48 protein-coding genes (2 of these 48 cut by a window edge) are annotated in these 57,671 nt (G+C 62.0%); 24 read left to right on the top strand and 24 right to left on the bottom strand.

Annotated elements, in window-relative coordinates:
* From NZ453_RS04990 to NZ453_RS04980, 3 genes are all read left to right on the top strand, one after another.
* Positions 1–296 carry the end of a MurR/RpiR family transcriptional regulator gene (locus tag NZ453_RS04990; protein WP_263769294.1) on the top strand. Its footprint begins 619 nt before the window's first position, so the window shows 296 of its 915 coding nt (coding positions 620–915); the start codon falls outside the window, past its left edge; it ends in the stop codon at positions 294–296.
* Between the two features lie 2 nt (positions 297–298).
* Positions 299–1,732, top strand: coding sequence for an N-acyl-D-amino-acid deacylase family protein (locus NZ453_RS04985; RefSeq protein WP_263769293.1), 1,434 nt, complete (start codon positions 299–301; stop codon positions 1,730–1,732).
* A gap of 113 nt (positions 1,733–1,845) precedes the next feature.
* Positions 1,846–3,960, top strand: a complete 2,115-nt coding sequence (locus tag NZ453_RS04980) for a methyl-accepting chemotaxis protein (protein WP_263769292.1) — start codon at positions 1,846–1,848, stop codon at positions 3,958–3,960.
* Positions 3,961–4,070: 110 nt separating this feature from the next.
* On the opposite strand, the gene NZ453_RS04975 is transcribed toward NZ453_RS04980, so the two are convergent.
* Genes NZ453_RS04975 through eat form a run of 4 tightly spaced genes read right to left on the bottom strand, consistent with a single transcriptional unit; the run spans position 4,071 to position 9,024 of the window.
* Positions 4,071–5,357 (bottom strand): haloacid dehalogenase-like hydrolase, encoded by a 1,287-nt coding sequence (locus NZ453_RS04975; protein WP_263769290.1) that lies wholly within the window; start codon positions 5,355–5,357, stop codon positions 4,071–4,073.
* Positions 5,354–6,190 carry an ethanolamine ammonia-lyase subunit EutC gene (gene eutC, locus NZ453_RS04970; protein ID WP_263769289.1) on the bottom strand — a complete coding sequence of 279 codons (837 nt, stop codon included), beginning with the start codon at positions 6,188–6,190 and terminating at the stop codon, positions 5,354–5,356. The genes NZ453_RS04975 and eutC overlap by 4 nt, the downstream gene beginning before the upstream one ends.
* Before the next feature lie 9 nt (positions 6,191–6,199).
* Positions 6,200–7,582 (bottom strand): ethanolamine ammonia-lyase subunit EutB, encoded by a 1,383-nt coding sequence (locus NZ453_RS04965; RefSeq protein ID WP_263769288.1) that lies wholly within the window; start codon positions 7,580–7,582, stop codon positions 6,200–6,202.
* On the bottom strand, positions 7,579–9,024 hold the full coding sequence (gene eat / locus NZ453_RS04960; protein WP_263769287.1) for an ethanolamine permease: 1,446 nt from the start codon (positions 9,022–9,024) through the stop codon (positions 7,579–7,581). The genes NZ453_RS04965 and eat overlap by 4 nt, the downstream gene beginning before the upstream one ends.
* Before the next feature lie 353 nt (positions 9,025–9,377).
* On the opposite strand from eat, the gene NZ453_RS04955 reads away from it, so the two are divergent.
* Positions 9,378–10,457 carry a helix-turn-helix domain-containing protein gene (locus NZ453_RS04955; protein WP_263769286.1) on the top strand — a complete coding sequence of 360 codons (1,080 nt, stop codon included), beginning with the start codon at positions 9,378–9,380 and terminating at the stop codon, positions 10,455–10,457.
* 160 nt (positions 10,458–10,617) lie between these two features.
* Here NZ453_RS04955 and NZ453_RS04950 read toward each other — a convergent pair whose 3' ends face one another.
* The 5 genes from NZ453_RS04950 to NZ453_RS04930 form a co-directional block, all read right to left on the bottom strand.
* Positions 10,618–11,316: a pirin family protein gene (locus NZ453_RS04950; RefSeq protein WP_263769285.1), complete on the bottom strand. Its 699-nt coding sequence runs from the start codon at positions 11,314–11,316 to the stop codon at positions 10,618–10,620.
* A gap of 244 nt (positions 11,317–11,560) precedes the next feature.
* Entirely contained in the window at positions 11,561–12,955 is a 1,395-nt protein-coding gene (locus NZ453_RS04945) for an APC family permease (protein ID WP_263769284.1), read from the bottom strand.
* A gap of 1,179 nt (positions 12,956–14,134) precedes the next feature.
* Positions 14,135–14,656 carry a superoxide dismutase family protein gene (locus tag NZ453_RS04940; protein WP_263769283.1) on the bottom strand — a complete coding sequence of 174 codons (522 nt, stop codon included), beginning with the start codon at positions 14,654–14,656 and terminating at the stop codon, positions 14,135–14,137.
* A gap of 179 nt (positions 14,657–14,835) precedes the next feature.
* Positions 14,836–15,129, bottom strand: a complete 294-nt coding sequence (locus NZ453_RS04935) for an antibiotic biosynthesis monooxygenase (RefSeq protein ID WP_263769282.1) — start codon at positions 15,127–15,129, stop codon at positions 14,836–14,838.
* A gap of 128 nt (positions 15,130–15,257) precedes the next feature.
* Positions 15,258–16,811, bottom strand: a complete 1,554-nt coding sequence (locus NZ453_RS04930) for a DUF3612 domain-containing protein (protein WP_263769281.1) — start codon at positions 16,809–16,811, stop codon at positions 15,258–15,260.
* Positions 16,812–16,968: 157 nt separating this feature from the next.
* Between NZ453_RS04930 and aceA the strand changes: the two genes are divergently transcribed.
* Both aceA and aceB read left to right on the top strand, forming a co-directional pair.
* On the top strand, positions 16,969–18,300 hold the full coding sequence (gene aceA / locus NZ453_RS04925; RefSeq protein WP_263769279.1) for an isocitrate lyase: 1,332 nt from the start codon (positions 16,969–16,971) through the stop codon (positions 18,298–18,300).
* Positions 18,301–18,678: 378 nt separating this feature from the next.
* Positions 18,679–20,289, top strand: a complete 1,611-nt coding sequence (aceB, locus tag NZ453_RS04920) for a malate synthase A (RefSeq protein ID WP_263769277.1) — start codon at positions 18,679–18,681, stop codon at positions 20,287–20,289.
* Positions 20,290–20,365: 76 nt separating this feature from the next.
* Here aceB and NZ453_RS04915 read toward each other — a convergent pair whose 3' ends face one another.
* Positions 20,366–21,991: a methyl-accepting chemotaxis protein gene (locus NZ453_RS04915; protein WP_263769276.1), complete on the bottom strand. Its 1,626-nt coding sequence runs from the start codon at positions 21,989–21,991 to the stop codon at positions 20,366–20,368.
* 295 nt (positions 21,992–22,286) lie between these two features.
* Here NZ453_RS04915 and NZ453_RS04910 point away from each other — a divergent pair, with 295 nt between their 5' ends.
* Entirely contained in the window at positions 22,287–23,225 is a 939-nt protein-coding gene (locus NZ453_RS04910) for a LysR substrate-binding domain-containing protein (protein WP_263769275.1), read from the top strand.
* Between the two features lie 62 nt (positions 23,226–23,287).
* On the opposite strand, the gene NZ453_RS04905 is transcribed toward NZ453_RS04910, so the two are convergent.
* Complete coding sequence (locus tag NZ453_RS04905) at positions 23,288–23,587, bottom strand: winged helix-turn-helix transcriptional regulator (protein ID WP_263769274.1); 300 nt, start codon at positions 23,585–23,587, stop codon at positions 23,288–23,290.
* A 221-nt stretch (positions 23,588–23,808) separates the two neighbouring features.
* Between NZ453_RS04905 and NZ453_RS04900 the strand changes: the two genes are divergently transcribed.
* Positions 23,809–24,663 (top strand): SDR family oxidoreductase, encoded by an 855-nt coding sequence (locus NZ453_RS04900; RefSeq protein WP_263769273.1) that lies wholly within the window; start codon positions 23,809–23,811, stop codon positions 24,661–24,663.
* A 23-nt stretch (positions 24,664–24,686) separates the two neighbouring features.
* On the opposite strand, the gene NZ453_RS04895 is transcribed toward NZ453_RS04900, so the two are convergent.
* On the bottom strand, positions 24,687–25,652 hold the full coding sequence (locus NZ453_RS04895; RefSeq protein WP_263769272.1) for a phosphoglycerate dehydrogenase: 966 nt from the start codon (positions 25,650–25,652) through the stop codon (positions 24,687–24,689).
* Positions 25,653–25,821: 169 nt separating this feature from the next.
* The gene (gnd, locus tag NZ453_RS04890) at positions 25,822–27,294 is read right to left on the bottom strand and encodes a decarboxylating NADP(+)-dependent phosphogluconate dehydrogenase (RefSeq protein ID WP_263769271.1); all 1,473 of its coding nucleotides are present in this window, start codon (positions 27,292–27,294) and stop codon (positions 25,822–25,824) included.
* Positions 27,295–27,562: 268 nt separating this feature from the next.
* Between gnd and gntR the strand changes: the two genes are divergently transcribed.
* Positions 27,563–28,594, top strand: a complete 1,032-nt coding sequence (gene gntR, locus NZ453_RS04885; protein WP_476746623.1) for an HTH-type transcriptional regulator GntR — start codon at positions 27,563–27,565, stop codon at positions 28,592–28,594.
* A gap of 19 nt (positions 28,595–28,613) precedes the next feature.
* On the opposite strand, the gene NZ453_RS04880 is transcribed toward gntR, so the two are convergent.
* Together NZ453_RS04880 and NZ453_RS04875 are read right to left on the bottom strand one after the other, a co-directional pair.
* Positions 28,614–28,820 (bottom strand): heavy-metal-associated domain-containing protein, encoded by a 207-nt coding sequence (locus NZ453_RS04880; RefSeq protein WP_263769269.1) that lies wholly within the window; start codon positions 28,818–28,820, stop codon positions 28,614–28,616.
* A 2-nt stretch (positions 28,821–28,822) separates the two neighbouring features.
* The gene (locus NZ453_RS04875; RefSeq protein ID WP_263769268.1) at positions 28,823–31,030 is read right to left on the bottom strand and encodes a heavy metal translocating P-type ATPase; all 2,208 of its coding nucleotides are present in this window, start codon (positions 31,028–31,030) and stop codon (positions 28,823–28,825) included.
* A gap of 81 nt (positions 31,031–31,111) precedes the next feature.
* Here NZ453_RS04875 and NZ453_RS04870 point away from each other — a divergent pair, with 81 nt between their 5' ends.
* Positions 31,112–31,513 carry a MerR family transcriptional regulator gene (locus NZ453_RS04870; RefSeq protein ID WP_263769267.1) on the top strand — a complete coding sequence of 134 codons (402 nt, stop codon included), beginning with the start codon at positions 31,112–31,114 and terminating at the stop codon, positions 31,511–31,513.
* Positions 31,514–31,527: 14 nt separating this feature from the next.
* Here the strand turns inward: NZ453_RS04870 and NZ453_RS04865 are convergent, their stop codons facing one another.
* Positions 31,528–32,298: a class II glutamine amidotransferase gene (locus NZ453_RS04865; protein WP_263769266.1), complete on the bottom strand. Its 771-nt coding sequence runs from the start codon at positions 32,296–32,298 to the stop codon at positions 31,528–31,530.
* Positions 32,299–32,330: 32 nt separating this feature from the next.
* Positions 32,331–33,518, bottom strand: coding sequence for a trans-sulfuration enzyme family protein (locus NZ453_RS04860; protein ID WP_263769265.1), 1,188 nt, complete (start codon positions 33,516–33,518; stop codon positions 32,331–32,333).
* A gap of 322 nt (positions 33,519–33,840) precedes the next feature.
* Between NZ453_RS04860 and NZ453_RS04855 the strand changes: the two genes are divergently transcribed.
* From NZ453_RS04855 to NZ453_RS04840, 4 genes are all read left to right on the top strand, one after another.
* Positions 33,841–34,116: a diguanylate cyclase domain-containing protein gene (locus NZ453_RS04855; protein WP_263769264.1), complete on the top strand. Its 276-nt coding sequence runs from the start codon at positions 33,841–33,843 to the stop codon at positions 34,114–34,116.
* A gap of 140 nt (positions 34,117–34,256) precedes the next feature.
* Positions 34,257–35,189: a cysteine synthase A gene (cysK, locus tag NZ453_RS04850; protein WP_263769263.1), complete on the top strand. Its 933-nt coding sequence runs from the start codon at positions 34,257–34,259 to the stop codon at positions 35,187–35,189.
* Positions 35,190–35,275: 86 nt separating this feature from the next.
* Positions 35,276–37,528, top strand: coding sequence for a molybdopterin-dependent oxidoreductase (locus NZ453_RS04845; protein ID WP_263769262.1), 2,253 nt, complete (start codon positions 35,276–35,278; stop codon positions 37,526–37,528).
* 135 nt (positions 37,529–37,663) lie between these two features.
* On the top strand, positions 37,664–38,503 hold the full coding sequence (locus NZ453_RS04840) for a PEP-CTERM sorting domain-containing protein (RefSeq protein ID WP_263769261.1): 840 nt from the start codon (positions 37,664–37,666) through the stop codon (positions 38,501–38,503).
* A gap of 76 nt (positions 38,504–38,579) precedes the next feature.
* Here the strand turns inward: NZ453_RS04840 and NZ453_RS04835 are convergent, their stop codons facing one another.
* Positions 38,580–39,863, bottom strand: coding sequence for a right-handed parallel beta-helix repeat-containing protein (locus NZ453_RS04835; protein ID WP_263769260.1), 1,284 nt, complete (start codon positions 39,861–39,863; stop codon positions 38,580–38,582).
* 312 nt (positions 39,864–40,175) lie between these two features.
* Here NZ453_RS04835 and NZ453_RS04830 point away from each other — a divergent pair, with 312 nt between their 5' ends.
* From NZ453_RS04830 to NZ453_RS04810, 6 genes are all read left to right on the top strand, one after another.
* Positions 40,176–41,801 carry a methyl-accepting chemotaxis protein gene (locus NZ453_RS04830; protein ID WP_263769259.1) on the top strand — a complete coding sequence of 542 codons (1,626 nt, stop codon included), beginning with the start codon at positions 40,176–40,178 and terminating at the stop codon, positions 41,799–41,801.
* Positions 41,802–42,324: 523 nt separating this feature from the next.
* On the top strand, positions 42,325–42,699 hold the full coding sequence (locus tag NZ453_RS04825) for a DUF192 domain-containing protein (RefSeq protein WP_263769258.1): 375 nt from the start codon (positions 42,325–42,327) through the stop codon (positions 42,697–42,699).
* Positions 42,627–43,313 carry a chorismate--pyruvate lyase family protein gene (locus NZ453_RS22140; protein WP_420851600.1) on the top strand — a complete coding sequence of 229 codons (687 nt, stop codon included), beginning with the start codon at positions 42,627–42,629 and terminating at the stop codon, positions 43,311–43,313. Before NZ453_RS04825 ends, NZ453_RS22140 begins: the two co-directional genes overlap by 73 nt.
* A gap of 347 nt (positions 43,314–43,660) precedes the next feature.
* Positions 43,661–45,148 carry a DEAD/DEAH box helicase gene (locus tag NZ453_RS04820; protein WP_275983059.1) on the top strand — a complete coding sequence of 496 codons (1,488 nt, stop codon included), beginning with the start codon at positions 43,661–43,663 and terminating at the stop codon, positions 45,146–45,148.
* A gap of 113 nt (positions 45,149–45,261) precedes the next feature.
* Positions 45,262–45,738 (top strand): DUF7931 domain-containing protein, encoded by a 477-nt coding sequence (locus NZ453_RS04815; protein ID WP_263769257.1) that lies wholly within the window; start codon positions 45,262–45,264, stop codon positions 45,736–45,738.
* Positions 45,739–45,942: 204 nt separating this feature from the next.
* Positions 45,943–46,239, top strand: a complete 297-nt coding sequence (locus NZ453_RS04810; protein WP_263769256.1) for a hypothetical protein — start codon at positions 45,943–45,945, stop codon at positions 46,237–46,239.
* Between the two features lie 124 nt (positions 46,240–46,363).
* Here NZ453_RS04810 and NZ453_RS04805 read toward each other — a convergent pair whose 3' ends face one another.
* The 4 genes from NZ453_RS04805 to NZ453_RS04790 form a co-directional block, all read right to left on the bottom strand.
* Positions 46,364–47,134 (bottom strand): MBL fold metallo-hydrolase, encoded by a 771-nt coding sequence (locus NZ453_RS04805; protein WP_263769255.1) that lies wholly within the window; start codon positions 47,132–47,134, stop codon positions 46,364–46,366.
* Positions 47,131–48,267, bottom strand: coding sequence for an outer membrane protein assembly factor BamC (gene bamC / locus NZ453_RS04800; RefSeq protein WP_263769254.1), 1,137 nt, complete (start codon positions 48,265–48,267; stop codon positions 47,131–47,133). Before bamC ends, NZ453_RS04805 begins: the two co-directional genes overlap by 4 nt.
* Positions 48,268–48,297: 30 nt before the next feature.
* Positions 48,298–49,173: a 4-hydroxy-tetrahydrodipicolinate synthase gene (gene dapA, locus NZ453_RS04795; protein WP_263769349.1), complete on the bottom strand. Its 876-nt coding sequence runs from the start codon at positions 49,171–49,173 to the stop codon at positions 48,298–48,300.
* Positions 49,174–49,286: 113 nt separating this feature from the next.
* Positions 49,287–50,213 carry a histone deacetylase family protein gene (locus tag NZ453_RS04790; protein WP_263769253.1) on the bottom strand — a complete coding sequence of 309 codons (927 nt, stop codon included), beginning with the start codon at positions 50,211–50,213 and terminating at the stop codon, positions 49,287–49,289.
* A gap of 100 nt (positions 50,214–50,313) precedes the next feature.
* Here NZ453_RS04790 and NZ453_RS04785 point away from each other — a divergent pair, with 100 nt between their 5' ends.
* From NZ453_RS04785 to mltB, 4 genes are read left to right on the top strand one after another with little or no spacing between them, the layout of a single operon-like run.
* Positions 50,314–51,255 (top strand): AAA family ATPase, encoded by a 942-nt coding sequence (locus NZ453_RS04785; RefSeq protein ID WP_263769347.1) that lies wholly within the window; start codon positions 50,314–50,316, stop codon positions 51,253–51,255.
* Positions 51,252–52,217: a DUF58 domain-containing protein gene (locus tag NZ453_RS04780; protein WP_263769252.1), complete on the top strand. Its 966-nt coding sequence runs from the start codon at positions 51,252–51,254 to the stop codon at positions 52,215–52,217. Before NZ453_RS04785 ends, NZ453_RS04780 begins: the two co-directional genes overlap by 4 nt.
* On the top strand, positions 52,198–54,183 hold the full coding sequence (locus NZ453_RS04775; protein WP_263769251.1) for a transglutaminase TgpA family protein: 1,986 nt from the start codon (positions 52,198–52,200) through the stop codon (positions 54,181–54,183). The genes NZ453_RS04780 and NZ453_RS04775 overlap by 20 nt, the downstream gene beginning before the upstream one ends.
* Positions 54,184–54,194: 11 nt before the next feature.
* On the top strand, positions 54,195–55,232 hold the full coding sequence (gene mltB / locus NZ453_RS04770; protein ID WP_263769250.1) for a lytic murein transglycosylase B: 1,038 nt from the start codon (positions 54,195–54,197) through the stop codon (positions 55,230–55,232).
* Between the two features lie 87 nt (positions 55,233–55,319).
* Here the strand turns inward: mltB and cimA are convergent, their stop codons facing one another.
* Positions 55,320–56,906: a citramalate synthase gene (cimA, locus tag NZ453_RS04765; protein ID WP_263769249.1), complete on the bottom strand. Its 1,587-nt coding sequence runs from the start codon at positions 56,904–56,906 to the stop codon at positions 55,320–55,322.
* 62 nt (positions 56,907–56,968) lie between these two features.
* Positions 56,969–57,671, bottom strand: partial view of an RNA polymerase sigma factor RpoS gene (gene rpoS / locus NZ453_RS04760; RefSeq protein WP_263769248.1) — the 3' portion only. The gene runs 257 nt beyond the window's last position; the window shows 703 of its 960 coding nt (coding positions 258–960); the start codon falls outside the window, past its right edge; it ends in the stop codon at positions 56,969–56,971.

The following is a 57,671-nucleotide window of genomic DNA, read 5'->3' as shown; positions in this document are numbered from 1 at the left end:
AGGGTGCAACGGTGATCGCACTCACGCAACCGAATACGCCGCTCGCGCGCAACGCCGACATCGTGCTCGGCGCTTCGGTCCCCGAAGACGCCGTGATGCGCGTCGGCACCGAGGCGTACATCGCGCACCTGCTGGCGATCGAAATCCTGACGGTGCTCGTCGGGCAGCGTCTCGGTCCGAAGGCGGCCGAACGTCTGCGCCAGTTCCGCAGTGTGCTGGCGAAACACGGAATCGACAGCGAATCGCACGTTGCCATGACGATGTCTTGGTCGCGAGCCGAACGCGAGCAGGAGTAAGCATGGCTACAACAATCCTCTTACGCAACGGCCTTGTCGTCGATGGAACCGGCCGCGCCGGCTTCACCGCCGACGTTCTGATCCACGGCGACACCATCGTTCAGGTCGGTCACATCGATCCGGCGAGTGCCGAACGGGTGATCGACTGCGACGGCCTCGTCGTCGCCCCCGGCTTCATCGACGTGCACACGCACGACGACGCGATTGTCCTCGAAGCGCCTGACATGCTGCCGAAATTGTCTCAGGGTGTAACGACGGTCATCGTCGGCAACTGCGGCATTTCGCTTGCGCCGGTGATTACCGACGCACCGATCGAGCCGCTGGGACTGCTCGGCAACGCTCACTTCCGGTTCGATCGCCTGGCGGGATACGCCGACGCGGTCGATGCCGCCGGCCCGGCAATCAACGTCGCCGCCTTGATCGGCCACACGAGTTTGCGCGCCGCGACGATGAAAGACTTCAGCCGACCGGCAACGGCCGACGAGCGCGTCGGCATGGCGAACTGCCTGCGGCAGGCGATGGACGACGGCGCCCTCGGCCTGTCTTCGGGCGTCTTCTATGAGAACGCCTTTGCCGCCGATGAACGTGAGTTGGTCGAAGTCGCGGCGGCCGCGGCCGCCGCTGGCGGCGTATATGCCACACATATACGTACCGAACTCGAAGGTATCCTCGACGCGATGCAGGAGGCGGCCCGTACGGCCCGCCGTTCCGGGCTGCCGCTCATCCTTTCGCATCACAAGTGCGCCGGCCCGGCGAACTGGGGGCGCACGCGCGAGACGCTGGCGCTGATGGACAGCCTCGCCACGCGCCAGCCGATCGGTCTCGACGTCTACCCCTACACCGCCGGATCGACCGTGCTGCGCGAGGACCTCGTGGATGGCGTCATCGACATTCTGATCACGGGCTCCGAGGCGCACCCGGAAATGACCGGCAAGCGCCTCGCCGACATCGCGGCGCTGTGGGGTATCAGCCAGCAGGAAGCCTGCCGGCGATTGATTCCCGGCGGCGCTTGCTATTTCCAGATGACCGAGGACGACGTACAGCGCGTGCTCGCCCATCCGCGCACGATGATCGGTTCGGACGGCTTGCCGCATGACGCGCGGCCGCACCCACGCCTGTGGGGCACCTTCCCGCGCGTACTCGGCCACTACTGCCGCGATCTTGGACTGCTGCCGCTCGAACGCGCCGTATTCAAGATGACGGGGCTGCCCGCCGCACAATTCGGCCTCGGGCGCCGGGGGACGATCGCATGCGGGAATTTCGCCGACGTTACGGTATTCGATCCCCAGCGGGTACGCGACCGCGCCACGTTCGCCGATCCCGAGCAAGTCAGCGCCGGCATCCGCCATGTCCTCGTCAATGGCGCCACCAGCTATGAGGAAGACAACGCCTCGTCCATTTCGAGAAATGGACGGTTCCTGCGTCGAGATAACTGACCGCCCATCTGGAACAGACGTACCGTTCGCAACTTGCCGTTGAAACGTCAATTGCAGGACGGATATGTTCTTTGGTAGCCTGCCCCGTATTCCATGCCAAGGAGAAATACAAGATGGAAAACGGGGGTGTCCGCGGCGATATCCGCGGGGATGTGCGCGAGGAATCGGGCGGGAATTTTGGCGGAGGTGTCGGCAGAACCTTGCGCTTCCGTCTGTCGGCCGCAGTCGTCTTAACGACCGTTGTTTTGCTCGGGCTGTTTGGTATTGCGGCCAACTACTACCTGAAGGGAGTGGAAGTGGCCAACGCCCGGGAAACGCTTTCCCGGCAGAACGATCTGCTTCGCGACCTTGTCGCGTCGGTCGACGAGAACATGAAAGTCTCGGTAGGCCAAGCGGAAGGCCTCTTCGCCCAGATTCTTGGCGGCAAGCCCTGGTCGCTGCAAAAAGATAAGCGTGACGCGGCCGGCAAGCGGGAGGCCCCGCTACTCATGCTCGGCGATACGCCGATCAACAACCGGTACGACGAGGTGGACGCCTTTGCCAAGGCGACGGCGGGCGGCGCCGCATCGCTGGTGGTACGCGATGGCGACGAGTTCGTGCGCGTCTCGACAACGGCCAAGGATGCCGACGGCAACCGCGGCGTCGGCGTGGTTATCGACAAGACGAGTGCGGCACATGCCGCGCTGCTCAAGGGCGAACCGGCCTTCGCGCGCTCCTCGCTGTTCGGCAAGGAATACATCGCCGTCTATCGGCCGATCAAGGACGCGGCCGGCGCGGTGATCGGCGCCATGCTCCTCGGTATCGACATCACCAAACAGATGGAGGCGTTGAAGAAGGAGATCCGGGCTCAGAAAGTCGGCCGCACCGGGTACGTGTATGTGGTGAATTCGAAGGAAGGCAAGGACCAAGGCAGCTTCGTCATTCATCCGACCAAGGAGAACCAGAACCTCATCGACATGAAAGATGCGAGCGGCCGGAGCTTCCTGCGCGACATTCTCGACACCCGTGCCGGCGTCACGTTCTACGACTGGGTCAACGCGGAACTCGGCGAAAAAACAGCGCGCAAGAAGATCGCCGCGTTCACCGAATACAAGGACTGGAACTGGATCATCGTGTCCGGCAGCTACCTGGAGGAATTCACGCCGATCGCCAATGGACTACCGCTCGAAATCCTCTTTTCGATCGTGCTCGTCAGCCTCGCCATTTCGCTTGTCCTCAACTTCATGCTCAACCGCCTGGCCTTCCAGCCCCTCCGTCACCTGCAGGAAATTCTGGGACTGATCGGTCGTGATCGCGACTTTTCACTACGAGTGCGCATTGAACACCACGACGAGATCGGTGAAACGGCCCACGCCTTCAACTCGCTGATCGACAAAGTTCAGGAGAGCTTGCGCGCCTTCGCCACGTCGGCCGGCGAGGTCGCCGAAGCTTCGCAACAGCTGACGCATACCGCCGATCAAGTCTCGCACGCGGCGCGCGAGCAGAGCGAAGCCTCGGCATCGGTGGCCTCGACGGTCGAGGAACTGACCGTCAGCGTGAACCACGTCGGCGACCGTGCCGGCGAAGCGCATACGCTATCGACCGAGTCTGGCAAGCTGGCCGAGACCGGATCGACGATCATCGGGCAGACGATTACTGATATCCGTCAGATCGCATCGGTGGTCGGCGAGAGCGCACGCAGCATCCGCGAGCTCGAAGGCCGCAGCGCGGAAGTTGCCGGCGTCGTCCAGATCATCCGCGACGTCGCCGATCAGACGAACCTGCTGGCATTGAATGCGGCCATCGAGGCCGCACGAGCCGGTGAGCAGGGACGCGGCTTTGCGGTGGTTGCCGACGAAGTGCGCAAGCTGGCCGAACGCACGACGAGTTCGACGCGGGAGATTTCGTCCAACATCGAGCAGATGCAACAGGCGTCGCGAACCGCGTCAGAACAGATGCAGTCCGCCGAAACCCTCGTATCGAACAGCGTCGCGCGCGCCGACGAGGCGGACAAGGCCATGGGGCAGATCGGCGAATCGGCGTCGAGCGCCGCCGCAGCGGTCAGCCAGATTTCCGACGCCATCCGCGAACAGGGAACGGCGAGCAACAACATCGCCTCGCAGGTGGAGCGCATCGCACAGATGTCGGAAGAGGCGAGCGCCGGCGCGGAGCAGGTGGCCGCGCGCGCGAAGGAACTCGATCAATACGCGACCCGCCAGAAGAGCGTGCTCGCGCAGTATCGGTTCTGAAAAGGCAGGGGCGCCACCCGGCGCCCCAATGCGCTGCACGTTCTTCGGCAAACGGAAACCCGAGCGATCGGCGGGAGGTGCGGCCGTCCCGCCTCCCGACGCGTCAAACCTCAAGCCAATAACTTCTTCTCGCTCGCGCCGAGCTTGAGCGTAGCTTCATCGGGAATCCACTGTCCCGTCCGCTCGTCGCGCCCTTGCAGCACGAAGCGGGCGTCGGGGTTCCCCATTTGCTTTGCGCCAAGTGTGCACAGCATGCCGATGTTGCCCTTCTTCAGGCGGTTCACGAGAATGCCGGCGCGCGTATCGGAGAAGTCGCGCAGCATGTCGAAGTCGCCGTCGCTATCGCCGAAAACGAGTGCGGGCCCGTAACCCTTCTTCGCCACGAGTTCGCGCTTGATGACCTCGCTCTTGCCCGGTCCCCAGTTGAGCGGCCAGCCCTTGCGATAACGCGCCTGGTACACATCGCCATTCATTTCAAGACGCAGCCCGAGGACGTTTTCCGGCGCAACGTTGTAGCCGTACTTGGGCAGCGTGGCGAACACGCGCACCACGTCCTCCAACGACGCGGTGCTGACATAGATATCGAACCCGGCCGCCTTCAGCGCGTGCATCGTATTGGCGATCTCAGGCGTAAGCCGCAGGCCGTGCGTATGGCTGACGCTGACGACGCCCGCCTGCCCGGGCCGCGCTGCGGAACTCGTGTATTTGACCTTGCGGATCGAGTCGCCGAGGTTGAGATCGTTCGACGCCTCGGCGAGGCTCATCACCTGCTTCACGGTCATGCCGGCGAAGAGATAGAGCACCCACGGGTAGCCGACGTCCGGCCCATAGGTATCGTTGATCGCCTCATAGAGGTAATAGAGCTTGGTCTTGAAGTCGTTGAACTGCTCCGACTTTTTCACCTCGTCAAGCGGCGCCGATCCCTTCATGCCGGCGTACGTGCCCCACAGGTAGCGGTAGTCTTCGGCAAGGTCGGCAACGATCGCGTCAAGGCTGACGAGTTTCCCTTCCGCATTCTTGTAATCCGCCTTGAAGTTCCCCGCCGGCACGCCCTCGCGGATCGCCGCGGCGAACCTGTCGGGTTCCATGGCAAACGAGAGCGTGTTGATCTGGTACATCAGCAACGCTTCCTCGGTATCGTTCATGATCGACGTGTTGTCCCAGTCGAAGACCGCATAGGGACGTTTGTGCGGATTGAAACCGCGGCTGCCCGCACCGAGTTCGTTGATCACCGCTTGCAGCCGCTGGTACGTCGCCGGCGCCCATTTGCCCGGGTCGAGCGCCACCGGCAGCGGCCTGGCTTCGGCCGCTTTCGCCGCGGCGTAAGCCGCACCGCTCGAAAGGCCACCGAGCGCGGAAGCAAGGGTTAGCGATTGGATGAACTGACGGCGTTTCATGCGGATTCTCCTCTGGAGGCGGTCGTTGTAATCGAAGGGATGAAAGGCGATGGAGTGTCCAGCTTCGTGTCGGCATCGCTGTCGTCCTTGAGGGCGACGCCCGACTGGCCGAGCCGGCGGGCACCGGCGAGCAGATAAGCGATCTTGCGTGCCGCTTCGGCGTACGCGAGCCCTTCGGGGCGCACGTTGGAAATGCAGTTGCGATCGGCATCGGTCATTCCGGAGCGCGGCGCGTAGGTGAGGTAAACGCCAAGGCTGTCGGCCGACGTGAGGCCCGGTCGCTCGCCGATCAGGACAACCACCGCACGTGCTTCCAAGGCAACGGCCACCGGGTCGCCGAGCGCCACCCGCCCCTGCTCCGCCACCACGATGGGTCCGATTTTCCACGCCTGCAAAAGCGGCAATGTGGCTCGCAGAAGCGGTACGGCATGCCGGGCGACGGCCAACGACGAGAGGCCGTCGGCGACGACGAAAACCACGTCTGGCGGCGCCTCACTTCGCACTTCAGCGAGCATCGCCGCGCTTTCGGGCGCGAGTTGGCGGCCGAGGTCGGGTCGTTTCAGATAGATATCGCGCGTACTCGCCCGGCTGGTGACGTGCAGGTGTTCAGAACCGAGCGCTTCAATCTCGCCGTGCAGGGTTGCCGCGTCGAGCGGCTGATGGACCGCGTCGCGGGCCTGCGCATGCGAAAGGCCGAAGCCGAGCCAGGCGGCGGTCGGCAGGCTGCTGCCGCTGCGCCCGAGCGCGATGCGGGCCTGCGTGTAACGACGCAGCGATTGCCACGGATCGGGCGTGATCGGACGAAACGGCAGCAGCGTGTGTATAGATTTCATGCGGCGCCCCTAGATCTGGCTGGCGTAACGCAGCAAGGTCTGATCCGCATGCTGCGGACGGAGTCGGCCCTGAGCCGTCGTTATGCCCATATCCTGCAGCCACGTTTCGAATTCCGGAGTGCGTTTGAGCCCCAGCGTGTCGCGCAGAAACAGTGCGTCATGAAACGAGGTGCTCTGGTAGTTGAGCATGATGTCGTCGGCGCCCGGCACCCCGATGATGAAGTTGATGCCGGCGACGCCGAGCAGCGTCAGGAGGTTGTCCATGTCGTCCTGGTCGGCCTCGCTGTGATTGGTGTAGCAGACGTCACAGCCCATCGGCAGACCAAGCAGCTTGCCGCAGAAGTGGTCTTCCAGGCCGGCGCGGATAATCTCCTTGCCGTCGTAGAGATACTCCGGGCCGATGAAGCCGACGACGGTGTTCACGAGCAAGGGATCGAAGGCGCGGGCCACTGCGTAGGCGCGCGCCTCCATCGTCTGCTGGTCGACACCCCAATGCCCATTCGCCGAAAGCGCACTACCCTGCCCGGTCTCGAAGTACATCACGTTGTTGCCCAGCGTTCCGCGCCCCAACGACAGCGCCGCATCACGGGCTTCGCGCAACAACGCGAGATCGACGCCGAAGCTGCGGTTGGTCAACTCGCTGCCCGCGATCGACTGGAACACCAGGTCGACCGGAGCGCCGCTCTCGATCGCACGCAGCGTATTGGTCACGTGGGTAAGCACGCAGCTTTGGGTAGGGATCGCGTAGCGTTCGCGCAAGTCGTCCATCAGTTGCAGCAGGCGCCAGATCGCAGGGAGATTGTCCGACGCCGGATTGATGCCGATGACCGCGTCGCCGCTGCCGTAGAGCAGACCGTCGAGCAGCGCGGCAGCGATGCCCTGCGGATCGTCGGTGGGATGATTCGGCTGCAAACGTACCGCCAGGTGACCGGGGAGCCCGAGCGTGTTGCGAAAGCGGGTGACGACGCGGCATTTACGGGCGGCGAGAATCAGATCCTGATTGCGCATCAGTTTGCTCACGGCGGCCACCATCTCCGGCGTCAGACCTCGATGCAGCGCCGTCAGCGCCGCCGTATCCGCTTCGTCAGAAAGAACCCAATCGCGGAACTCGCCAACCGTGAGATGCGCCACCGGTGCGAAAGCCGCTTCGTCATGAGTGTCGACGATGAGCCGCGTCACCTCGTCGTCTTCGTAGGGGACGACGGCTTCCTGCAGGAAGCGCGCAAGCGGTAGATCGGCGAGCGCATAGCGGGCCGCCATGCGCTCTTCCTCGCGGTCGGCGATGACGCCGGCCAGTGCGTCGCCCGAGCGCGCCGGGCTGGCCTTGGCCAGCAGCGTGCGCAGGTCGGCAAAGACGTAACGCTGCGGCCCGATGGCGTGGGCGTAGCTCATGCGCGCGCGGCCGACTCGACGGCACCGCTCTCGAGAACACCGTCGAACAGCGACTCGCGGCGTTGCGCGGTTTGCCGGAAGTAGAGATATCCCGCGCCGAGCAATCCGGCGAACACCAGCGCCAGCACCGGGTTGAACCAGATCATCGCCGCCAGGCAGATGAGCGCGCCGAAGAGCGCGAACGCGGGGAAGAACGGATAGAGCGGCGTGCGGTACGAACGCGGCAGCCGCGGCTCGCTGCGCCGCAGCCGGAACAGCGCCGCCATACTGACGATGTACATGGTGAGCGCGCCGAACACCGACATGGTCACGATATTGGCCGTCAGCCCTTGTCCGCCGAATTGCACGAGGTCGTCGCTGTAGATCGCGATGATGCCGACGACGCCTCCCGCCAGGATGGCAATCCACGGCGTCTTGAAACGTGGATGCACAGCGGCGAGGAAGGCCGGCAGATAACCGGCGCGCGCTTGGGCGTAGATCTGCCGCGAGTAGCCGAGGATGATGCCGTGGAACGAGGCGACGAGGCCGAACAGCCCAAGCCAGACGAGCATGTGCAACCAGCCGCTGCTCTCGCCGACGATGCGCTTCATGGCTTGCGGCAGCGGATCGTTGATATTCGATAGCGATTTCCAGTCACCGACGCCGCCCGCGAAAACCATGACGCCAATAGCCAGCACGAGCAACGTCAGCATGCCGGTGATATAGGCGGTGGGAATCGAACGTTTGGGGTCCTTCGCTTCCTCTGCCGCCATCGCCACGCCTTCGATCGCCAGGAAGAACCAGATGGCGAAAGGCACGGCGGCGAACATTCCGGAGAGACTGCCGAGGCTGAAGCTATCCTCACCCGACCATCCTCCGGTCACGAAATTTGAAATCGAGAAGCCCGGAGAGACGACGCCCATGAAGACGAGGAGTTCGAAGATCGCCGCCAGTGTGATGACGAGTTCGAACGTCGCCGCGATCTGCACGCCGACGATGTTCAAGGTCATGAAGATCAGGTAAGCGCCGACCGCGGCCGTCTTGGCGTCGAGCGCCGGAAACTGCACATTCAGGTATGCACCGATCGCCAGCGCTATCGCCGGCGGTGCAAACACGAACTCCACCAGCGTCGCCATGCCGGCGAGATATCCGCCGGCGGGTCCGAAGGCGCGATAGCTGTAGGCGAAAGGACCACCCGCATGCGGAATGCATGTCGTCAACTCGGTGAAGCTGAAAATGAACGTGGTATACATGAGTGCCACGAAAAGCGCGGTGACCAGGAAGCCGAGGGTTCCGGCATTGGCCCAACCATAGCTCCAGCCGAAGTATTCGCCGGAAATGACGAGCCCAACGGCGATGCCCCAAAGCTGCACGGTGCTGAGCGTCTTGGTGAGCGAGTTGGGCGAACTGGATGAATTAGCCGGGGCTCTTGCGGCCGTGTTTGGCGTAGATGAAGAAGTCATGATGTGTCCTTGAACGGTGTCCGGGATGAACCCATCGTAGGGAAACCGTCAAGGCACCTCTATCGGAATTCGGCAAACTTCATCGAGGGGTGACTCCTTGCGCATGGCATCGCGGTCATTTTTCGCCGATCGTTTTGCGCTGTCCGGGCACCAACTTGATCAACACGCCCCCGCAATCGCGCACCGTTCGAGGGCGTTTTTCCGTTGCCTCACTATCTCCCAGCCGTTTCTCACATTGGGCGCAACACCAGAAACGGCAAGGATTTCCGGACACCTTTTGCATGCATCGCATGAAGGTGGACTGGATTTTGCGATGGGCTCTTCAGTACGTAGCCTCACGGACGGACTGAACCATGAACGCACACGCTGAATCCATCACCCTCCTCGGCGACACGACGTCTGCATCGCATGCTCCACACGACAAGAGAGTTTTGTCGTCGCTGCGCAAGCCGAAGGCCAACTTGCATCGCCGCGTCTGGACGGCATCGGATGCCGACGAGCATGCGCAGAACCTCAGCGAGTGGAACCAGACCTACGATCAGCTTTCGCGCGGCAGATTCAGCGGCGTCATCACCGAGTTGTGGACGAACAAGGCACAGGTGTTTCTCGAGTCGACCAATCGCCAACTGCGCCAGTCGTGTGCTGCTTGGCCGCACTCGATTTGGTTCGGCATACCCGATCCGGCGGGCTCAACGGCGGCGATCGATTTCCATGGCGTGCCGGCCAACGGCATCGCGGTGCGTCAAGGTGGCGTCGGTTTCGAACTTCGTACACCGGATGATTTCAACATCTACGGCATCGTCGTCGACCGCGAAGAGTTCAGGCGCTATGCAGAAGAAGTCGAACAGACGGCGCCCGAAAAACTGCTCGGCAAGGCGGACGTTCTCCTCGTCGACATGGCGGCCAAACGGCGCCTCTGTCAGCGCATCGATGCATTGCTCGACGAGGCAGCCTTCCCGGCCCCCGTCGTAGCGTCGAATGGCTGTGGCCGCGACCACGAGCCGCACCAGGCGATACAAGACCGTATTCTGGGCGCGATCGTCAGCCTGTTGATGACACAGGACGGACAGGAACCTCCCGAACGCCGGGCGCAGACGCGGCTGCATCGCTGGCAGACCGTGCGCCGCATCAGGGAGTACATCCTTGACGAAGCGTCATTCGACGTGACGGTTCCCGAACTCTGTCGACGCTTCCATATGAGCCGGCGAACTCTGCAGTACTGCTTCGAGGAAGTCACCGGCCTCTCGCCGACCAACTTCCTGCGCAGCATCCGGCTCAATGCGGCGCGCCGCGAGTTGCGCCGGCGGCAGGCCAGAGAGCGATCTGTTTCGGAAATCGCGCTCGATTGGGGATTCAGCCACCTCAGCCAGTTCGCCCAAGATTACCGGCATCTCTTCGCGGAATTGCCCTCGGAAACTTTGCGCTCCGCCTGAACCTCATTGCCCATTGCCACAAGCGTACGGTCTTCTTGGGGCAACGTTTGTGGCACGCTCGGAAAGCGGATAAGTTCGTCGCCGTCACCGGGCGTGCCGCCTCTTTTTGCTCGCCACGAACAAGTAACGCTTTCGCTGCCCGCGCCAGCCTGTAGACTGACTAACCCAGGTCGAAAAGTAGAAACTCCGAGTCGGCTTCGGCGGCGATGTTGAGTTGCGGTTCGCCGGCGACCTTCACCCCGTCGCCGGTTTTCAAGTCGACATCGTTGACATTCAACGCCCCACTGACGAGGTGCAGATAGGCAAGGCGCGGCCCCACCCTATTGTGCGTGAGCCGCTCGCCTCTGTTCAAAACGCTGGCGTACACGTCGGCATCCTGATGAATGGTGACTGAACCTGAGCGGCCGTCTCGCGAGGCAACGAGGCACAGTCGGCCGCGCTTGTCCTCGGTAGTAAACGCCTTCTGTTCGTACGATGGTTCCAAGCCGCGCTCTTCCGGATGCAGCCATATTTGCAGAAAGTGCACGGTCTCCGTCGGCGACGGGTTGAACTCGCTGTGCTGAACGCCGGTGCCGGCGCTCATGCGCTGTACGTCGCCCGGGCGAATGACCGTACCGTTGCCCAGGCTATCCTTGTGCTGCAATTCGCCCGAAAGCACGTAGCTGATGATTTCCATGTCACGATGGCCATGCGTGGCGAATCCCTGCCCCGCCTTGACCCGATCCTCGTTGATCACCCGCAGCGATCCCCAACCATTCTCGTTGGCATCGTAGTAATCGGCGAAGGAAAACGTGTGGAAGCTGTCGAGCCAGCCATGGTCGGCATGCCCGCGATCGGTACCTCGGCGAACGGTAATCATGAGAATCCTTTCTCGCTTGTCGCGCTGTCGTCCAAAAAGACATCGGCTTCGACTTCGAGAAAGTCATTTAGTGCGTCCTGACAAAATGAAATTGCCCCCTTCACCGACAAGGATATCGGCCGTTTGCGATGCGCTCCATGCGGTCTGGCGCACGTCGTCTTCGCATGGCAGTCACCTTGCGTGGCGGCGCGATGAACAGCTCTCCGTTCGTCGCGCCGCATACACAGATGGGCCGCCCTGTGCTTCAGCGCCGGGCGTCTGCCTCCTCGGCCAGGCGAATGCTATGCCGGCTATAAGTGAAGTACACAATCATTCCCAACGCATACCAGAGCGCGAAGAAGGCAAGCGTGTTAACCGGAAGCTGCAAGATCAGGAATCCGCAGAAGAAGACGCCCAGCGGAGCAACGACGTGAACACACGGGCAGCGGAACGGGCGTTCAACATGAGGCTCCCGCTTTCTCAGCACCAGCACGCCGATCGACACGATACAGAACGCGAACAGCGTTCCCATGTTGCAGAGTTCGGCGATGACGTTGATGGGCAACAGCCCCGAGAGAACACTCACGATGATGCCGGTAAGAATGGTGATCTTGTCCGGGGTACCGTACTCCGGGTGGATCTTCAGCAAAGCCTTAGGAATCATGCCGTCCCGGCTCATGGCGAGCGCCACGCGCGTCTGGCCGAACATCATCACGAGGAGTACCGTCGTGATGCCGCAAATTGCGCCGACGGCCACCAGAGCGCTGCCGAAATTCAGGCCGATCGAACGCAGCGCGAAGGCAACCGGCTCGCTGTTGTTCAGCAAGGAGTAAGGGACGACGCCGGTGAGGACGGCAGCAACCGCAATGTACAGCAAGGTACAGATCACCAAGGAGCCGACGATCCCGATCGGGATGTCGCGGTTCGGATTCTTGCACTCTTCGGCCGCCGTCGATACGGCGTCGAAACCGATATAGGCGAAGAAGACGATCGCCGCGCCGGTCGCCACACCCGAGAAGCCGAACGGAAGGAAAGGCTGCCAGTTCGCGGGAGAAACATGAGGGCCGGCGAGAAGCAGGAAAAGGCCGACGCAACCCAGTTTAATGAACACCAGGATGCGGTTGAACTTAGCGCTTTCCTTGGAGCCGATCACGAGCAGATACGTGAGAAAGACGACGATCAGCACTGCCGGCAGATTGATCAGTCCGCCGTCGGCCGGCACGGCCGTCCACGCATGCGGCAAATCGACTCCCATCGTCTTCAACAACCCGACCGCGTAGCCTGACCAGCCCGCCGCCACGGCCGCGGCGCCCACAGTGTACTCGCAGATCAGCGCCCAACCGACGGCGAATGCCCCGATACGACCGATCGAGGCATAGGCAAAAGTGTAGGCGCTACCTGCCGCGGGTATCATCGCGGCCAGTTCCGCGTAGGCCATCGCGGCAAAAGCGCACGCAAGACCGGAAAGAATGAATGAAAGCGTAACGCCAGGTCCCGCGTATCGGGCAGCCGCCACACCGGTGAGTACGAAAATGCCCGTACCGATGATGCAGCCGATGCCGAGCAACACGAGATCAAGCGAGCCCAGGGTCTTTCGCAGCGCATGCCGCTCCGTGCCCTTGAGCAATGCTTCAATGCTTTTTCTGTGAAACAAATCCATGGTCGATCCCCTTCCTGTAGTTGTGACAGCTGCTGAAAGCCGGCCCATGGTATGTATTTGGCATACACACAAGGTACAGGCTGTTGTTCTCGAACTGGAGAAAACGGAACGGCGCGGGATCGCGGAATCGCTAATCAGCGATTCGCGTTCGAAGCGTCATCGAAGAGTTTTGGTCACCGGTACGCGCGTTGCTCAGCGCTTCGCATCGAGGTGACCAGGGAGGTATCAGATGGGAACGGATTCGCTCCTGCGCGAACAGCGCGGGCGTTTCGGGACGGGACGAAAAAATGACGGGCGACGCGAAGCCGGGCGCCTTCCGTCACATTTTTTCCATTGAGATCGCTGCAAACGCTTTCCGATCCGGCGCATACCATCCCGAATCCGGGAGACGCATACCGGCAAAGCCAAGGCCGTCCACGTAGTCATGCGTTGCACTCCTTCGGCATACCGATCGTGATTCCATAGACCGGTTGTTGGAGGGTAAAGCGACGCACGCAGTCTTATTCAAATCGACTGTCGAATACACATCTATTAAATAATTTCACTTTTCATCAATTTCTCTAATACTGATGAAAACGTACCGCAGGCGTTTCGTAAGATCAATGCTTTTGGCATACAAGGGCAAGACGATGTTGAGAGGCGGGACCGTGCTGCCCGCACTCGTCGCCCGAAATTGTGTCGCGTACGGTTCGCTGTGCGACAGCTCAAACGTGATCAACGCAAACGCAACCGAACCTCTGGAGGGCTATCCGAGGGATGCGCTGCTTATCGATGCGCGCCTCGCAAATGATTGCGACCCAATGGTGTTGAAGCAATTTCTCGAACGAATCGTCAGCGGTTCGAAGTAACCCGTGGCTGACCCGCCGTGCGCCAAGTATTCCTCAGCCGCGGACCAATTCGCTTGCATTGACACTGAGACACTGTGCGCGCAATTCCACCGCCGCAATGCAACGTCGGATGCGGCGAAAGAACTGATGGGAAGGTAAGGTTCGGCGAGAACTGAAAACAGCGGCATACCACGCCGGCTGCGATTTACCCCCGGCCGAAGCAAAGAAAGCGGCCTTTCGCCAGCAAGCCCCGTGGAGCGGGTTTTCTGCTGGGTTAAGCGTTTGAAACTGCGGCCAAGAGCGCGCCGAATAAGCGAACAACGGGCTCTCCGGCGCGCGTGTTGACGCGACCTCAGCGCGCGGCAATTACTCCGCAGGCGAGTCGCTTGCCCGAATTGCCCGCCGGCTGCGACCGGTAGTCGTCAGGGTCGGCATGCACTACGATGCTCCGACCGAGGACGCCGGCGGGCCCGGACAAACTGACGCCGACAAGCTCAATGGAGTAGCTGGCTTCGCCATTGGCGTTGGCGACGAGATTTGGCATATCGCCGGCATGGTGCTCCATCGCCTCATGATGCCCGTGCGCCTTGTTCATGGGATTAAAGTGTCCTTTAGCGCTCATCGCGTCCGGTGCCGAGCAGTCTCCCGATTCATGGACGTGGAATCCATGCTCACCTGGCGTCAGGCCGGCCACATTGGCCCAGATTTTCAAACCGCGCGGTGTCTCCGCGAAGCGTACTTCGCCCGTGACATTGCTGCCCGAGCGCGGTGCCAAGGCGGCGGTCGCATCCGGCCGCTCGGACAGACTGGCGCAACCCGTCGTCAAGATCAGGGCGCCAGCGGCGCCGGCAAAAAGGATATTCCGTAGTTCCATGAACGCCTCCGGTGATGAAATCAGGACGGGGCACGATGCCCCTTGTCGCCGTTTGCCGGCGCTCTGGAGACCGCCGGAAACCCGATTCGTTCAATGCCGATTGCGTTGCCGTCTTACCCGCTCGCCGCGCACAACGCTTACGACGGCACCTGCCAGCACAGCCAACAAGAGGCGAAATTTCACTCCGGACAAAGCCCGCGCATCATCTGCCCTCGCCGGGGCTCGGCCATCATGTTTGCAACGGTGTCGCGCCAGACCTTGTAGTGCGCCGTCTCCTTGTGTGCTGCCGCGTCCTCGGCCGTGGCGTAAGCCTCGTAGAGGATGAAGTGAGCCGGGTCCTCGGGTGACTGCAGCAGATCGAATCGACGGTTACCGTTCTCGCGTACCGACGCTTCGTGATTCGCTCGCGACGCGGCGATGAAGGCCTCGACATCACCGGATTTGACATGAACATGAACGAGCGTGACGTGCATTCCGATCTCCTCTCAATTCCTGTCTAGCGTTGCATTCCAAATGGGCGCGGCGCTTACGCTGGCATTGGCGGCCAACGAGCGCCGGCACCGGTGACGAGATGGCTTCGATCGCCCATTGCCTCTTCCGTTCAGACCTTCACCGACTCCAGAATCTCCAGCCGCACGTCGGCGATGTCGCGTGCGCCACCGTGGTGACCACCCGCGCAGTGCCCGAGCCGCGCGCACCGCGTGTTGCGCGGGCAGATGATGCGCGCCGCGTTGGCGAGCGACTCATCCACCCAGGCGATGTTCAACACGTTGGCGACCGCGCGGATCGCTTCCGCCTCGGCCTTGGGCACTTTCGCCGAACCGCCGCGTCGCCGGCATTCTTCGGCGATGCGGTCGACGACCGCCACGGCGTCGACACCGTTTGCTTCGAGCGCCGGTGCCAGGTCGACACCCACCGAGAGTACGTGCGGATTACCCGCCATGTCCTTGGTACGTAGCGAGTGGCAGCAGTAGAGCAACCAGCGATCATCGTTGCGCAGCACCGAAAGCTGCGAACCCGCCTCTGCCTTACTGTCGCTGATGAGACGAAAGACAGCCCAGTTCGGGCATGGGTCAGATACCTGCGTCATGTTTCCCCATGGAAGCGGGATGCCGTTGCCGCGATAGACAGCGCGTAGGAAGCCGGGCGGATAGGCGTCGAAGAAATGCCAATAGGGATATGGCGAAACCTTCGTCATCCGGCGCATGATGACGGCCGGCGTGAGTTCAAGTTTGCGCCCCACCTCGATCCGATAACGCTCGCGCGTGAGCAGGCGACGAAACGGAAGCTTCGGACACAGCAACGCCCCAGCGAAGAAGCTGCACTCGAAGTCGCGCCAGGCGTGCAGCACATCCCTCGGGTCCATTCCGAGGACTGTGCCCTCGCCCTCGGGGCAGCCGCCGGTCTCGCCGCCTGTCGCGTGCGCGGACTTCAACCCGTCGCCGCCGTGCAGCACTTTGTGCGCAATGTGCGCGGCGAGGTCGAACTTCAGGCGCGCCGGGTCCGCCTGCAGTGCCTTGTTGAGAAAAACCGTGCCAGGCGCTTCGTAGAACGAACGCACCATGCTGCGCAGTTCGCGCCCCTGGTTGCGTACAAGCACCGGTTTTCGCTCAAACCAGCGCAACTCGAGTCCATGCGCCTTGCTCATGGCGATGACATCCTCCACCGTGAGCGGAAAGGCGCGCTTGCCGACCTCCTCGGCGGCCCGTTCGAGGTCGGGGAACTCGTTGCGCGTGCTCTCCTGATACGAGCGGATCAGGAGATGCGCGAACTGCCGGCCCGACGTACCCGTCTGCGACAGCAGTTCGGGAATCGCCGATTGCAGCAGCTCCTTTGAAAAAAGAAACGCCGGCTCGAGCGGAATGCGAGCCGCGCCACCGCTGGACGGCTCGGTCTTCACGGGAGCGATTGCGGCGTTCTGGTCGAAAAACCAGGCCGGATTGCGCTGAAAGACCTTCGCGAGCAACTGCAGCACTTGCTCCGCCGGAACGCGCCGGCCGCTCTCGATCATGCTCAGGTACGACACCGAAGGCGCCGCCGGCGCATCGATCTGAATGCACCGTTGCGAAAGCTCTTCGAGCGTCATCCGGTTCTGCTTGCGCAACGCTCGCAGCTTCGCGCCGAGAAAATGACTGTTTCTGCCGAGGCTCGCCATGGGGTCCTCCTGTGAAAGACAGGCTGTGAAAAACCGCGGTGCACGAACTGTCAACTTAACATTGTGAAATTTCTATTTGTGAAATTCGCAACGTTGTCGACCTAGCATAGCTCCGCGATCCCTCCCGATCAAACCCCTGTTGAAAGGAATCCCCGACATGACGACGCCACAGATTTCCCCCAGTGCCGCTGCTGATGCCCTGCGTGCTCAATGGTCGACCGACCCGCGTTGGCACGGCGTCAAACGCGGTTATGCTGCGGAAGACGTCATCCGCCTGCGCGGCACGGTGCATGTGGAACACACGCTGGCGCGCCTTGGCGCCAAGAAGCTCTGGAAGCGCATGCAGGAACTACCCTTCGTCAACGCGCTCGGCGCGCTGACCGGCAACCAGGCGATGCAGCAGGTGAAAGCCGGCCTGCAGGCGATCTACCTCTCCGGATGGCAGGTGGCGGCCGATGCCAACGACAGCCTGACGATGTACCCAGACCAATCGCTCTACGCCGTCTCTAGCGTCCCGACCGTCGTGCGGCGCATCAACAACGCGCTGCAGCGGGCCGATCAGATCCAGCACATGGAGGCGATGCAGAACGGAAAATCACCCGAGGTCGACTATTTGGCACCCATCGTCGCCGATGCCGAAGCCGGGTTCGGCGGCATCCTCAACGCCTACGAATTGATGCGCGCGATGATCGAAGCCGGTGCGTCGGGTGTACATTTCGAGGACCAGCTGGCGTCGGCAAAGAAATGCGGCCACATGGGCGGCAAGGTACTCGTGCCGACGCAGGAAGCGGTGCAAAAACTGGTCGCCGCCCGGCTCGCCGCCGACGTGCTCGGCGTGCCGACCGTCCTTCTCGCGCGTACCGACGCCGAGGCCGCGACGCTGGTGACGTCGGACGTAGACGAGAACGACAAGCCCTTCCTCACCGGAGAACGTACCGTCGAAGGCTTCTACCGCGTGCGCAACGGCCTCGAGCAAGCCCTGTCGCGCGGGCTCGCGTACGCGCCATACGCCGACCTCGTGTGGTGCGAGACAGGCAATCCCGACCTCGAATTCGCACGTAAGTTTGCCGAAGGCATCCGCCGCGAGCATCCCGACAAACTGCTCGCTTACAACTGCTCGCCGTCGTTCAACTGGAAGCGCAACCTGGACGACGTAACGATCGCCAAGTTCCAGCGGGAACTCGGCGCCATGGGCTACAAGTTCCAGTTCATCACGCTGGCGGGGTTCCATGCGCTCAACTACTCGATGTTCGACCTCGCCTACGGCTACGCACGCAAGAACATGACCGCGTTCGTCGAGTTGCAGGAACGCGAGTTCGCCGCCGCGGCCAATGGTTTCACCGCCGTGAAGCACCAGCGCGAGGTAGGTACCGGCTACTTCGACGAGATCACGCAGGTCGTCCAAGCCGGTCAGTCGTCGCTGACGGCCCTGCACGGATCGACGGAAAACGAGCAGTTCTTCGCCACGGCGCAGGCAGCGCACGGCTAGGTATCGCAACGAAACAGATCACCGGGGCGTCCCGACGACGCCCCACCCAGACAGGAGAATCACCATGCACATGTACAGCGAACGCAGAAGCGGAACCGATCGACGCCAGACAAGGTCTTTTGCAGCATTCGCCCACGGATCGGAACGGCGATGGGAAGGCGCGTCACCGCGCGCCACAACGAACGCGCCGAACACACCGGACGATCCCTTCGATCCACGCGACCCCTATTGGGAGCCCGTCAAGGGGCAGGATGACGACTGAACGGCCGTCTCGACATTTCGCTCGCCGGCCTCCGAGTTTCCCGCTCGGAGGCTCTTCTGTTTTTTCGTTGCGCCAATCGCGCTAATCGCGCCAACATTCCGCCAAAGGAACCTCGCATGAATCGAACCGCGCCTCTCGCCCTTCCCACCGGCGTCAAAATCGACGCACCGATCAAGCCCGGGTATGAAGCTATCCTTTCCCCCGACGCGCTGGCGTTCGTCGCCGCTCTTCACCGGGCGTTCAATGGGCGCCGCCGCGAACTGCTGCAGGCGCGCGCCGATCGCCAAGCCCGCATCGACGCCGGCGAGATGCCCGACTTCCTTCCGGAAACTCAGGCGCTCCGGGCCTCCGACTGGACCATCTCGACGTTGCCTCCGGCGCTGGCGCGACGACACACCGAGATCACCGGACCGGTCGAGGCCAAGATGGTCATCAATGCCTTCAACTCCGGGGCCGATTCGTACATGGCCGACTTCGAGGATTCGAACAGTCCGCGTTGGGACAACCTGGTGCAGGGGCAAATCAACCTCTATCGCGCCATCCGCCGCGAACTGACGTTCACCAACGAAGAGGGCAAGGAATACCGCCTCAACGACCGGATCGCCTGTTTGCAGATTCGCCCACGCGGCTGGCATCTCGACGAGAAACACGTCACCGTCGACGGCGAGCGCGTTTCCGGCGGCCTGTTCGACTTCGCCCTCGTGTTCTTCCACAACGCCAAGGAGCAGGTCGCGCGTGGCGCCGGGCCGTTCTACTACCTCCCGAAACTCGAATCGCATCGTGAGGCACGCCTGTGGAACGACGTGTTCGTCATGGCGCAGGAATACGTCGGCCTGCCCCGGGGAACGATCAAGGCCACCGTCCTGATCGAGACGATCCTCGCCACCTTCGAAATGGATGAAATCCTCTACGAACTGCGCGAACATTCGGCCGGCCTCAACGCGGGACGCTGGGACTACATCTTCAGTTGCATCAAGAAGTTCAAGAAGAACCACGAGTTCTGTCTCGCCAACCGTAGCGCGATCACCATGGAAGTGCCGTTCATGAGGAGCTACGCCCTGGCGTTGGTCAAGACCTGCCACCGCCGCGGCGCTCCCGCGATCGGCGGCATGAGCGCGCTGATCCCGATCAAGAACGACCCGGCGGCGAACGAAAAGGCGCTCGCCGGAATCCGGCACGACAAGGCGAGAGACGCCAACGACGGCTTCGACGGCGGCTGGATCGCCCACCCGGGTCTCGTGGCGATCGCCGCCGAAGAGTTCCGCAGGGTGCTCGGGGATCGGCCGAATCAGTGGGAGAAACAGCGGAACGAAACGTTCGCGGCGACGGACTTCCTGAACTTCAAGCCCGAGCAGCCGATCACCGAAGCCGGATTGCGCAACAACATCAACGTCGGCATCCACTACCTGGGGAGCTGGCTTGGGGGCAACGGCTGCGTACCCATCCACAATCTGATGGAAGACGCCGCCACCGCCGAGATCTCGCGCTCGCAAGTGTGGCAATGGGTCGTTTCTCCCAAGGGCGTACTCGACGATGCGCGGAAGGTGACGGCGGACATGGTGCGCACGATGATCCCGGAGGAACTTGTCAAAGTGAAGGCAACCGTCAGCGCCCAAGGCGAAGCCACCGACACCTACGAGCAGGCAGCGCGCATCTTCGAGACCATGAGCCTCGCTCCGGATTACCCGGAGTTTCTGACACTGCCGCTCTACGAAGCGATGGAGTGACAGACGCAGGCGAGCATCCCGTGTTCGTGTTGCACGATGCTCGCCGGTTGCTCGCAGGACGGCGCAGATACGCGAACTAGAGCCGATAAGCGCCGATCACCTGCTGCATTTCGTTCGCCAACCGGTCGAGCTCCTCGGCGGATTGCGCGCTGTTCTCGGCGGCCGCGCTGCTCTCTTCCGACATCTGCGCGATGTGCTCGACGCGCGTGGCAATATTGTTCGTCGCCGCGCCTTGTTCGCGGATCGCCGCGGTGATTTCCTCGACCATGCCTACCGCATTGCGGCTTTCCTCGCCGATCTGACGGATCGCCCGATTGGCTTCCTCGGCCCGGCTTACGCCTTCCGTAACCTTCTGCGTTACCGCCTGCATGCTGCTCACGGCCTCACCTGCGCGTTGATGCATGGTAGCGATCGTCGCGGCGATCTCGGTCGTGGACGCTGCCGTACGCTCGGCGAGCTTTCTCACCTCGTCGGCCACGACGGCGAAGCCGCGCCCCTGTTCCCCGGCACGTGCCGCTTCGATGGCCGCGTTGAGAGCGAGCAGGTTCGTCTGATCGGCAACCTCCTTGATCACCGCAACGACGTTCGAGATCTGTTGGCTGTGCTGTTCGAGGGCTCCGATCAACTGCGCCGCTTCGTTCACCGTCGTTGCGATGTCCTGGATATCGCCCACGGTCTGCCCGATGATGTCCTCGCCCGCAATGGCGAGCTGCCCTGACTTGCTCGAAATGGTGTTCGCCTCCTGCGCGCGGTCGGCAACGTGATTCACGCTCACCGTCATCTCTTCCACAGTAGCCGCCATATCCGAGGCGGCTTCGCTCTGCTGTCTCGACGCGGTGGCTACCTGATGCGACGTCGTCGCCAGCTGGTCGGCCGCCGACGCGACCGACTGAGCGCCGCCCGCGATCGACTTGAGACTGTGCTGCAACTTGTCGAGAAGGCGGTTCAGCGCCGCCGTCGCCAAGCCGATTTCGTCGAATCGACGCACGTCGACTCTGACGGTGAAGTCCAGATCGGCCTCCACACGGGTCGCCATCGCCTGTATCTCGCGCAGCGAACGGCGGATGTCGCTGAGGAGCAGGAATCCCAACGCGCCGATCGCCATCACGGCCACCAGAATGGCAACCACCGACACCATCTTGCCGCGCTGCGAGGTGGCGCTGGCGACCTCGGCCACGTCGTCGGCGGTCTTCCGGTTGAAGGCGATATGCTCATCGATCGTCTCTCGCGCTTTCGCGCTCACCGTGGCAAGCTCAACGAGGATCTGATCACGTTCCGTATCGTGTTCGTTGGCCCGCGATTTGGGAAGCAGGCGTTTGTCGAGCACATCGAAGTACGCCGAGATATCGCGTGTATCGGCGTCGAGCAAACGCTTGTCCTGCTCGTTCACTATGGTCTTCTCATACTCTCTGAGATTATCCCAGATCAGTTTGCGCCAACGCTCGATATTGCTCTCGGCCTCCTTCTTCGCGCTCGCATCGGTCGTCAAGACATGGGGGTATGCGCTGACGCGCACCATCATGAAGGCTTGGCGAGCTTCGCTGAGGTGGACGATGCCGGCCAGGCTTTCGTCGTTGATGCGGTGGATGCTTTCGGTCTCCTTCTGCGAGACATCGAGACCGACAAGACCTACCCCGAGCAGGGCGAGTATGGAGGCGCCGATGATCAGCATGATCCGGTGCGCGATGGACAGGTTTTTCATTTTTCCCCCGAGATTGTTGTACGCCGTCGGGACGAGCGGTGGCCGGCACGGTAAACCGTTCCGCACTGGCTTGTTGTTTTCGTACATGTAGCGGTCTGACTTCGAAGTGCTCTTCCTGGCACTTTCGGCATCGTCATTGTCAAGCCACTACTGCACGCTTGCGCCGCTCCCCCTTCGATAAGCTGATCGTATTCCGGACGAAAAAATCGATCGTTGAATAATCGGCAATGACAGTTGAACAGGTGGAAATACGGGAGACTGCGTTTGGCCCGATTGGCCGCGATACACTCCGCGCATGAAGCGTGTCTGTCCCACCATTCAAGAGTTGCTAGCCTTCGATGCCGTGGCGCGGCATGGCAGCATGAAAGACGCCGCCGCCGAACTCTGCGTTTCGCTCAGTGGCGTTAGCAAACATGTCGCATCGCTGGAACGTTTTCTCGGCCGGCAACTCGTCGCACGCAACGGCCGCGGCATCGCCCTTACCCAAACCGGCCGTGATTACTGGCGGAAGATCGGCCCCGGGCTACGAACCATCGAGGGCGCGACCGCGCAGTTCGTGCACGAGAGGAAGGGCAAGAGTGTCCTGACGCTCGCCTGCGCGCCCACGTTTCTCGCCAAATGGCTGATGCCGAGGCTGCCTGAATTCACCGGCCTGTTTCCCAACGTCTCGTTCCGATTCAAGCAACACGTCGGTCTGAACGCGCCGTTTCCAACAGACATTGACGGCGCGATCGTCCACGGCCGCCGCAACGAAACAGGGATCGAATGCGAGTACGTCACGGGGCGCGATTACGCCGCTGTCTATGCACCCCACATGAAGCGAAAAGGCGAATTGCGCGAGGCAAAGGACATCGCGTACGGCCCCTTGCTACACCTCGACGATGCGGCGCTGAGTTGGCCTGAGTGGGGCGAACTGCATGGCCTCGACGGAGCACAACTGCTCGTCGGCTTCCGTTTCGCTCAGTACTCAGCCGTCATTCAGGCGGCGCTGAATGGCCTCGGGGTCGGACTGGTGCCTCGCGTGCTCGTCGCCCGCCAATTACGGTCCGGAAACCTGCTGGCCTTCAACGATGCCGCGTACCGTGACCAGGGGTTCTTTCTCTGCTACGCGCCGGAGTGCCTCGGCAAGCCGGCCTTCGCCGCGTTCCGTTCCTGGCTGCTCGCCAAAAGAGTAGACGAGGCAGTGGCGCCGTTCGATGCGACCAGCCCGTCAACGAACGAAAGGGGCGTCTAAGGCAGTTGGCGATCGCGTAGCGCTACGATGCGATGCTGTGCGATGCAATCCGGCATCGATGGTCATCTTGATTCTCGCGCGGCGAGAATCTTCGGCACGTTCTCCTCTATCCAGTCGCCGAGCGCGCGAACCTTTTTCCCGATCTGCCGCCCCAACGGCGTCAACCGATATTCCACGTATGGTGGGACAACCGGATACGAGGTGCGCTGCACGAAACCGTCATACTCGAGCCTCTGCAGCGTCTGCGCGAGCATTTTTTCGCTGATGCCGCCAATCTTCCGCCGCAACTCGCTGAAGCGATGGGTTCCCTCCAGGAGCGCCACCAGCAAGAGCACGCCCCAACGGCTCGTAACGTTCTTCATGATGTCTCGCGACGGACACTTTTCGGAGAACACATTGCCGCGCCGTATCAAGCCCGACAAACCGCGGTCCGCAACTTCATGTTGGCCCGACCTCGCCTGTGGCGACGATTTTTCCTTTTGGGATGACTTTGCCATTGCACTTACCTTTTTGTACGTACTTACTAAAAGTAAGTTTAACAGTTATCGTGCCGGCTCCTCCCATTTTTGAAGGAAAACGCATCATGATCGTCATCACCGGCGCCACTGGCCAACTCGGTCGTCTCGTCATAGACGCCCTACTCAAGCAGCTCCCCACCGCTCAACTCGCGGCCGCAGTACGCAATCCGCAAAAGGCAACCGACCTTACCGCCCGGGGCATAGAGGTTCGGCATGCCGACTACGATCGTCCCGAGACACTGCCCCCCGCCTTTGCCGGTGCCGACAAGCTGCTTCTGATCTCGGCCAACGAAGTCGGCCGGCGCGTGCCGCAGCACCGCGCTGTCATCGACGCGGCAAAGCAAGCCAAGGTTGGTCAGTTGCTTTACACCAGCATTCTGCACGCCGATACGTCGCCGCTCCCGCTGGCGGCCGAACACAAGGAAACCGAACGTCTGATCCGCCTCTCCGGCTTGCCATCGATACTGCTCCGCAATGGGTGGTATACCGAGAATTATCTCGCCGGCATTCAATCTGTGTTGCAGCATGGCGCGCTGCTCGGCAGCGCCGGCAACGGACGCATTGCGTCGGCCGCCCGCGCCGACTATGCGGAGGCGGCGGCCGCGGCGCTTCTCCGTAATGACGAGGCGGGACATATCTATGAACTGGCTGGCGACGAGGCTTATACGCTCAGCGAACTTGCGCAGGAGATCGCGCGGCAAACGGGCAAGAGCATCGTTTATCGCGATTTGCCGGAGGCGGAGTACAAGGCAGTACTCCTCGGTGCCGGCTTGCCGGAACCCTTCGCCGCGCTCATCGCCGAATCGGACGTCGGCGCATCGAAAGGCGGTTTGTTCGACGACTCGCGCCAATTGAGTGCGCTCATCGGCCGACCGACGACGCCGCTCGCCGAGCTGGTCCGCCGGGCGCTCGCCGGCTGAGGCGAACTCAATGCAGCCGACGGCTAAAAGCGATTCGCCTGAATGTAGTCGGTGCCGCCCGAAAGGTATTCGACGAGATTGGTCACGGCGCGCAGCGCCTGGCGTTCCACGCTTTCGAACGTCCGGCTGCCGATGTGCGGCGTAACGAAGATCGAGTGGATACTTTGGAAGGGATGGCCCGGCGGCATCGGCTCTTCGTCGACAACATCCGTGCCGTAGCCGCCGAGTTGCCCGCTGCGGCAGGCTTCGGCGACGTCGGCTTCGATCACGAGGCCGCCCCGAGCGGTATTGATGAGGTAGGCGCCGCGCTTCATCGTCGCCAGCGTGCGCGCGTTGATAAAGCCACGGTTGGTGTCGGAGAGATTCATGTGCAGCGTGACGACGTCTGCAACAGGCAACAGAGCTTCGGCGGTCGCCGCGCGTTCGACCCCGTACTCGGCGGCAAAGTCTTCCGGCCAGTAGGTATCGAAGGCGACGCAGCGCATGCCGAAGGCTCGCGCACGCTTGACGACCTCCTGCCCGATCCGGCCCAACCCAAGCACGCCGAGCGTCTTGCCCATCAGTTCGTGTCCCGTGCGCCGCGTCCACCGGCCGCTCTTCACCGCGCTCGCATGAATCCAGAAATCCTTGGCGAGCGCAATCATGAGTCCGAACGCATGCTCGGCAACCGTGGTGTGATTCACGCCCGGCGTGAACAGCACGGGAATGCGCTTCGCGGTCGCGTGCTGAACGTCGATCGAGTCGAGCCCGATGCCGTACTTCGCAATCACCTTGAGCCGAGGCAAGGCGGCATCGATGACGCGGGCGCTGATGCGATCATCGCCGTTAAGAAACGCATCGAAGCTCTCGTGCTCCTCGATCAATCCGAGCATTTGCTCCTCGCTCAGCGGGCCGCGCGCGCGCACCACCTCGTAACCGCTTTTCGCAAGGAGTTCATGGTGAGCACCCGGGGTATCCTGGAAGCTCGTGGTCGTTAGGAGAATCTTCATGGCATGTACACGAATCGGAGGAATCGGCTAGCGCCCTGGGTTTGGACACCAACGAGGGCAAAGAGGACGGCTTACGCGGCAGGCTTATCTCCCTCTGTACCCGTTAGCTCAGTACATGGCACAGGGGCCGCCCGCGTGGCCGTTGCCGACCACGCGGGCGCGACAGGGACTAGACGTTGTACGTCCCCGCCGCAGTGGTACCGCCCTTGCCCGTCCAGTTGGTGTGGAAGAACTCGCCACGCGGCTTGTCGGTGCGTTCGTAGGTGTGCGCACCGAAGTAATCGCGCTGCGCCTGCAGCAGGTTGGCCGGCAACACGGCGTTGCGGTACTGATCGTAAAACGCGAGCGCGGTGCTGAACGCAGGAGCCGGGATGCCCCGCCGGGCGGCCGTGGCGACGACGTTACGCCAGCCCTTCTGCGCCTTTTTGATCTCGCCACGGAAATAGTCGTCGAGCATCAGGTTCATGAGCTTCGGGTTCTTGTCGTAGGCTTCCTTGATCTTGCCGAGGAAGCGCGAGCGGATGATGCAACCGCCGCGCCACATCAGCGCGATGCCGCCGTAGTTGAGCGACCACTTGTACTCCTTGGCGGCCGCGCCCATGAGCATGTAGCCCTGAGCATAGCTGACGATCTTGGACGCATAGAGTGCGCTCTTGATATCGTCGATGAACGCTTGCTTGCGTTTGGCATCGGCGGCGATCCCGGTCAGCTTGGGCGTCGGTCCCTTGAGCTTGCGCGAGGCCTTGACGCGTTCGTCCTTGAGCGCCGACACGCAGCGCGAATACACCGCTTCCGCCATCAGCGTGATCGGGATGCCGAGATCCTGCGAGTTGATCACGGTCCACTTGCCCGTGCCCTTCTGCCCCGCCGTATCGAGAATCTTGTCTACGAGCGGCGAGCCGTCATCGTCTTTCTTGGCCAGGATGTCGCGCGAAATCTCGATCAGGTAGCTGTCGAGTTCGCCCTTGTTCCACTCGGCGAACACTTCGTGCATTTCCTGCGCGCTCATGCCGAGGCCGTTCTTCATGATGTTGTACGCCTCGCAGATGAGCTGCATGTCGCCGTACTCGATGCCGTTGTGCACCATCTTCACGTAGTGGCCGGCGCCCATTTCGCCGACCCACTCGCAGCACGGCACGCCGCCTTCGACCTTCGCCGAAACCGCCTGCAGGATGTCCTTCACGTGCGGCCATGCGGCGGGCGATCCACCGGGCATAATGCTCGGGCCGTGCCGCGCGCCTTCTTCGCCACCCGAGACCCCGGTGCCGATGTAAAGCAGGCCCTTGCTTTCGACGTACTTCTGGCGGCGGTTGGTGTCTTCGAACAGCGAGTTGCCGCCGTCGATGATGATGTCGCCCGGTTCGAGGTGCGGGATCAACTGCTCGATGAACTCGTCGACGGGTTTGCCGGCCTTGACCAGCATCATCACCCGGCGCGGGCGCTTGAGTTGCGCCACCATTTCCTCGATCGAACGCGCGCCGAGAACCTTCGTTCCCTTGGCCTCGTTGGCGAGAAACTGGTCGACCTTCTCGGTCGAGCGGTTATAGGCAACGACCGTATACCCATGGTCGTTCATGTTCAAGATCAGGTTCTGCCCCATGACGGCGAGCCCGATCAGGGCGATGTCAGCTTTCGGTTCCATGCACTCGTTCCTTGATGATTGGATGATTTCAGGTCGTTATGCCTAGTATTTTTATGGCTTTCGGCGATTCGCGCGGCGTCAAAAGATGGTACGTCGGTCCCTCTCCACTGTGGCCGTAGACAGCGTTCTACACAAGACAGCGCTATCTCGTCCAGATTTTGTATAACAAAGAGGAAAAACCGCTTATTGCTTGACTAAACGTCCCCGTTTTCTTAATTTCCCGAATGGGCGGGCGTGTTAGCGCTATCTTCACATTCGGAAATCAAAAGTGCAAGCGTTCCGGAGCAGAAACAAAGCGGGCCGTGCGACCGGCCGGATGACGCTGAAGGACGTGGCGGTGCGTGCCGAGGTCAGCCTCATCACGGCCTCTCGCGCCCTGCGCGGCGTCGGTCGCGTCTCGCCCGAGCTCGCCGAGCGGGTCAAGGAAGCGGCAGCGGCGCTCAACTACGTGCCGGACCCTGCCGCACGCGCCCTCGCCTCGTCGCACAGCATGGCCGTGACCGTGCTTGTACCGACCCTGAACAACCCGGCGACGGGCGATCTGCTCGAAGCCGTCCATGCGGTGCTGCAAGACGCCGGCTTCCAGGTCCTGATCGGCGACACGCACTACTCGCGCGAGCAGGAAGAGCGGTTGCTGCGCAATTATCTTTCGCACCGTCCGCGGGGCTTGATCGTTACCGGGTTCGACCGCAGCGAAGAGTCGCGCGGTTTGATCGCCGGCAGCGGCATCCCGTGCGTACACGTGCTCGAGCTCGCCAACACGCCGGGCGTCTATTGCGTCGGCTTCGACCAGGCCAAGGCCGGCGAGACGATGACACGCTACCTGCTCGAAAAGGGCCACCGACGCATCGCCTTCGGCGCCGTCATCGACCCGCGCTCGATGTTGCGCGCCGAGGGTTACCGGCGGGCGGCAAAGGCGGCCGGGACCTACGATCCGGGCCTCGAATTCCTGCGTGCCGGTTACGCGTCGATCCGCATGGGCGCCGAAATCTTCGCCGAGGCCATCGAACGGCGGCCGGACATCGACGCGATGTTCTTCTCCAACGACGACCTCGCGCACGGGGCCTTGTTCACCGCGCTGCGCCGCGGCATCCAGGTCCCCGAGCAGATCGCCATCGCCGGCTTCAACAATCTCGAGGAAGGCGCCTACACGGTGCCACCGCTGACGACGATCCATACATCGCGCGCCGGAATTGGGCGCCGCGCCGCGCAGATGCTGCTGACGCTAATGCGCGGCGAGGAAGTCGCCGAACCCGTGGTCGACGTCGGCTACGAACTCATCGTCCGCGAGAGCGCGTAACCGACGCCCTTCACGTGGCTCACTCGGCGTCGAATCCAGCATCCTCGATCGCCGCGACGAGGTTCGGACGGGCCACGCGTGCCGGATCGAAGTCGACGATCGCCTGTGCCTGCTCGAGCGATACCTCCGCCTTCGTCACGCCGGGAAGCGCCGAAAGCACGCCGGTGATGCTCTTCACGCAGCCGCCGCACGACATGCCGCTAATTTTGATGGTGGTCGATTCCACGATTATTCCTTTCCTGGTTTCCAGTTTTTGAGAAGCAACGAACTACTGACGACCGAGACCGAACTCGCCGCCATCGCCGCCCCGGCAATCACCGGGTTGAGCAGGCCTAACGCAGCGAGCGGGATGCCGAGTACGTTGTAGACGAAGGCGAAGAAAAGGTTCTGCCGTATCTTGCGCAGCGTCGCGCGCGACAGCGAGATTGCGTCGGCCACGCCGTTGAGGTCGTCGCGCATCAGCGTCACGTCGGCCGCCTGCATGGCAACGTCGGAGCCGGCACCCATCGCGAAGCTGACATCGGCGGCCGCCAGGGCCGGCGCGTCATTGATGCCGTCGCCGGCCATGCCGACATGCCGCGCTCGATCATCCTCGGTTTTCAACGCGCTCACGGCGGACGCCTTGTCGCCGGGAAGCACTTCGGCCTCAAAGCGTTGAATGCCAGCCTCACGGGCGATCGCGGCGGCCGTGCCGGCATTGTCGCCGGTCAGCATCACCACCTCGACGCCGAGGCGCCCAAGCCGGGCAACCGCCTCCCGCGACGTGGCGCGCAGCGGGTCGGCAACGCCTAGGATCCCGACCAGGACATCGTCGGCCGTAACCACGACAACGCTGCGGCCTCGCTCCTGCAGTGTTTTCGTCTCCGCAGGAACGGGGACGCCGTCCGCGGCGAACCAGGCCGGTGAGCCGACGCGCACGCGAATGCCGTCGACCGTGCCCGCGACGCCCCGGCCGGCAACCGCCGTGACCGCCTGCGGCATGGCCAATGCGATCCCAGCCTCCTTTGCCCGGCTCACCACAGCGGCTGCCAGCGGATGCGTTGAACCTTGCTCGAGGCTCGCCGCCAAGTTCAGTAAGCGGTCACCCTGCGCTGGCATCGAAGGGATGATGTCGGTCACGACGGGCCGGCCTTCGGTCAACGTACCGGTCTTGTCCACCGCCAGCACCTGCAGTTTCTCCGCCAGCTCCAAGGCCTCGGCGTTGCGGATCAGCACCCCCGCTTTCGCGCCCTGCCCGGTGCCGACCATGATCGCCGTGGGCGTGGCCAGGCCGAGTGCGCAGGGGCAGGCGATGACGAGCACAGCCACCGCGTTGACCAGCGCTTGCGCGAAGTCGCCGCTGAAGATCCACCAGCCGGCGAAGGTAACGAGCGCGATGCTCACCACCACGGGTACGAAGATCGCTGACACTTTGTCTGCCAAGCGCTGCACCGGCGCTTTCGAACCCTGCGCCTCCTCGACGAGGCGGATGATCCCGGCAAGCAGCGTGTGCGCTCCAACGCCGGTGGCGCGACAACGCAGCAGTCCGTCGCCGTTCACCGTCGCGGCGAACACGCGGTCGCCCGGTGCCTTGGCAACCGGCATCGCTTCGCCGGTCAGCATCGCCTCGTTGGCGCTCGAGGTGCCGTCGATCACTTCACCGTCCACCGGCATCGCTTCGCCCGGGCGGACGACGAACACGTCGCCGGGAAGCAGTTGCTCCACGGCCATTTCGAACAGTTTCCCGTCACGCTCGACGTGCGCCGTCTGCGGTTGCAACTTGATCAACGCCTCGATCGCCGCCGACGTGCGCGCCTTGGCACGGGCTTCCAATACCTTGCCGAGCAGGACGAGCGTGATCACCGTCGCCGACGCCTCGAAATAAACGTGCTGGTGGTGCCAGCCGCCGAGGGTCACGGTGGTGCTGTACACCCAGGCCATCGTCGTGCCGAGCGCGACGAGCACGTCCATGTTGCCACCGCCGCTGCGCAGGGCGTTCCAGGCGCCACGGTAGAAACGGGCACCGATCCAGAACTGCACGGGCGTCGCAAGAACTAGTTGCAGCCAGCGCGGAATCGGCTCGGCCATCATCTCGGCCCCCGTGCCGAACATCCACAGCATCTGGGCAAGCAAAGGCAGCGTCAGCGCCGCCGAATACCAGAACAGGCGCAACTCTTTGCGGTAGGCGGCCTCCTTGCGCGCCTTTTCCTCAGCGCGGGTGTCATCGCGGGCGACGGTCGCCGTAAACCCGGTTTTGGAAACGGTGGCCACCAGCGCTTCAACGTTGGCGGCCTGCGGCGAAAAGCGGATATGCGCGCGCTCAGACGCAAAATTGACTGCCGCCTCGACGCCGGGAACACGATTGAGCTGCTTTTCGATGCGCGCCGCACAGGCGGCGCACGTCATCCCGCCGATGGCGAGATCGACCATTTCGACCTTGTCTTGAGGGGCATTCATAGCGCTTTTTTTTTCCTCCTCTGGATTACCGATGCGACACAGTCTAAACTCCGTACTCTAGTACGGAGTCAAGAGGTTGTGATGGAAAAAGAGTCGAGCGGTTTGAGCATAGGCAAACTGGCCAAGGAAGCGGGCGTCGGCGTCGAAACCGTGCGCTACTATCAACGGCGCGGCCTGCTCGACACTCCCTCCGATGCCTCAGGGATGCGTCGTTACGGCGGCAGCCACATCGACCGTCTGCGCTTTATCAAGCGCGCGCAGAACGTCGGTTTCACGCTTGAGGAGATTGCCGAGCTGCTGTCGCTCAACGACAGCCGCGACCATCAGACGGCGCGCGAGCTGGCGAGTGAGAAGATCGCCGACATCGAGGAGCGGATCGTCCGTCTCGGCAAGATGGCCGACGCGCTGCGTCAGCTCGTCCACCGCTGCGAATGCGGCGGCAAGGAGATGCCCTGCCCGATCATCCGCATGACGCTCGAGTAGACCGGATAAAGGGATCAATCGGCCACGCGTTCGCCGTCGACAAACAGGACGACGCGGTTCACGGGCAACGGCGTCCACACCTCGTTGTCGGTGAGCGGCAGAGTCGCCACGAGCGCCACCTGGTCGTTGGGTGTCGTCACCTCGTTGAAATCGATGCTGACGTCTTCGTCCTTGAGATGCGCCATGGCGAACGGCGCCTGGCGGACGATGTAGCTCAACTCCGTCGCCCGATGCACGAACAGGCAATCGCCGTTCGAAAGCAGGAAGTTGAACGGGCCGAAGCCTCGCGTCTTCTCCGCGAACGCTTCGAGCGCGGCGCGCAGCGCCATGCGGTCCGGCGGACCGTCAGGAAACGTGGTGCGCAAGGTTTGCAGGAGATGGCAGAACGCGCGTTCGCTGTCGGTCTGTCCGACGGGAAGGTAGCTGCCGTCGAGCGGGGGAGCGTAATCGACGAGGTTCCCGTTGTGCGCGAATATCCAGTAGCGACCCCAGAGTTCGCGCATGAAGGGGTGCGTATTCTCCAGCCCCGTCGGGCCCTGCGTCGCCTTGCGGATATGGGCGATGACGTTGAGCGAACGGATCGGATACTGGTGCACGAGCTGCGCCACCGGCGATTCGATCGACGGTTGCGGGTCGAGAAACAGACGGACGCCCTTGCCTTCGAAGAACGCAATGCCCCAGCCGTCGCGATGCACGCCGGTGCCTCCGCCGCGCGCGCGGAAGCCCCGGAACGAGAAGCAGATGTCGGTGGGAACGTTGCAGTTCATGCCGAGCAGTTCGCACATAAACGCCTCCTCTTGCCCTCTCGCGTCTCCGGTCAGATGGTGCGCAACGCCTCGGCGAGGTCGTACCGCAGGTCATCCACCGCTTCGACTCCGACAGACAGACGCACCAGCGAGTCGCCGATGCCGATCTGTTGCCTCACCTCGGGCGGCATGCTGGCGTGCGTCATGATCGCTGGGTGCTCGATCAGGCTCTCCACGCCGCCCAGGCTCTCGGCCAGCGTGATGAGTTCGCAGGCCTCAAGAAAACGCGTCGTGCCGGCGAGGTCGGTATCGAGTACGAACGTGATCATGCCGCCGAACGCGCGCATCTGCCGTCTGGCGAGTTCGTGCTGCGGATGCGAAGCCAATCCGGGGTAACGGACACGCCGTACCTTGGCCTGCTCTTCCAACCACCCGGCAAGTTCGAGGGCGTTTTCGCAATGCCGCTGCATGCGTAGATCGAGCGTCTTGATGCCGCGCAGCGCAAGAAAACTGTCGAACGGCCCGGCGACCGAACCGATCGCATTGTGCAGGAAGGCCAAGCGTTCCGTGAGTTCCTTGTTGCGCGGCTCCGCGCTCGCTACGGCGATACCGCCGATGACGTCCGAATGACCGTTCAGGTATTTCGTCGTCGAGTGCACGACGATGTCGAACCCGAGTTCCAGCGGGCGTTGAATCCACGGCGTGGCGAAGGTGTTGTCGATGACCGAAATGAGGCCGCGCGCACGGCAGAACCTGGCGAGGTATTCGAGATCGGCCAGCTTGAGCAAGGGATTAGTCGGCGTTTCGACCACCAGCATGCGCGTCTCCGGCCGGACGGCGACTTCCAGCGCCGCAGGATCGGCGAGATCCACATAACTGAACGCCAATCCGGCGCTGCCGATACGCACCTTGTCCATGAGACGGAAGGTACCGCCGTACAGGTCGTCGCTGGCAATCACATGGCTGCCCGTATCGACGAGTTCGAGTACCGTGGCAAGTGCCGCCATGCCGGAGGCAAAGGCAAAACCCTGTGCGCCGCTTTCCAGATCGGCGACACACCGTTCGAGCGCCCAGCGCGTCGGATTGTGCGAGCGACCATAGTCCAGCCCCTTATGGACGCCGGGGCTGCTGTGTATGTACGTCGTGTTGGCGAAAATCGGCGTGACGACTGCGCCGGTGGCCGGTTCTGGGGACTGGCCAGCATGGATGACGCGCGTGGCGAACTGCGGGCGTGGCGATTTGGGAGGCGATTCGGACATACAGGGTTCCATCGAGAAGCCGCTCCGACATCGAACGGCCGACATAAAAGAGAGCAGCAGGATCATAGCAAAGCCGTCTGCACCTGAAACCGGTCCTTCGCGGAAAGTCGGCAACCGTCGAGGCGCGTCGCTTCGCAGACGCGAAAGCCCTCCCGGGAAGCCGATGCCTCTGTCCAGGGTAACGCCTTCCTACCTGCCGTGGGGCAGACGCAACTAGATCGCGATCTGACGTTCTCACAAAGGCTAATCAGCTTGGAACGATAACCAGAAATATTTCTAGCCAATTTTCCAAGCAAACCTTGCCCCGGGAAACAACAGAATCGTGAATTGCATATATCAACTGCCCACACGCCTGGGTAGCGAGGAGTTCTGCATTTTGATGCCGATGACCGACGAGGCATGGGCGGCGAATTTCGACAAACGATTACGTGTCGCCGTGGCCGCGAGCGCGCAAGGCCGACTCGACCGCGCGCCCGGCTTCAGTACCGGTCTTGTTTGCCTCAGGGACGACGACACGCTGGATACCCTGACCCGCCGCGCGGATGCCTCCACATCGGACAACTCGCTATCCGATCGTCAGAGAAGTCCGTTTCCATAGTGGGAACGGTGATATCCATATAGAAAATAAGTCGTTAGCTTGCCGGGACTCTGCGCGTAAATTTCTTGTCTATGTCGGTACAGGGCTCAAGCGAACCCACTCGAATCCGACCCACCGATTACATCGACAGGAGAATAACGATGGCCATCGCCAACAGTGTCACCGACCTCATCGGCAATACGCCCCTCGTGCGCATCAACCGGATTGCCGAAGGCGCCGTCGCCACCATCGCCGCCAAGCTGGAGTTCTTCAACCCGGCGCACAGCGTCAAGGACCGTATCGGTGAAGCGATGATCCGGGCGGCGGAAGAAGCCGGCCAGATCAAACCGGACACCATCCTCGTCGAACCCACCAGCGGCAACACCGGCATCGCTCTGGCGATGGTCGCCGCCGCGCGCGGCTACAAGCTCGTGCTGACCATGCCAGAGACGATGAGCAAGGAGCGCCGCGCGCTGCTGCGTGGATTCGGCGCCGAACTCATTCTCACCCCGGGACCGGAAGGCATGGGCGGCGCAATCAAGAAGGCCGAGGAACTGGCGGCGTCCGATCCGCGTTATTTGCTGCTGCAGCAGTTCAAGAACCCGGCTAATCCAGAGATCCACCGCAAGACGACGGCCGAGGAAATCTGGCGCGACACCGACGGCAAAGTCGACATCCTGATCTCGGGAATTGGCACTGGCGGCACGATCACCGGGGTCGGCGAAGTAATCAAGGCACGCAAGCCGTCTTTCCGCGCCATCGCCGTCGAGCCGGACGCGTCGCCGGTGCTATCGGGCGGACAGAAAGGCCCGCATCCGATCCAGGGCATCGGTGCCGGCTTCGTTCCCGACGTGCTGAATACGGCCGTGTACGATGAGGTGGTGCGCGTGAAAGCGGATGATGCTTTCGCGACGGCGCGTCGGGCGGCACGCGAGGAAGGCTTGTTGGTCGGCATATCGTCCGGCGCGGCGCTGTGGGCGGCCGCAGAGGTGGCGCGCCGTCCGGAAAACGCCGGCAAGTTGATCGTAGTCATCATCCCGTCGTTTGGCGAACGCTATCTATCCACGCCGTTGTTTGCCGGCCTCGTCGACTGAGCGCCAGAACGCCCGCCCCCGGGAGCCGACTCCCGGGGCACGGCGTATCCTGATATCTTCTCCGTTTCTCCCGACGTCGAGACGAAATGGAGCAACGTTTTCCCCAACTCGCCCACTGGGGCGCCTATACCGCCGTCGTCGAAGACGGAAGACTCGTCCGTTGTGAACCCTTCGCCGCCGATCCGGACCCATCGCCGATGCTCGATTCGATCGCGCCGATGGTTTATTCGGACAAGCGGATCCGCAAACCCGCCGTACGGCGTTCCTGGCTAAATGCCCGCGAATCGTCGGAACGTGCCCTGCGCGGTCGGGACAGTTTCGTCGAAGTCGGCTGGGACGAGGCGCTTGATCTCGTTGCCGGCGAAGTCCGCCGGGTACGGGCGGAGTACGGCGCTTCCGGATTGTTCGCCGGATCGTACGGCTGGTCGTCCGCCGGCCGCCTGCATCATGCTCGCTCGCTGGTGCGGCGCTTCTATTTTTCCGGGGGCGGCGCCGTAGACCAGGTCGGAAACTACAGTTGGGGCGCGGCGCAATTCCTGTTGCCCTACGTCGTCGGTTCGCATGAAACGCTCACCGGCCGCGTCACCGCATGGCCGAGCATAATCGCCGACACCCAGTTGTTCGTGGCCTTCGGCGGCCTGGCCCTACGCAATGCGCAGGTCTCTTCCGGAGGCGCGGCCGAACACGCGCTGCGCCCTTGGCTCGAGAAGCTCGCGGCCGGGCCGGCAAAAGTCATAAACATCAGCCCGACGCGCGACGATTGCCCGGCTTTCGTCAACGCCGAGTGGATTCCGATCCGGCCCAATACCGACGTCGCGCTGATGCTTGCCTTGGCGCATGAATTCCGCCGCGTCGGTCTCGTCGACAACGACTTTCTTGCCACGCGGTGCGTCGGTTATCCGCAACTTGAAGCCTACGTGCTTGGGCAAACCGACGGCCAGCCAAAGACACCCGAGTGGGCCAGCGCCATCACCGGCGTCCCGGCCGAAAGGATCCGGCACCTCGCGCACGAGTTTGCCGGCGTGCGCAGCTTTCTGACGTGCGCCTACTCGGTGCAACGCGCGCATCGTGGCGAGCAACCTTATTGGATGGCGATCGCCTTGGCCGCCATGCTCGGTCAGATCGGGCTTCCAGGTGGCGGCTTCGGCTTCGGTCACGGATCGATGAATGGAGTCGGCAATCCTCGCATCGCGACGCCCGGACCCGAACTGCCCACCGGAAAAAACCCGGCCGGGCTCTTCATCCCAGTCGCACGGCTGGCCGACATGCTGCTCAAACCCGGTGAGCCGTACCGCTTCCGCGGCGAGACGCGGCATTATCCCGACATACGGCTGGTTCATTGGGCCGGCGGCAACCCGTTTCACCATCACCAGCAGCTCAACCGCCTGCGGCAAGGTTGGGAAAAGCCCGAAACGATCATCGTTCAGGACATCTGGTGGACGGCCACCGCGAAGCACGCCGATATCGTTCTGCCCGTGACGACGTCGCTCGAACGCGACGACATCGGCGGATCATCACGCGATCCGTACGTGCTCGCCATGCACCAGGCAATTTGTCCGCAACATCACGCACGGCATGACCTCGACATTTTTTCGGAACTTTCCTCCCGGCTCGGATTTACGGCGGACTTCACCGAAGGCCGCGACGAGCGCGCCTGGATTCGACACATCTTCGACCGCTGCGGCGAAGCGCAGCGCGCCGCCGGTGCCACCTGGCCGGCGTTCGAGGATTTCTGGCAAGCCGGTTACGTGCGATTGCCAGCACCGACCAGGGACTTCGTCTATCTGGAGGATTTTCGGGCCGCTCCCGAAGCGCACCCGCTCGCCACGCGGAGCGGCAAGATCGAGCTGTTCAGCGAGACGCTGGCGACCTACGACGATCCGGCCTTCGCGCCCCACCCCGAGTGGCGGCCGCCCGTTGAATGGCTCGGTGCACCGCAGGCCGACGAATACCCGCTGCATCTGATTTCCATCCAGCCAGCCGATCGCCTGCACAGTCAGCTCGATCCGTCGCCCCAGGTTCAGGAGAACAAGACCGCCGGGGTGGAGACCTTGTACATGCATCCCGACGACGCCGCGCGGCGTGGCATCCTGGCCGGTGCGAGAGTTCGGGTCTTCAACACGCGCGGAGAGACCCGCGGCGGTGCGTTCCTCACCGACGGCGTGATGCCGGGGGTGGTAGTCATGTCGACCGGAGCCTGGTTCGACCCGGAAGACGGCGACGAAAGCCAGGTCGAACGTGCCGGAAACCCGAATGTCCTCACGCTCGACATCGGCAGTTCGCCGCTGACCCAAGGAGCAAATGCAATGAGCTGCCTGGTGGAAGTCGCCCCGTTTTAGGGTGGACGCACCACCCGCTCAATGCTTGGTCGGCACAGGTATTTGCAAATTTCGTTCCCGGCGTGATTTTTTACACGGCGGCACCCAAACGGCTCGCGTAAATTTAGTTCTACGCCAATCGTTCCGGGTAAAGCCATGACTTCATCACGTACTCTGCTCGCCACCGCGTTGCTCGCCGCCTTTTCCGGTACAGCCGCCGCCTCCATCGTGGTCGATGGCAATCTTTCCGACTGGGGTATCAACAAGAACACCTGGGCCCCTGCTTCGGGAATCCATTACTCGGTTGAAGACTCGACGGGGACCGGCGCTTACTGGCTGAATCCGGGCTGGGGCGGCCAAGCGTACGACGCCGAAGCCATGTACGCGACCATTACCGACGGCAAGTTGTTTATCGCCCTGGCCACTGGGCACGACCCGCGCACGCTGAACAAACCAAGCGCAAGCAGTTTCGGAGCGGGCGATTTTGCGATCGACTTCGGCAAAAACGGAACGTATGAGCTGGGCATCAACATGCTTTACGCCACGGCTCTCTCGAAGGGTAAGTACACCTACGAGACCTTCGGCATCTTGGGCGGCGTTTATGCAAACCCCACGTGGTCCTACGGGCTATGGGCCCCTGACGGGTCGCAGACCAGTACGCGCCCCGACAAGCTGCATCCGACGTCTCTCCTTAACGGCACGCAAATCGGTCGCGCCGATCTTGTCTATACGACGAACGGGGTCGGCGGTTATGGGCAGAAGGAAGGCGACCTGCACTATTTCTATGAGATGAGCGTTGACCTTGGACTGCTGTACCAAGCGGGCTGGGACGGTTCGGCGTTCAATATTCACTGGACGCAGAATTGCGCCAACGACAGTATCATCACCGACCCGGGATTCCCGTCTACGGTACCCGAACCAACGTCGCTCGCGCTGGTCGGGGCGGGACTCTTCGGCCTGCTCGGCATCGGTCGTCGTCGGCGAGCGCCGCGCTGACTTCCGCAACCGATCGGCATTGGTCCCACCGGGGCCGCTCGACGCAGGATGCGTGGTGCGGCCTTTGCTTTTTGTTCTACTGAAAAGCACCCGGCGTGATGGCGTTGCCCCGGCGGATGGGATGAACGCCCGCGGGAAACATAAACTCGGCGTCCGGCAGCAGATCGACACCTCGCGCCGCGCCGGGAATACGTACTGCTCCTCGCAACGGCGAGCCGTTGTTCGGTCGGGACGGAATGCCGCCGTAAACCAGCAGGTCACGACGCTGCGCCGTCATGTTGCCTTCGAAACGTCCCTGAGCCGGGCGAAACAAGTCACCGTCGCCGACCGTCAGGTTGTTGATGACCCACGCCTCGATGCCATCGGGAAATTTCTCGTTCCAGATCTTGAGAAACGTCCCCGCATGAAAATCGTTCACCATCGTGTTGTGGGCAAAATAGAGGGCATTGTCCTGCCAGCGCGGACCTTCCGCGCCATATGAGACGAGGACGGGGTTATCCGTGCCAGCGGCCTGTTCGATGACGTTGCCAATCACGTACGCCAGGCCTCCATTCGGAAACTCCAGCTCGTAGGACGCACGCCCGCCTTCGCCGTCGACAAGGAAGTTGTAACGTACGTCGTTCTCCCGCGCCCGCGATTTCAGCAGGTGGCCAAGGTACCCTTGTTCGAAGCGGCTGCCCCGTACCGAGAACCGTCCGATAGAACCGACATACAACAGGTGATGAAGTTGCCCGGCATGTTGCGGTGCCGCGCCGAATTCGCTGTTGAGGACATCAAGCGCGAGTTCGGGGAAATTGGCGGTCAGGATGCCCATCTCGTTGTCGAAAAAGGCGCAGCGGTCGACGGTAAGGTGCCCGCGCTCGAAACGAATGCCCGCGCCGTTGCCCACCGGTACGCGCGCCCCGCGAAACTCGATGTTCTCGATGCGGATGTCGCCGCCCCGAATCACCCAGATCGCCTTGCCTTCCGCGTTCCGCCCGTCGGCAAGCATTACGGGGCGTTTCCCTGTTCCGCGGATCGTGAGCTTGTTCTGCGTCCAAACCGCCGGCTGCCCACGGTACTCGCCCGAGCGAATCTCGACCACATCGCCGTCACGAGCCAAGCGAGCCGCGTCGGAAATCGTGCTCACCTTTTCTCCCTCTCCGACGACCAGGATCCTCGGCTCGCGTTGTTCGACTCCTTGCACCACGGCTTCGTGCTCCGGACTCTGGACGGTCAGCTTGCCGTCCGGCCCGCGCCGGATTTCACCTTTGTACTCCGGCGACGCAGGGAGGTCGCCTACGTTCTGGGCAATGGCCAGGGAAAAGGCGCTCTCCAGTAAACAACCAAGAAAAAAACAGACGATCTGCTTCTTGCGCATCGAAGTATTCCTTTTGAATCGTCGATCGGATCACGGGCAGTGTAGACCAGTACTGGCGCAGGAATTCCCTGGTTCTCGGCGGCACAACGACGAAAAAGTCCAAACAAGCACCAGGGACAATTCGTTTTTACGTAAACCGGCAGAAACCATCCCATTTGGAATGCAGGCACCGCATGGCTTCGCGACCCTTCGGGCTACGTTCCACAAATCGCTGCCAGCGCTTAATATTGGCGTAAGAGGTGGCTGTTGCTTCATCGTCGTCCCTGATAACCGCAATGTCGTCAACGATTTCGTGTTTGATCGGGAGTGGGCATGAAAAACCTATCCATCGCCAAGCGCCTCGCGCTGATGATTCTCGCGTCACAGGCCGCCCTGCTTATTGTCGGATTTGTAGGCCTGTCGGTTGCCAACCGTAGCGCCGCGAGCATCGGGCAGATCAACGACGTCAGTCTCTCCAGCATTCAGGTACTGAGTGCCGCCCGCCAGACCTTCATGGAAATCACCGTCAGTGCCTACGCACACGTCAACACGCCGGTCGCCGGCGCGATGAAGGAACTTGAGGCGAGAATCGACGCAAGCTCGCGGCGTTTATCGGATCAATTGGCAAGCTACGAAAAGCTCTTGTCGGGCGACGAAGACCGCAAGATGCTCGAAGCCGACAAGGCGAGCCTCGCCGAGTACGTCAATGTGATCAAGACGCAGGTGCTGCCGAAGTCCGACATGGACGAGAAGGATGCCGCGCGCAATGTCCTCACCAAGCGCGCCGCCTCGTACGGCGAGAAGACGCTGAAAGCCTTTGACGACCATATCGCCTACAACGACAAGCAGGCGCAGGAAGCTGCCGGTTCTGCCCTGACGAACGCGGAGCGCGGCAAAGCCGTGGCCCTGACCGTTATCTTGACGGGTGCAGTCGCTGTGGGTTTGTTGGGTTTCTTCCTCTCGCGCAGCATCAACGTTTCGCTGAGTCGGGTCGAAGAGATGGTGCACCGCATCGAAAGCGACCTCGATTTTTCAGTGCGGGCCAGCGTGCAGAGGGAAGACGAAATCGGCCGTACGACGCTGGCCCTGAATCGCCTGCTCGACAAACTGCAGAAGAACCTCAAATCGATTGCTGATGGGACCTTAGCCGTTTCCGGCGCCGCCGACCGGGTTACCGCGTCGTCGGAAGAGGTCGCCAAGGCCTCGAACCAACAAAGCGAGGCCGCGTCCGCCATGGCGGCGACGATCGAAGAGATGACCGTCAGCATCAATCACATTGACGATCGCGCGCAAGAGGCCGACCGGATATCGAGCGAGGCAGGCGCACTTGCGACCACCGGGGTTGAAACGATCCGGCAGACGGTGAGCGATATCGAAGATATTGCAACGACGGTCAACTCGGCGTCCGATCGCATGCGCAGTCTGGAGGAGCACAGCCGTCGCATTGCCCATGTCGTCGCCGTAATCAAGGAAGTGGCCGACCAGACGAACTTGCTCGCCTTGAATGCTGCGATCGAGGCAGCACGCGCCGGCGAGCAGGGACGTGGTTTTGCCGTCGTCGCCGACGAGGTTCGCAAGCTCGCCGAGCGGACGTCGGCATCGACGCGCGAAATCACCGATACGATCGGTAGCATGCGGGCCAGTACGGGCGAGGTTGCCGCCGGCATGCAGCAGATTGTCGAAAAGGTCGGTCTCGGCGTAGCCCGCGCCCGGGAAGCCGATAGCGCGATCAAACGGATTGGCGAAAGCACCAGCAACACTACCGCGATCGTCGACGAAATCTCGTCCGCTATCCGCGAGCAAAGCACGGCCGCGACAAACATTGCGATCCATATCGAACGCGTTGCACAGATGTCGGAGGAAAGCAGCGCGGCCGCCGCGCGAAGCGCCGATTCGGCCCGCGAGCTCGACGAACTCGCCAGCGAAATGAAACACAGCGTCAGCGCCTATAAGCTTTAGGCGGACCGCAGCCCCTGTGAACAGTCGCCTTTCACTCTTTGCGGCGGCCGACGTATACTCGCGCTTTCAGTGTTTGGTAGCCGGATATGAAACGTCTTTCCACAAAAGCTTGCCTGCTCGCTGTGCTGACAACCGCAGCCCTCGGTTTCGCTTCCATTCCCCAGGCGAACGCTGTCCCGAAAGCGGCCGAAAACGAGAGCGCCGCCGTAACGTCCGGCCCACATGTGGCACCGCCGAAGAACCGGACGAAAGCCCCCGTGGCAAAGGCTGGAACGAAGAGAAAAACGACGGCTCACGCGTCCCGTACGGCAAAGAGCTCGCGCGCAAAGAAGACCGGAGCGCATGCCAAGAAAGTTGCGGCACGCAAAAAGCGCTAGCGCATCGTCCAGTACGACAAGCCCTCTTTCCGAACTGCCTGACTACCGCCCCTGATCGTCCGATGCGCCGCTCTCCCGCTCTCTCCCTCGCCCTTTTATTTACCGCGGTAATCCCTGCCGTTGCAGCATCCACGGCTTTGGCGGAGATGCCTCAAGTCGAATTGACCGCGGGTTTCTATCGGATTGAAGCCGAAGTCGCTGCCACTCAGACGGACCGTGTGCAAGGCTTGATGAACCGCCGCAGCATGGCCGCCAACCACGGCATGCTGTTCGTTTTTCCTGAGGCGGAACGCCACTGCATGTGGATGCGCAACACCTTCCTGCCGCTGTCCGTCGCTTTTCTCGACAATGACGGCCGCGTTCTGAACATTGAGGATATGGAACCGCAAACCGACACCAGCCACTGTGCGGCCGGCCCTGCGCGCTTCGCCCTCGAGATGAACAAAGGATGGTTCTCTGCCAAGGGACTCAAGAAAGGCTTGCAACTCGGCGGACTGGAAAAATCGCCGCGTCCTCGGTGAGGCCGCCCGCAACTGGACAGACGCGGGAACGCGGCCGCTTGGCGTGGCGGACGACTTGCAGCGAGGTTGCCGGTACGCATGAGCTTGCCTCGTGGCTCTTCGACCCGGGGTCTCTGACAGCCCGCTTGCAGTCTCTCGGAAACTTCGCTGTACGCCCGCTCCGACAGACAATCGCACGCCCGACGCGCGACGAGGCCGCCGTACTCGGTCTCCGGCATCACGAGTTACTGCGTACCCGGGAGGTAGCCCTCTATCTGGATGGAATCCCGGTCGTCTTCGCGCACACGGTGCTTCCGCTCTCCCCACGTGGTCCGTTAACGCCTTGGCTAAAACGCTTGGGCAGACGCTCGCTCGGTGCCCTTCTCTTCTCCGTCCCGCGTATCGTGCGCGGCCCCCTGCACTGCCGGCGGCTCGATGGCCGCCATCCTCTGTATGGGCGTGCGCTCGCAGCATTGGGGGTTGAGCAAACGGCTGCACCGGAGCTCTGGGCGCGGCGCTCCCGGTTCACATTTGGTCGGCAATCATTGCTAGTCACCGAAGTATTCTCACCAGTGATTTTTCGTGAACAGTGCGCCATGTATCGAGGGGTTACGCGGGTAAAACCCTTCGGATGAAATAGCCTATCCATCGTTGCTTATTGATTTCCCGAAATAATTCGCTCGACGCGGCGTTCCGAAGCCGATACAATGCGCCCCGCGTTCTAGAAGCCTTTGGCTCCAAAAACGCGACGCGCCACGCGAACCTCACCGCATTTTCAAAAGCCCTCCTGCCCCTGGTGTCTTAAGACTGAACACCGTTCCGGCACAAAGCTTTCGTGCCGAAACGCACCGGACACTTCGCCTTCAAGCGAGCGTTTCCCTGCCTTTTCGTTGGGTTGGCGTTGCATCTTTGTTGCCCGCATGACGTCGGAATTCGCCCCTATTGGCGCCGACCGCGGGGCCATTACCCACGAAAGAAATTGATGACGTTTGCTGAACTCGGCCTCCATGAGGCATTGTTATCCGCTCTGACCAAATCGGGCTACACCGAACCCACGCCGGTCCAGGCCCTCGCAATTCCCGCCGCGCTTCGAGGCGCGGACCTGCTCGTATCGTCGCAGACGGGTTCCGGAAAAACTGCGGCTTTCATGTTGCCCGCGTTGCATCGTTTTGCAACGCAGCCACGCCCCGGCGTCACCGGCAACGATACGCCGATCGAAACGCCCCTCCGTGCGCCGGAAAGCGGCTGTAAGTTCAAGCCTTCCCGCGCAAAGGACAACCGGCGTTTCCAGCCCGCGCAACCGCGTATGCTGGTCCTCGCCCCCACTCGCGAACTCGCCATACAGGTCACCGCCGCGACGGACAAATATGGCAGCGCACTACGTCGCCTGAAGGCGGTGGCGATTCTCGGCGGCATGCCGTATCCGAAGCAGATGGAGTTGCTCTCGCGCAACCCGGAGATTCTCGTCGCCACACCGGGCCGGCTCATCGATCACATGGAATCGCGCAAGATCGACTTCTCGCGCTTGGAGATCCTCGTCCTCGACGAAGCGGATCGGATGCTGGACATGGGCTTCATCGAAGACATCGAGAAGATCATTGCAGCCACGCCTGTATCGCGCCAGACGATGCTTTTCTCGGCCACCTTGGAGGGAGCCGTCGGCCACATCGCTCAGCGCGTCACCCGCAACGCCGAAACGATTCGCGTCGCCGGTGCCACGGTACAGCATGAGAACATCGAGCAGCGTCTGCATTTCGTCGACGATTTGTCACACAAAAACCGCCTGCTCGACCACCTGCTACGCGACACGGCGATCAACCAGGCCGTAGTCTTCACGGCGACGAAACGCGATGCCGACGGTCTATCCGATCGCCTCAACGTCGCCGGATTCCACGCCGCCCCCCTGCACGGCGACATGCCGCAGGGGGCTCGCAACCGGACACTGAACGCCATGCGCCGTGGTCAGGTGCGCATCCTCGTCGCCACCGACGTCGCGGCCCGGGGTATCGACGTTCCGACGATCACGCACGTATTCAACTACGATTTACCGAAGTTCGCCGAGGACTACGTCCACCGCATTGGGCGCACGGGCCGAGCTGGACGTGACGGTTTGGCCGTCTCACTCGCCAACCACTCCGAACGCCACGCTGTGCGCAAGATCGAGCGATTCACTCGGCAAGCGATCCCGGTCGCCGTAGTCCCCGGCCATGAACCGAAACGGCAGCCGGCCGAAAAGACTTCCGCCGGCAAACCGAGATCGTATGGTAAGCCTCGGTCGGGAGCCGCCGCTCCAGGTAACGCTTCTGGGAAGAGCACCGGGCATTGGCGAGATCAGCGACAGGGTCAGTCGACAAAGGGTAGTTCCAATGAAAGCCGGGATCGCGTGACCAAACCCGGTCGTCACGGCGGCTCCGCTGACAAGCAGCGACGCACGTCGGAACGGACTTATCGCAGCAGCGCCAGTCGGTGAGAAATGCTGGCGCGGTGTGCCGCGTCAGCTTCCCATAACGTCGTCTCCTGTCTTTGCATTGGCGGCGGCGTTGCGGAAGAATCTAAGGGTTTTCCTAACAGACAAAGGCGCCCATGGATTATGAGTTGATTACCGATTGGACACGCCACGACGAAGGCGTCGTGGCCCTCCTCGCCGCAGCAAGGCGTTCCGTGCGGGTCTTCGATGACGACCTGTCTCGGCTCAAACTCGAACGACCGGAGAATGCCGAATCGTTACGCCGACTGCTCGCTGAAGAACCGCGCAGCGCAATCAGTATTTTCGTAAGAAACGCCGAGCCATTACAGCGGAATAGCCCGCGGATCCTCGGTCTGTTAACAACCTACGCGCACCGCATGGAAATTCGCCAATCGCCACCGCATCTCTCGTCGTTGCGCGATTGCCTGCTGATCGTGGACGATGTGCACGCACTGGTTCGGTTTGACCAGAGCCAGCCGCGCGCCAAACTGCTCACCGACAACGCGGCCGAAGTCGGCCCATACCTCAGGCGTATCGACGACGTCGCGAACGAGGGCGGCGACATCGTCAGCGCAACGACGCTCGGTCTGTAATATGCGAAACAGATGAAATGATCTCTTTAAGCTGCCATGTGTCCGCGCAGCTGTTATAATTTCGCGTTGATTGGCGCATGCGCCGGTCAACGGAACAAGTAGTTTCTGGTTGTTGTAGGCATCACTCGACCGGCGTATCGGCCAGTCAACCAAATTCACTTTTGGTACGTTGTTGTAATTTTCTATCGTATAGGACCCTCAAAAATGAAAAACTCTCTCCTCGTTGCCGCCCTTGTTGCTTTGACCCTTACTGCATGTGGCAAACAGGAACCCGCTGCCCCGGCTGCTGCCCCGGCTGCTGCTCCGGCTCCCGCCGCTGCTCCGGCTCCCGCACCTGAAGCCGCTCCTGCTCCGGCCGCCCCGGCTGCAGCTCCGGCCGACGCTGCCAAGCCCGCTGATGCCGCCGCTCCGGCTGCAGCTCCCGCTGCTGCCCCGGCCGACGCTGCCAAGCCCGCTGATGCTGCCGCCGCTCCCGCTCCTGCCGGGGAAGCCAAGAAGTAATTGATTTCTTCTTGAGTAATAAGCCGGCCCGCGGGCCGGCTTTTTTTTCACTTTACCGAAGGATGCCAGGGCCTAGCTTTCGCAACGCCTTCGAAATGTCGCTCGCCAGCAGTGAGGAGTAATATCAGCCGAGCTCGCGCCAGGCGAAGCCATTCTCCTGGTCGGCAACGCACACCCAATCCTCACCGCAATCGAGCGCACGCGACAGCGCGTGGCGTGCAAGCGCGGGCCGGTTGTTCTGCTCGCTCAGATGAGCCGCGACCACGTGCTGCAAACATGTTGTTTTGATCAGCGCGAATAACGACGCGGCCTGCTCGTTACCCAGATGGCCGTACGAGCCGGCAATCCTTTGTTTGAGCGCATACGGATAGGTTGAGGACGCAAGCATATCCGGGTCATGATTGCATTCGAGCACGAGCGCGTCGCAACCGTTCAGCCGCTCCACGATATGCGGCGTGATTGTCCCGGTGTCCGTCAGCACACCCAACCGACGTTTGCCGTCACCGAAGACATACTGCACGGGTTCCCGTGCGTCGTGAGGCACAGGGAAGGGCTGAATCTCGATACTGCCTATCGAAAAGGGCAAATGGCTATCGACGATTTTGCATTCCGGTAACGGCGATTGCCCGCGCGACAAGGCAATGTAGGTACCGTGGGTAAGAAATACCGGAATGCCATGACGACCGGCAAATCGGCACACACCGGCTACGTGATCGCTGTGTTCGTGGGTGACAAGAAGGGCCGTGATCTCGTCGCTGGAAACGCCCAATCGGCCAAGCCGCTCGCTTGTGGCGCGAACTGAAAAGCCACAATCCAGCAGAAGCTTGGTCTCGCCGGCATCGACAATCAGGGCATTTCCCTGACTGCCGCTGCCAAGCGAAGCAAACCGAATCACTTCAATTGATCGTACAACAGGCCCAGAATCTTCTTCGCGGTATCCGACTGGTCGACGCCGCCTTCAAGGGTTAAGACTTGCACGGAGGTCGCCGAACCGCCGTCCTTGACGAAAATCCGGTACTTGGTGTTCTGCTCCGGCTGAGAGCCCCGCCAGAACGCGAGTTTCGACATCAACCCGGCGTCTTTCTTCTGTCCGTCGGTTTCCGGGTCGACATAGCGCACGTAATAGAGACCTTTCGACCGATCCCGGTCTTCGACCGTAAATCCGACACGGTCAAGCGCCAGACCGACGCGCCGCCATGCCCGGTCGAACGACTCCTGAACTTCCAGAGCCCCCGCTCCGTCGCTTCCGCGAGCCAGCTTGGCTCGGTCGGCTGGTTTCGCCTTCGCTTCGGCGAGCGCCGCCGCCGCTTGCTTCTGATCGGAACCAAGGTGAACCATCAAGCGCCGCAACATCTCGGCCTCGAGTTCCGGGTCCGGGTCACGCGGCTGCCACCGCGTCTCGTCCCTGCGCTCAGTCGTGTAGATCTCGTACATGCCGCGGTGGCTGATGAAAATATCCGTTGTCCCGGGAGTTGCCCCCGGTTCGAGACGCGTTCTGAACTTGTCGCGTTCGGACGTCGAATACAATGAGTCAAGGACCTTGCCGAGAATGTTCCGCACGAAGCCGTCTCCCAGCTTCGCCCTATCCTCCGCCCAATCGGTCTCCATCACGCCGGCTTCCGGACGCTCGATCTTGACCAGGAAACCGGTCTCTTGCCAGAAATCCTTGATAGGCCCCCACAATTTGTCGGGCGTCTCGGCGACCACTAGCCAGCGCTGACTACCGGAACGTTCCACACGTATCTTGTCGACTTGCGGCAAGATATCGCTCTGTTGCTGTCCTTTCGCCAACGGCGAGCGCTCCTCGGCGTAGGCCGAGAACGTCGCAGTTCCCTTGCCCACCGCATCGGGTACGGCGAAGCGGTTGTCGCGCGTCGGCGAGGTCAGGTCGGGCGGGACCTCAAGTGAAGGAGGCTTCCCTGCCGAGGCCGATTTGTAATCGATCTTTTTCGATTCGAGCGACAACGAATTGCACGCCGCTATCGCGACGATGATGGCGTACAAACTAAGACGCGAAACAAGTTTCATTGATTAGTCCTGAAAATCTGGAGCGTCCGGCTAGAGCAGCCCGGCCTGTCGCATGGCGGCCCGGACACGCTCGTGGCACTCCGGCGACAACGGGGTAAGCGGCAGACGGATGCCTTCGCCGATCAGGCCAAGTTGTTGGCACGCCCACTTGACGGGGATCGGGTTGGCCTCGCAGAACAAGCTGCGATGCAGTCCCAACATGCGGAAGTTCAACTCGCGCGCCTTCTTCAAATCACCGGCGAGGGCCGCAGCGCACATGTCGTGCATCATGCGTGGAGCGACGTTGGCAACGACCGAAATATTGCCCTTGCCCCCCATCAGCAACAGCGAGCACGCACTCTGGTCGTCACCGCTGTAGACCGCAAAGCCTTCGGGTGCTTTCGCGATCAATTCGCTGCCGCGGTCAATGTTGCCGGTTGCGTCTTTGATGCCGACAATGTTCGGGATTTGGGCCAAGCGCAAAGTCGTTTCGTTGCTTAAATCGGCAACGGTCCGGCCAGGTACGTTGTACAGGATGACGGGGATGTCGACCGCCTCCGCAATCGCGCGAAAATGTCGGTAAAGACCTTCCTGCGTCGGCTTGTTGTAGTACGGAACGACGGACAAGGCCGCGTCGGCGCCGGCTTCCTTCGCGAACTTCGTCATCTCGATCGCCTCGGATGTCGAATTCGCCCCCGCCCCCGCAATGATCGCGATTCGGCCAGCCGCTTGTTTGACGACAGCTTCGATCAATTGATGGTGTTCATCCACGCTGACCGTAGGCGATTCGCCCGTCGTGCCGACGACCACGATGGCGTCGGTTCCTTCCTTGACGTGGAAGTCCACCAAGCGGCGCAGTCCTTCGAAATCGAGGCTTCCGTCCGCGTGCATCGGCGTGACGAGAGCGACCAGAGATCCGGTAATCATGTTCATGAGTGGCTACCCGAAGTTAATTGTTGGATTTTAACCGAAAGGCGCGTAGGCCCACCATGGGAAACGCGGCCGGGGCCGTTCGGCTGACAAGAGCGGCTGCTCTTTTGTCAAAGGCCGGCGAGCACTCTCAGATGTGCCGTTACGCTGCGGGCCAAGGCCGAAAGCACGTAGCCACCTTCGAGCATTGAAACGATCCGCCCGTGACCAGAGGTTTCGGCAATTTGCTTCATCTGCTCTGTGAGCCAAGCGAAATCGTTCTCGAACAGCTTCATGCCTCCGAGATCATCTTCGTAATGTGCGTCGAACCCAGCGGAAATGAAAACCATCTCGGGAGCGAACTCACGCAGGCGCGGCAACCAAAGGTCGGTTACCGTCCGGCGGACCTCCTCTCCATCCGTACCGCCCGGGAGAGGGATGTTGACCATGTTCGGCGCCGAACTCTCCGTACCGCTGTACGGATAAAACGGGTGCTGGAAAAAGCTCACCATCAACACCCGCTCGTCACCCCGGAGGCAGTCCTCCGTTCCATTGCCGTGATGGACATCGAAGTCGACGATCGCTACCCGCTGGAGGCCGTGGACTTTGATAGCGTGCATCGCGGCGACCGCGATGTTGTTGAAAAAGCAGAAACCCATCGCGGTCGCCCGCTCCGCGTGGTGGCCGGGCGGCCGGATCGCGCAAAACGCATTTGATGCTTCGCCGGTCATCAGGAGATCGACAGCCATGACGCCGGCACCGGCGGCCCGCAAAGCCGCCTGCCAGGTGTGCGGGTTCATCGCTGTATCCGGGTCGAGGTGCACGATGCCGGCCTGCGGCAAGTTGCGTTTGATTCGCTCCAGATGCGAGGCTGAATGCACGCGCAGCAACTGCTCGAATGTTGCGAGCGGAGCATCGTAGTGCGCGAAGTAGTGGTCGAGCCCTTGGGCGATTAGGTGATCGTTGATGGCCCCGAGGCGGGCCGGACATTCCGGATGGTACGCGCCCATGTCATGCAAGGCGCATTCCCGGTGCGAAATGAATGCGGTGCTCATCATGGCTGCCCTCGCTTCGATCCGGGCCGCGGAATGCGGCTACAATCGAGAAGGGGCCGGACAAAGCGCCGGCCTCGCCGGCCATTATCGACCCAACGCCTTCATGACTACAACTGCTGCCCCCAACCTGTCCGCCTCGGCTATCGAATCACTCATCGCGGCGGCCAATCGCGTCATTCTCGGCAAGGACACCCAGATACGCCTGGCGCTAGCCTGTTTGCTGGCGCGCGGCCACCTCCTCATCGAAGATCTGCCCGGTGTGGGCAAAACGACACTCGCACACACGCTGGCGCGCCTGCTCGGCCTCGAATTCTCGCGCGTCCAGTTTACAAGCGACATGCTGCCGGCGGACATCATCGGCGTATCGATATTCGATCGCGAGCGCAGCAGCTTCCGTTTTCTCCCGGGGCCACTGTTTGCCCAAGTCCTGCTCGCCGATGAGATCAACCGCGCTACACCGAAAACGCAGAGTGCCCTGCTCGAGGCGATGGAAGAACGTCAGGTAACGGCCGAAGGCGAGACGCGCGCGCTTCCCGAGCCGTTCTTCGTCATCGCCACGCAGAATCCATCCGGCCAGATCGGCACGTTTCCATTGCCCGAATCGCAACTCGACCGTTTTCTGCTGCGTATCGAGCTAGGCTATCCAGATCGGAATGCCGAACGCGCCTTGCTCGAGAGCGGCGGGCGCAAGGAGAAACTGCCCGCTCTGGCCGCCTGCTTTGAGCCGGATCAACTCGTCATGCTGCAACGAGAGGCCGCGGCCGTCCATACCTCGCCGGCGCTCCTCGATTATGTGCAGGCATTGACCGAAGCGACCCGCGGCCACCCGGCATTTGTGCACGGTCTGAGTCCGCGAGCGGCCCTTGGCGTACTCGCTGTTGCGCGCGCCTGGGCTTTCATTCACGGGCGAAAAATGGTGCTTCCGGAGGACGTTCAGGCCATCCTGCCGAGCGTAGCGTGTCACCGATTGCGGCTCATCAACAGCGCCAGCCACGCGCGGCCGGAGGACATCGTCAAACTCATCAAGACGACGCCTTTGCCGTGATCGCTCTCTTGAAGCCATTTCGACAATGGCTCTTTCGGTTCGGCGTGGACGAGCAGACGCCGATTGTGCTTACGCAGCGCCGCGTCTTCATCGTGCCCTCGCGCGGCGGCCTGCTCTTTGCGATCGTTCTCGCCGCCATGCTGCTCGGTGCGATCAACTACACCCTGAGTCTTGGCCATGCGCTTGTTTTTCTTCTCGCCAGTCTCGGACTGGTCACCATGGTTCACACGTTTCGCAACCTCGCGGGCCTGCACATTACGCCCGGGCATCCGGACCCGGTATTCGCTGGCGAAACCGCGCGCTTTCCGCTCGTCTTGGATTCGCACAGCGCGCACTGGCGCCGTTCGCTTGAGCTTGCCTTCGGAACCCATGACGGCGCTTTTGCCAGCATCCCACCGGGAGAACGGGCCGTCATCGAAGTCCCCTATCCGGCGCCGCGACGTGGCCGCTTACGCCCGGGTCGCCTGACCTTGTCTACCCGCTACCCGCTGGGACTGTTCCGCGCTTGGGCTTATCCGCATCCTCGCCTCGAATGCCTTGTCTATCCGAAACCCATCGAGACGCCGCTGCCGACCCCGCTTGCCGTATCGCATGCGGGCCAGCACCATGGCGGCAGCGGACAGGAAGATTTCACCGGATTACGCGAGCGGCAGCCGAGCGATTCGCCGCGGCATATCGCTTGGAAAGCCGTTGCACGCGATATGGAGCAGCGCCCCTTGCTCACCAAGCAGTTCGCGGGTGGAGCGGCCGAAGAGCTGTGGTTCGATCTGGATCAAACTTCACCCGACATGCCTCTTGAAACCCGACTGTCAGTACTCACCGGCTGGGTGCTGGCGGCAGAACAGGTCCAACTGCGCTACGGGGTACGCCTCCCGGGTCGGAGGGTACTGCCGGAACAAGGCCCCTCGCATCGGGACGTCTGCCTCGAGGCACTCGCGCTGTATGGCGAAGAACCGAACTGAACGCCTGCGGCCGCAGGTATTGATCGAACGCGGCGATGTGCCCTGGCTGATTGCCGTCGCGGCGGCAACCTCCGTTCCGCACGCCGCACACTTACCCGCCTGGCTAACGGCTCTGGCAGCCGCCGCAATGCTCGGGCGCCTCTGGTCCTGGCAACGCAACGCGCGCTTGCCTCCGCGCTGGCTGCTCTCAATCTTTGCCGTGGTCGGTGTTACGGCCATCGGTTGGCAGTTTCGAACATTGCTCGGGCGCGATGCCGGCGTGGCTTTGCTCGTCTTCTTTGTCGCGCTGAAACCGATGGAAATCCATACCCGGCGTGATGCGCTCGTGGTTGTGATGCTCGGGTACTTTCTGTTGCTCACCCATTACTTCTACTCGGAGAGCATCCCGACCGCGCTATGGATGTTGGCTGCCGCCACACTGGTCACCGGGACTCTGCTCAGGCTATATGGCGGCCATCAACCCGCGCGGGAAATCCTTGGGTACGCCGCCCGCCTGCTGGCGCAAGCCGCTCCCCTCATGATCGTCCTGTTCGTCCTCTTCCCGCGCGTGGAAGGACCGCTCTGGGGGTTGCCACGCGACGCCCACGCGGGGCTTACGGGACTGTCCGACACAATGGCCCCCGGATCGATCAATAATCTGATCCAGTCAGGCGAGATCGCTTTCCGCGTCCGCTTCGTCGCCGAAATCCCGAAAAAGTCTTCGCTCTATTGGCGGGGGCCGGTTCTCGATGATTACGATGGCCAAACCTGGCGCGGGGGCTTGCCACGTTCAGCGGCCCTGCCGCCCGATATCGAAATGCGCGGCGAGCGAATCGATTATGTTTCGACCCTCGAACCCCACGGCAAGCGTTGGCTCCTGGCGCTCGACCTCCCTGTTTCGCTACCCCGCGATAGCGCGCTCTCGCCGGCTTTCGTCGCCGTGTCGCGGGAACCGATTGTTCAACGGCGTCGTTACGCGCTCGCCTCGACAACGGCCTATACGGTCAATGCTCAGGAAGCCCGCCAGACACTGCAGCGGGCATTGCGCTTGCCGCCCTCCGTCAATCCGAGGACGCGCGAACTAGCGCGGAGTTGGGCAGCGGAACTCGAAACTCCTGAGCGCATTTCGGACCGTGCTCTGGCACTTTTCCGCCGCGAGGATTTTGTATACACCTTGCAGCCCCCGTTGCTTGGAGCCAATGCGGTCGACGAATTCCTTTTCTCGACCCGCCGGGGTTTCTGCGAGCACTTCGCCTCGGCGTACGTTTTTCTTATGCGCGCGGCGGGCGTTCCGGCCCGCGTAGTCACCGGCTATATGGGTGGGGAAGTGAACCCGGTGGACGGCTACCTCACCGTTCGACAATCGGACGCCCATGCCTGGGCGGAGATTTGGGTGGCGGGCCGCGGCTGGCTACGGGTCGACCCCACGGCCGCGGTCGCACCATCCCGTATCGAAAGCGGCGTCGCCTCCGCGCTGCCAGCGGCCGAGCCCTTGCCCGGCCTGCTACGCTTCGACAACCCGTGGTTGCGCGCTTTGCGGTACCGTTGGGAAGCGGCCGGGAATGCCTGGAACCAGTGGGTGCTCGGGTACAATCCCGACCGGCAGTACGAACTGCTGACGCGGCTCGGGCTGGAAGAACCTGATTGGCGCAAGATGACGGCCTGGCTTGCCGGACTGACGGCGATCGTGCTGCTGGTGCTGAGCTTCGGCATGTTGCGCCCACGACGAGCGGAGTTGCCTGAACAGCTTGCCTGGCGGCAGTTTTGTCAGCGCCTGGCCCGACTCGGAGTCGTGCGTGCCGAATGGGAAGGGCCGCAGGCTTTTGCGCAGAGGGTTTCTCACGAGCGGCCGGAACTCGGTCCGCTGACGCATGAAGCAGCGAAAAACTTTGCCGCGATACGCTATGGCGCCGGCGGACCTGATGAACTGAAACGACTGCGCGCATGCTGCCGTCGCCTACCCTCCCGCTGGAGAAAGACGAATTGAAAGGAAATCGAGTGCCGAGGCGGATCACCGCCTTCTTCTGCGGCCTGATTTTGGCCGCCTTGCCATTGGCCAGTTACGCGGGCAAGCCTGCGGCGCGCGCACCGACCTACGAGACGATGCCGGCGGTTCGCGATTTCATCCGAAGCATGCACGAACAACACGGGTTCGACGTTGACCGCCTGACGGCGCAGTTCGCGCGGGTGCGCCCCAATCAGGCGGTTCTGAAGGCCATCCAGCCGGCGGCCGTGCCCGAACAGCAGCGTTCCTGGCAACGCTACCGGGATCGCTTCGTCAACTCGCGGCGCATCGACAATGGTGTCGCATTCTGGAACGAAAACGGCGTTGAGTTGATGCGGGCCCAGGCGCTCTATGGTGTTCCAGCAGAGATCATCGTCGCCATCATTGGAGTCGAGACTGAGTACGGGCAGAACATGGGCCGCTTCAGCGTCCTGGAGGCGCTCGCTTCGCTCGCGTTCAGCTATCCGCCGCGTGCGGACTTTTTCCGGGCCGAATTGGAGCAGTTCCTGCTCTTGACTCGAGAGAACGATCAGGGACCGCTCGACGTGAAAGGGTCGTATGCAGGAGCGATCGGCATTCCCCAGTTCATGCCGAGCAGCCTGCGTCGCTTCGCGGTCGATTTTGACGGCGACGGACGCATTGATCTGCGCGGCAGCGTGGCAGACGCCATCGGCAGTGTCGGGCATTTCCTGCAAAGGCATGGGTGGCAAGAGGATGCGCCGGTTGCGAGCCCTGCCGCTGTATCCGGCGAGCCGGCAAACCTCGTCGCTGCAGGCGTCAAGCCGAATCTCGCCGCCGAAGACCTGGCGCGGAACGGTGTGACGGTCAACGGCGGTGTCGAAGAATTGCCGTCACGACCGAGCGCCCTGATCGATCTCGTAACGCCCGGGCTTCCGACCGAATACTGGCTCGGTTTCGACAATTTCTACGTGATCACCCGCTACAACCGGTCTTCTTTCTACGCGATGTCGGTGTTCCAGCTTGCGGAGGCGATCAAGAACACCCGGGGAATCGACAGCAACGGAAAGTAGCGACCGGACGAGCTCCACCTTCTGCCAGGACGAAGAGCCGCCCGGGGCAAGCGCTCCACTCATGTGCCCCGTGCAGATTTTGTCCGGCTAGAGTGCCAGGATCTTCTCTTCTTCGAGTTTGAGGAGCTTGTACTCGATCGAGTCGACGAGCGCCAGCCAGCTGGCTTCGATGATGTCGGTGGACACACCGACCGTCGTCCAGATCGATTCTCCGTCGGTCGATTGCAATAGCACGCGGACTTTGGCGCCGGTCGCATCGCGGCCGTTGATCACACGTACCTTGTAGTCGGTGAGGTGAACGTTCGACAGCTCCGGGTAGAACGAATCGAGCACCTTGCGCAGGGCGCGGTCGAGTGCATGAACCGGACCGTCGCCCTCGGCGGCGGTGATCTCGTCTTTGCCGTCTACCTTGACCTTGATGATCGCCGACGATCCGTATTCGCCGTTCGCCGGCTGCTCGCCGATGATCTTGAAGTGTTCCAGCTCAAAGAACGAGCGGTACTTGCCGAGCTGCTTGCGGATCACCAGTTCGAAAGTGCTTTCCGCGCCCTCGAACTGATAACCCTCATGTTCCATCTCCTTGAGCCGTCTGACGATACGGTCGGTCACCGCGTCATCCTTCGTAATGCTCGGATCGACCTCGCGGATCTTGTCCAGGATCATGCTGCGCCCCGAGACCTCGCTGACGAGGAAGCGCCGGCGCCCACCGACAAGTTCGGGGTTGATGTGCTCGAATGAACTCGCGGCCTTGTTTACCCCGTCGATGTGCATACCGCCCTTATGGGCGAACGCGCAATTGCCCACGTAGGGATCCCGCTCGTTGAGCGCCACATTGGAAATCGCCGCGATATGACGCGCTATCGTGGTGATGTTGCGATACTGCTCGGCCGGCAGGCACTCGTAATCGCGTTTCACGCCGAGGTTGGCGATGATCGTCGAAAGGTTTGCGTTGCCACAGCGTTCGCCGAACCCGATGTAGGTACCCTGCACGTGACGAGCGCCGTTCTCCACGGCCGCTACGCTATTCGCCACAGCCATGCCGCAATCGTTATGCGCATGCATGCCGAGCGGAATGTCGAACAGTGAGACAACCTTCTTGACGATGATGCCGATTTCGGTGGGGAAAGTGCCGCCGTTGGTGTCGCAAAGCACCAGGCAGTCGGCGCCGCCCTCGGCCGCTGCGCGCAGCGAGTCGACAGCGTACTTCGGGTTGTGTTTATAGCCGTCGAAAAAATGCTCAGCGTCGTAGATGACTTCCTTGCCTTTGGCCTTGAAGAAAGCCACCGTGTCGCGAATCATGCTCAGGTTTTCTTCAAGCGTGGTGCGGATGATCTCCGTCACATGGAAATCCCAACTCTTGCCGAAAATGACAATGACCGGCGTATCGGCCAGCAACAAGGACTGGACGTTATCGTCGTCTTCGACCTTTACGCCGCGGCGACGGGTGCTGCCGAAGGCCGCGAGCTTCGTATGTCGGAGCGCGATCTTTCTGGCGAGCGCGAAGAACTCGAGATCCTTCGGGTTCGAACCCGGGTTTCCGGCCTCCACGTAATCCACACCGTGGCTGTCGAGAAGTTCGAGAATGCGAAGTTTGTCGGCGACCGAAAAGGAAATGCCTTCGGCTTGCGCCCCGTCTCGGAGCGACGAATCGAATATCGCGACTTTATTGCCCATCTAAACGTCCTCGTGATTTTCGCTGCCCCGCGCCGCTGGCGCGGTCGCCAACGGAAGGGGCGTTACAGGAGACTATCCCGCTGCATGCCACCGCGCTTGATGACGCGGCGTAGCTGGTCGAGCGCCTCAATCTGGATCTGGCGTACACGCTCACGCGTGAGATTGAGGTCCGCGGCGACCTCTTCGAGCGTATTGATATCGCAACCGCCGAGGCCGTAACGCCGCTCCAGTACGCGCCGCTGCTTCTCCGGCAATTGCTCGACCCAGCGACTGATGAGTTCGCCGACCTCGTTCGACTGCAACAGATTCTCAGGGTCGATGGCACCGTCGTCCGGGATGGCGTCGGCCACCGTATGGTTGGGATCGATTTCCAACGGCGCATCCAGCGAAGCGATGTGTTCGTTGAGCGCAAGCGCCTGCCGCACCTCGCTGACCGGGCGGTCGATCAGATGCGCAATCTGTTCGAGACGGGTTTCCTTCCCGTTCGCTGCCTCAAGGTGTCGCACGGCGCGCAGAATGATGTTGATGTCCTTGACCACATGAACCGGTAGCCGGATCGTCCGCGACTGGTTCATGATCGCGCGCTCGATGCTCTGCCTAATCCACCAGGTGGCATAGGTCGAAAAACGGAAACCGCGATCTGGATCGAACTTTTCGATCGCATGGATCAAGCCGAGGTTCCCCTCTTCGATCAGATCGAGCAGCGGAATCCCCCGATTCAGGTAGTGCTTCGCAATATTCACTACGAGTCGAAGGTTGTGCTCG

This window comes from Propionivibrio soli (genome assembly GCF_025770765.1).
GTDB lineage: Bacteria > Pseudomonadota > Gammaproteobacteria > Burkholderiales > Rhodocyclaceae > Propionivibrio > Propionivibrio soli.
This window is presented reverse-complemented; position numbering and strand designations above follow the sequence as displayed.

Coding starts and splice junctions, on each gene's coding strand:
- NZ453_RS04945 (WP_263769284.1), bottom strand. CDS start 12,955: ATGGATTTGTTTCACAGAAAAAGCATTGAAGCATTGCTCAAGGGCACG.
- NZ453_RS22140 (WP_420851600.1), top strand. CDS start 42,627: ATGGTTCTCTGCCAAGGGACTCAAGAAAGGCTTGCAACTCGGCGGACT.
- eat (WP_263769287.1), bottom strand. CDS start 9,024: ATGACTTCTTCATCTACGCCAAACACGGCCGCAAGAGCCCCGGCTAAT.
- NZ453_RS04935 (WP_263769282.1), bottom strand. CDS start 15,129: ATGCACGTCACGCTCGTTCATGTTCATGTCAAATCCGGTGATGTCGAG.
- NZ453_RS04965 (WP_263769288.1), bottom strand. CDS start 7,582: ATGAGCTACGCCCACGCCATCGGGCCGCAGCGTTACGTCTTTGCCGAC.
- cysK (WP_263769263.1), top strand. CDS start 34,257: ATGGCCATCGCCAACAGTGTCACCGACCTCATCGGCAATACGCCCCTC.
- aceA (WP_263769279.1), top strand. CDS start 16,969: ATGACGACGCCACAGATTTCCCCCAGTGCCGCTGCTGATGCCCTGCGT.
- NZ453_RS04875 (WP_263769268.1), bottom strand. CDS start 31,030: ATGAATGCCCCTCAAGACAAGGTCGAAATGGTCGATCTCGCCATCGGC.
- NZ453_RS04950 (WP_263769285.1), bottom strand. CDS start 11,316: ATGATTACCGTTCGCCGAGGTACCGATCGCGGGCATGCCGACCATGGC.
- NZ453_RS04790 (WP_263769253.1), bottom strand. CDS start 50,213: ATGATGAGCACCGCATTCATTTCGCACCGGGAATGCGCCTTGCATGAC.
- NZ453_RS04980 (WP_263769292.1), top strand. CDS start 1,846: ATGGAAAACGGGGGTGTCCGCGGCGATATCCGCGGGGATGTGCGCGAG.
- NZ453_RS04785 (WP_263769347.1), top strand. CDS start 50,314: ATGACTACAACTGCTGCCCCCAACCTGTCCGCCTCGGCTATCGAATCA.
- NZ453_RS04825 (WP_263769258.1), top strand. CDS start 42,325: ATGCCTCAAGTCGAATTGACCGCGGGTTTCTATCGGATTGAAGCCGAA.
- dapA (WP_263769349.1), bottom strand. CDS start 49,173: ATGATTACCGGATCTCTGGTCGCTCTCGTCACGCCGATGCACGCGGAC.
- NZ453_RS04985 (WP_263769293.1), top strand. CDS start 299: ATGGCTACAACAATCCTCTTACGCAACGGCCTTGTCGTCGATGGAACC.
- NZ453_RS04835 (WP_263769260.1), bottom strand. CDS start 39,863: ATGCGCAAGAAGCAGATCGTCTGTTTTTTTCTTGGTTGTTTACTGGAG.
- NZ453_RS04775 (WP_263769251.1), top strand. CDS start 52,198: ATGGCGAAGAACCGAACTGAACGCCTGCGGCCGCAGGTATTGATCGAA.
- NZ453_RS04815 (WP_263769257.1), top strand. CDS start 45,262: ATGGATTATGAGTTGATTACCGATTGGACACGCCACGACGAAGGCGTC.
- NZ453_RS04940 (WP_263769283.1), bottom strand. CDS start 14,656: ATGGAACTACGGAATATCCTTTTTGCCGGCGCCGCTGGCGCCCTGATC.
- NZ453_RS04860 (WP_263769265.1), bottom strand. CDS start 33,518: ATGTCCGAATCGCCTCCCAAATCGCCACGCCCGCAGTTCGCCACGCGC.
- gnd (WP_263769271.1), bottom strand. CDS start 27,294: ATGGAACCGAAAGCTGACATCGCCCTGATCGGGCTCGCCGTCATGGGG.
- NZ453_RS04845 (WP_263769262.1), top strand. CDS start 35,276: ATGGAGCAACGTTTTCCCCAACTCGCCCACTGGGGCGCCTATACCGCC.
- NZ453_RS04900 (WP_263769273.1), top strand. CDS start 23,809: ATGATCGTCATCACCGGCGCCACTGGCCAACTCGGTCGTCTCGTCATA.
- NZ453_RS04930 (WP_263769281.1), bottom strand. CDS start 16,811: ATGGCGAGCCTCGGCAGAAACAGTCATTTTCTCGGCGCGAAGCTGCGA.
- aceB (WP_263769277.1), top strand. CDS start 18,679: ATGAATCGAACCGCGCCTCTCGCCCTTCCCACCGGCGTCAAAATCGAC.
- NZ453_RS04810 (WP_263769256.1), top strand. CDS start 45,943: ATGAAAAACTCTCTCCTCGTTGCCGCCCTTGTTGCTTTGACCCTTACT.
- NZ453_RS04905 (WP_263769274.1), bottom strand. CDS start 23,587: ATGAAGAACGTTACGAGCCGTTGGGGCGTGCTCTTGCTGGTGGCGCTC.
- NZ453_RS04910 (WP_263769275.1), top strand. CDS start 22,287: ATGAAGCGTGTCTGTCCCACCATTCAAGAGTTGCTAGCCTTCGATGCC.
- cimA (WP_263769249.1), bottom strand. CDS start 56,906: ATGGGCAATAAAGTCGCGATATTCGATTCGTCGCTCCGAGACGGGGCG.
- NZ453_RS04840 (WP_263769261.1), top strand. CDS start 37,664: ATGACTTCATCACGTACTCTGCTCGCCACCGCGTTGCTCGCCGCCTTT.
- eutC (WP_263769289.1), bottom strand. CDS start 6,190: ATGAAATCTATACACACGCTGCTGCCGTTTCGTCCGATCACGCCCGAT.
- NZ453_RS04830 (WP_263769259.1), top strand. CDS start 40,176: ATGAAAAACCTATCCATCGCCAAGCGCCTCGCGCTGATGATTCTCGCG.
- NZ453_RS04895 (WP_263769272.1), bottom strand. CDS start 25,652: ATGAAGATTCTCCTAACGACCACGAGCTTCCAGGATACCCCGGGTGCT.
- bamC (WP_263769254.1), bottom strand. CDS start 48,267: ATGAAACTTGTTTCGCGTCTTAGTTTGTACGCCATCATCGTCGCGATA.
- NZ453_RS04820 (WP_275983059.1), top strand. CDS start 43,661: ATGACGTTTGCTGAACTCGGCCTCCATGAGGCATTGTTATCCGCTCTG.
- NZ453_RS04870 (WP_263769267.1), top strand. CDS start 31,112: ATGGAAAAAGAGTCGAGCGGTTTGAGCATAGGCAAACTGGCCAAGGAA.
- NZ453_RS04975 (WP_263769290.1), bottom strand. CDS start 5,357: ATGAAACGCCGTCAGTTCATCCAATCGCTAACCCTTGCTTCCGCGCTC.
- NZ453_RS04915 (WP_263769276.1), bottom strand. CDS start 21,991: ATGAAAAACCTGTCCATCGCGCACCGGATCATGCTGATCATCGGCGCC.
- NZ453_RS04865 (WP_263769266.1), bottom strand. CDS start 32,298: ATGTGCGAACTGCTCGGCATGAACTGCAACGTTCCCACCGACATCTGC.
- NZ453_RS04955 (WP_263769286.1), top strand. CDS start 9,378: ATGAACGCACACGCTGAATCCATCACCCTCCTCGGCGACACGACGTCT.